Consider the following 56,358-nt stretch of genomic DNA (forward strand, 5'->3'; position numbering starts at 1 on the left):
CTCGGCAGGCTGGCCGACCGGCCGCTGCTGCTGGCGCAACTGCTGCCGGCGCTCGACGGGCATGGAGCGCTGGTCGACATGCTGTCCCGCGCTCTGGTGCCGAGCCCGCCGACCGAGACCGCCAATGGCGGCTATATCGCCGACAGCTATGACGCGGCGCTGGACGAGCTGCGGCGCATGGCCGGCGACGGGCGCCGCGCGATCGCCGCGCTGGAAACGAAATATCGCGAGCAGACGGGGATCGGCTCGCTCAAGATCCGGCATAACGGTGTGCTCGGCTATCATGTCGAGGTGCCGGCGCGCGCGGCCGACCCGCTGATGCGCCCCGAAAGCGGCTTCACCCACCGGCAGACGCTGGCCGGCGTCGTGCGCTTCAATTCGGTCGATCTGCACGAAGAGGCGGGCCGGGTGGCGCAAGCGGGTGCCCATGCATTGGCCGCCGAGGCCGCTCATCTCGAGGAGCTGATCGAGGCGGTGCTGACGCGCAAGGCCGACATCGCCCGCGCCGCAGATGCGCTCGCCCGGCTGGACGTGGCGGCAGCGCTCGCCGAGCGCGCCGCGGAGGGCGGCTGGCAAAGACCGCATTTCGTGCCGGAGGATGGCGCCGGTCCCTGCCTGGACATCGTGGGCGGGCGGCATCCGGTGGTCGAGGATTCGCTGCGGCAGCAGGGGCAACCGTTCGTCGCCAACGACTGCGGCCTGTCACCCGACGATCGGCTGTGGCTGGTGACCGGCCCGAATATGGGCGGCAAGTCGACCTTCCTGCGGCAGAACGCCCTGATCGTAATCCTGGCACAGGCGGGCGCCTTCGTCCCCGCGCAACGCGCGACGCTCACGCTGGTGGACCGGCTGTTCAGCCGCGTCGGCGCATCGGACAATCTTGCCAAGGGGCGGTCGACCTTCATGGTCGAGATGGTGGAGACCGCGGCGATCCTGAGCCAGGCGACCGAGCGCAGCTTCGTGATCCTGGACGAGGTGGGGCGCGGTACGTCGACCTATGACGGGCTGGCGCTCGCCTGGGCCGTGGTGGAGGCGGTGCATGAAGTGAACCGCTGCCGCTGCCTGTTCGCGACCCATTATCACGAGCTGACGCGGCTGGCGGAAACGCTGCCGGCGCTGTCGCTGCACCATGTCCGCGCGCGCGAATGGAAGGGCGACCTGGTGTTGCTGCACGAACTGGCCGAAGGGCCGGCGGACCGCAGCTATGGCCTGGCGGTGGCGCGGCTGGCGGGCCTGCCCGCCCATGTGCTGAAACGGGCCAAGGACGTGCTGGCGCGGCTGGAGGCGGGCAAGGCGAAAACCGGGGGGATTGCCGCGGGACTGGACGACCTGCCGCTGTTCGCCGCCGCCGCCGCGCAGCAGGAACAGGCGCCCGATCCGCTGCACGCGGCGCTGGACGCCATCGATGCCGATGCCCTGTCGCCGCGCGAGGCGCTCGATCACATCTATCGATTGAAACAACTGGCCGCAGCGCAGAAGCGCGACTAGATAGGCGCCATGGTCATGCAGTTCCCTGCATTGGGGTCGCGCCGCACCATCATCGACCGTCGCGCGATATCCGACAGCATCACCGCCCTGGCGCAGGCGCATCGGGGCGATCGCGCGATATTGCGCCCGCTGATCGTGAAGGAATTGAAGGCCGCCCTGGAAGCGGGACGGCTGGAGGTGGCCCGACGGCTGGAGGCCAAGCCCACCCGCGGGCGGGAAGCGGTGACGGCCTTCGCCTTCCTGATCGACCAGATATTGCGGCTGCTCTACGACGCGACCACCCATCACCTCTACCCGGCGGGTAACCGCAGCACCGGCGAGCGCATCGTGCTGATCGCGGTGGGCGGCTACGGCCGGGGCGAGATGGCGCCGCACAGCGATGTCGACATCGGCTTCATCACGCCCTGGAAGCCGACGGGATGGACCGAGCAGGTCATCGAATCCATGCTCTATTCGCTCTGGGATCTGGGCCTCAAGGTCGGGCACAGCAGCCGCTCCGTCGACGAGACGATGCGCATGGCGAAATCGGACCTGACGGTGCGCACCGCCCTGCTGGAGGCCCGCTACATCTGGGGCGACCGAGCGCTCTACGAGGAGACCGCGAAGCGCTTCGACGCGGAGGTGATGCAGGGCACCGCCCGCGCCTTCGTCACCGAGAAGCTGGAGGAGCGCGACGAGCGGCACAAGCGGATGGGCGACAGCCGCTACGTCGTCGAACCCAATGTCAAGGAAGGCAAGGGCGGCCTGCGCGACCTGCATACACTGTTCTGGATCGGGAAATATGTGAACCGGGTCCGGTCGGTGGCGGAGCTTGTCGATGTCGGCCTGCTGACCCAGGCGGAGCTGCGCCAGTTCCAGAAGGCGGAGGATTTCCTCTGGGCGGTGCGCTGCCACCTGCACATGATCACCGGCCGCGCCGAGGACCGGCTGACCTTCGACCTGCAGCTCGAGACGGCGACAAGGATGCACTTCATCGGGCGGCACGGCCGATCGGGGGTGGAGCGCTTCATGCGCTACTATTTCCTCAACGCGAAGACGGTGGGCGACCTGACCGCGGTGTTCCTGGCGCATCTGGACGACCAGCTCGCGGCGAAGGGGCGCCGCTATGTCCCCGCCTTCTTCCGTCGTCCCAAGAAGCTGGACGGCTTCGTGCTCGAGCGGGGCCGACTCGCGCTGCCGAGCGACGATTTCTTCCAGGAGGATCCGGTCCGGCTGCTGGAGATCTTCGCAGTCGCCGACCGCCACGGCCTCGCCATCCATCCAAGCGCCATGCGCGCTGCAAGCCGCGACGCGGGCCTCATCTCCGCCAAGGTCCGGCGCGACCCGCGCGCCAACGCCGCCTTCCTGCAGGTGCTGACATCCCCGCGCGATTCCGAGACGGTGCTGCGCTGGATGAACGAATCGAGCGTGTTCGGCCGCTTCATCCCCGATTTCCGCCGGGTCGTGGCGCAGATGCAGTTCGACATGTATCACCACTACACGGTGGACGAGCACACGATCCGCGCCGTCGGGCTGCTCGCGCAGATCGAGAAGGGCGACCTCGCCAAGGACCATCCGCTGGCGACCGACATCATGGGCAAGCTGATCTCGCGCCGGGTGCTCTATGTCGCAGTGCTGCTGCACGACATCGCCAAGGGACGCGGCGGCGACCACAGCATCCTGGGTGCGGAAGTGGCCGAGCATCTCTGCCCGCGGCTGGGGCTGACGCCCGCTGAGACGGAGACGGTCGCCTGGCTGGTGCGCTATCACCTGCTCATGTCCGCGACCGCCTTCAAGCGCGACCTTTCCGACTACAAGACCATCCTCGACTTCATCGACGTGGTGCAGAGCCCCGAACGGCTGAAACTGCTGCTGTGCCTGACCGTGGTCGACATCCGCGCCGTGGGGCCGGGCGTCTGGAACAGCTGGAAGCGCCAGTTGCTGGGCGACCTCTACGAGGCGGCGGAGGAGGTGCTGCGGCTCGGCCACAAGCAGAAGGGCCGGTCGGAGCGGGTCGTCGTGAAGCAGGAGGCACTGCGCCTGGCCCTGGGACAGACCGAGGCGGAGTTCGAGCCGCTGCGCAGGCGGCTGCCCGAATCCTACTGGATCGCCGAGCCCGACGACATCCTGTTTCACAATGCGCAGCATATCCTGGCGGCAGGCGATTCCCCGCTGTCGATCGCCGCACAATATTATCCGCAGCGCGGCGCCACGCTGGTCACGGTCTATGCGACGGACCATCCGGGCCTGTTCTACCGCATCGCCGGCGCCATCCACCTGGCGGGCGGCAACATCATCGATGCGCGCATCCACACGACGCGCGACGGCGTCGCCATCGACAATTTCCTGGTGCAGGATCCGCTAGGCGGCGCGTTCCACAGTCCGGAGCAACTGACGCGCATCCGCAACGCGATCGAGGAATCGCTCGCGAACCGGCACCGGATGATCACGAAGCTGGAGGCCCGGCCGCTTCCCCGCACCCGTGCCGAAGCGTTCCGCATCGTGCCCAATGTGCTGATCGACAACAAGGCGTCCAACCGCTTCACCGTCATCGAAGTCAACGCGCGGGACCGGCCGGCGCTGCTGTTCAGCCTGGCGAACGCGCTGTTCCAGTCCAAGGTGACGGTGCACAGCGCGCATGTCGCGACCTATGGCGAGCGGGCGGTCGATACTTTCTACGTTACCGACCTGCTGGGCGGGAAGATCGAGAGCAAGGGCCGGCTGCAGACGCTGGAGCGGCGGCTGCTGGAAGCGGCGGGCGGCGAGACCACCGAAATGCTGGAGCGGGCCTGATTCAGGCGATCTCCATCACGTCGCCGGGCGTGAGGAGCGGCAGCAGGCGCAGCATGTCGGCGCGCTCCAGCGCGATGCAGCCGGCGGTCGGGCGCCCTTCCGAAAGGTGGAGGAAGATCGCGCTGCCATTCCCCGGCACCGGCGGCGCGTCATTATGGCCGAGCACGACGATGATGTCATAGGCATCGTCCTGCCGCCGCAGCGTTTCGGCCGAAAAGGAACGGGGCAGGCGCACCGGGCGATTATAGGCCGGATCCGCCGGATCGTCCGACCAGCCATCCTGCGCGCGGGTCCAGCGCCATGGCAGGCGGATGCCGTCGGGGTCGGCCTTGCCCGGCCTCAGCAGGACGCCGCGCAGGGGCCAAGTGCCGATCGGCGTGCAGCCGTCCCCTTCCCGCTTTTCCGCCGCAGGGCAGCTTCCGCCCCTGCCGAGGGTGCAGGCCATGTCGAGTGCGCCGAACCGCAGGCGGGCGGCGGCGCTGTCGACATGGACGACGCTCACAGCTGGTGGCCCGTGCGGTCGCGCTTCGTGGCCAGATAGCGTTCATTATAGGGGTTGGCGGGCAGGACGAGCGGCAGCCGCTCGGCTACCCTGATGCCCGCGCCTTCCAGTCCCGCCACCTTCTGTGGATTGTTGGTGAGCAGGCGCACGGTGCCGATGCCGAGAAGGTCGAGCATTCGCGCCGCAACCGAAAAATCGCGCGCGTCGATCGCGAAGCCGAGGCGGACATTGGCGTCGACCGTATCGAAGCCCTGATCCTGCAGCGCATAAGCCCGCAGCTTGTTGACGAGGCCGATGCCGCGCCCTTCCTGCCGCAGATAGAGCAGCACGCCCCACTGCGCGTCGGCGATGCGATGCAACGCTTCGTGCAGCTGCGGACCGCAATCGCATTTGAGGCTGCCGAGCACGTCGCCGGTCAGGCATTCACTGTGCAGCCGGACCACCGGCGGACTGGAATTGCGTTGGCCGATGACCAGGGCGACATGTTCGCGCGGCTCGTCGGGGCTGCGAAAGGCGACGATCTCCGCATTCTCCGCTGTCGACACCGGCAGGCGCGCCCGCGTCGCGATGGCAAGATGCGCCGCATCGTCATAGGCTGCAACATCGGGGACCTCAACGACGACCTCGCTTTCCCCTTCGGTGCTGCCGACGAAGAAAGCGGGCAGAATCCCGGCGAGTCTTGCCAGACGCAGCGCTGCCTCGGCAGCCTGCGGCGCGGCGAGCGCCTTCGCCTGGAAGGGCCCCTTGAGCGGCGAGGCGAGGTCGCGCACGGGATCGGCGATCGCCATCGCGGCGGCAGCGTCGATCCAGGGCGTGCGGGCGATCAGCACCGGCAGGTCGGGATCGGCAGCGGCGAGCTGGTTGGCGAGCTTGAGCGTCTGCGCGCGCGCGGCGGAGATCAGCAGGTCTGCGCGATCTTCGGGATCGAAGCCGGCGAGCGTCACCGCATCCGCCCCCTCGATCGCCATCAGCCGCAGCGCGCCGTCGTCCGCCCGTACGGTCACCGCCCAGCCGCGCCGCAGGGCGTCGATGGCGCGGGCGGCAGCGCGGGCGGACATCAGAAGGCGAATTCCGTGACGATCGGCACATGGTCCGAAGGCCGCAGCCATCCGCGCACGGGCTCTATGACACGGTGGCTGACCGCCTTTTCGGCCACGTCGGGCGTCATCCACATATGGTCCAGCCGGCGGCCGCGATCCGATTCCGACCAGTCGCGGGCGCGATAGCTCCACCAGGTGTAGAGCCTCTCCGGCGCGGGGAAGAACTTGCGGCCGATGTCGACCCAGTTGTTCGACGCCTGCAGCCGGGCCAGGATCTCGCACTCGATCGGCGTATGGCTGACGACGTTGAGGAGCTGCTTGTGGCTCCACACGTCGCATTCCATCGGGGCGATATTGAAGTCTCCGGTGAGGATGGTGGGCTTGTCGTCCAGCGCGGTCGACCACTGGATCATCCGCTCAAGGAAGTCGAGCTTCTGGCCGAATTTGGGGTTGAGCGTCCGGTCGGGGATGTCGCCGCCCGCGGGCACATAGACATTCTCGATCCGCACGCCATTGTCCAGCCGCACGCCGACATGACGCGCCTCGCCATTGGCCTGCCAGTCGAGCCGGTCGTGCTCGCGGATCGGCACCTTCGACAGGATGGCGACGCCATGGTGCATGGGCTGGCCGTGCAGCACCTGATGGTTATAGCCGCGCTGGCGAAACAGGCCGGCAGGGAAGGTGTCGTTCACCACCTTCGTTTCCTGCAGGCACAGGATGTCGGGGGATTCCTCGATCAGGAAGCGCTCGACGATTTCGAGCCGGGCACGGACGCTGTTGATGTTCCAGGACGCGATACTGAGAGTTTGGGGCATGCCGATCCCACTAGGCACCTAAGCCCCGCGGCGCAAGGGTGGCCCTCCCCGGCGCCGGGGCGGCACAAAGTAAGACCCCCGCTCCGGGGGCGTGGAACGGGGGTCTCGATCGCGCCCTTGAAGCGCTCTGCGGCGAAGGCTGGATCCGGGTAACAGGGGGGAAATCCCGGATAGCGTCCCGCGCCGTCGATGCTCTGATTAGCGTTCCGGATATGAGCGCTGGATGAACGGAAGCAGAAAGTTTTCCATCCATCGCAGCACGCGCTCCATTAACCGCCCGTCGAGCGTCCCTTCGGCCGGGGATCGACCCAGCGGAACGCGGAATTCGCCACCGGCACGCCGTAGCGCTGATTGGTGAGGCGGACTGCGGTGCGGTTGTTCTGGGAATCCAGCGCAACCCAGCCATAAAGCTGCAGGCCGGCCGGACCGGACGGGTCGCGGTTGAAGATCATGGTGATGGTGCCGAATTCGGGCCGCTTGGGATCACGCGCCTGCACCGAAAGGATCTTGGGATCGCCGGTCTGGATCACCCGGCCGAATTTCGACAGATCCTTCGACGGGTCGATCAGCGCGCCGAGCGGCGAGTTGCCGATCGGCCAGCGCTGCACCTGCCGCACTTCATAGTCGATCATCGTCAGCGCCTTGCCGTCGCCGACGATGAGCAGCGGGACGCCCTTCTGATACTGGAAGCGGATCTTGCCGGGCTGCTTGATGGTAAGCTGCCCGGTGAGCGTCTGGCCGTTGCGGTCGGTCTGCGCGAAATCGGCGGTCATGGTGGTGACGGCGCGGATATAGGCGTTGACCTGGCCGAGGTCGGATACGTCCTGCTGGGCGACGGCAGGCGCCGACAGCAGGGCGGCGGGGCCGGACACGGCCAGCGCCAGAGCGAGGGGCGCAAGGATGCGCTTCATGGGTCTTCTCCGTTGGTTCGGGATGGCTTTTCTAGGAGGCGAGGCTTGAACCCGTTGTGAACCCCGCCGTTCCATCGGGCAAGGAGCGGGCGCGTTCCTACGAAGTTCACAGTGTCGCTGGGCGGATCAGAGCCAGCTCGCAGCAGGCCGTCTCTCCAGCCCGACCCGACGGCAACGGCGGCAAAAAGAAAAAGGGCCGGCAATGCCGGCCCTTTCCTTTCGTTCCGATCGGATCGATCAGAAGCGGAACTTCGCGGCGACCGCATAACGGCGGCCCAACGCGTCGTAGGTCGACGGATAGACGTTGCCGCTGTTGTAGCTGGTCGAACCCAGCGTGTTGCCGACCACCTTGGGCTTGTTGTTCAGCATGTTCTGAACCGTCAGCGTGATGGTGATCTCGTCCGACACGTGGAAGCGGCCGGTCAGGTCGAAATAGTGCTCCGCCTTGATCTTGCGGAACTCGGGGTCGACCATGCAGCCATCCGGATCGGCGCCGTTGGGATCGGTGCAGCCCGCGTCGATTGCCGCGGCCAGATCGTCCGCCAGCTGCTGGGGCTCGAAATTGACAGTGTCGATGTAGCGCCACAGCAGCGACAGGTCGAACTTCTCGAAGCCCAGCGTGGTACGCTGCGAGAACTGCCATTCCGGCTGGATCGACGCGCAGTTGACCGAGTAGTAGCCCACGCATTCGCGGTTCAGCGAGGCGGAGGTCGCCTGGAACTTCGAGCTGTTGGTCCAGTTGCCGATCAGGCTGAGCGACAGGTTGGCGAAGCCGATATCCTTCTGATAGTTCAGCGAGAAATCGACGCCATCGGTGCTGAGCTTGCCCAGGTTCGAGGTCACCAGCGACAGACCGGGGGTCGTCGCCGCTTCGCCGAACAGTTCGCCGGTCAGCGGGTTACGACGGATAACCGTACAGGACGGATCGGTCGCGCTGGCGGCGGTGATGTTGTCGAAGCAGGCCGAGATCGCATCGCCCGGGGTGGGCGAGGTGATGGCGTCGGTGATCTTGATGTTGTAATAGTCGACCGTCGCCGAGAAGCCCGGCAGCGCGCTCGGCTGGAAGACCGCGCCGAGGGTCCAGCTGTTGGACTTTTCCGGGTTCAGGTTCAGGTTGCCGCCGCCGGTGTAGTTCACCTGGCCGGCCGGATCGTTGGTGATCGAGCCGATCGTGGTGGCAGGCGCGCCCTGGGCGATACAGACCGCCGCCAGATTGGCGTTGGTCACCGGCGCGGCGCCCGAGCAAGGGTCGACCGACAGGTTGGTGAGCAGCGTGTTCACCGGCGCGAACAGCTCCGCGATGTTGGGCGCGCGCACCGCACGCGCATAGTTGCCGCGGATCTTGAAGCCGTCGACCGGCGTCCAGCTGCCGCCCGCCTTCCAGGTGGTCGTCTTGTAGGACGGGTTGCTCGGCGCGTCGACGCTGTACTTGGAGTAACGGATGCCGGCTTCCACGGTCAGATCCTGGAAGAAGGGCTTGTCCTGCACCAGCGGCAGCACCAGTTCGCCGAAGGCTTCGTAGACGTCATAGCCGCCCGCGATGTTCGGCGCCGCACCGCCGGCGCCGCCGAGGTCACCCGACTGCGACAGCAGGTCCGATTCCTGCGATGCGGTGTACTTGCGATATTCGCCGCCGATCGCGAACGCCACCGCGTCGCTGGCCCAGGGCACCGCCCAGCCGAAATCGCCATTGATGGTCGCGTTGGCCTGCGCCAGCGAGGTCTTGGTGACGACCTGGCTGTTGGCGTTCAGGAATGCATTCATCTCCGGCGTGATCGAGCCGTCGGGGCCGAAGGCGTTCAGCGGGACGCAGCCGTTCGTTGTGTCCAGACACTCGGTGGTGCTGGTCGCCCGCAGAGCCTGGCGCACGCGCGAGTTCAGCCAGTAGCCCTGCTGGGTCTGGGTCTGCTCGCTCTCGCCATAGGCGCCCGACACATCCCAGCTGATGGTGTCGGTGATGCCGCCGCGGAAGCCCGCCTTATAATCGAAGAAGGTGGTGGTGAATTCCGAGATACGCGGCCCCAGCTCGGTCGCACGGCGCGAGAAAGCCGTGGTGACTTCGCGATAGTTCGGGTCGCTCGGATCGACTGCCGTCGCCGCGGCGGCGCACTGTGCCGGCGTGAGCAACGGAATGTAGGTGCCCGCCGCGATCTGAGCCGCGGTCGCGACGTTGCGCTGGCAGAAGGCGTTGCGCTGCGCGGTGGTGAGATAGGGATTGCTCAGCGGCACCTGGACGGCGATGCCGAACGCACCCGACGGCGCGATGATGGTCTTGACGGTGTTCTTCGAGAAGATGCCGCGGGTATAGGCCTCGACCGCGTCGCTGATCTCGTAGCGGGCCGCACCGAACATGTTGAAGCGCTCGAACGGCGTCTGGAAGATGTTGTACGGGTTGAAGTTGAAGGCGTCGAACGCCGTCGTCGGGCGGAAGGCAGTGCCGTCGGCGGTGATCTGGCGGGTACCGTTGCCGGTCGCCGTGCCCGAGGGGTTGGTGTTCGAGAAACGCGACGGAGTGGACGTGCCCGAACCGCCGATGGCGCCGCTGTAGGAATCGACCTGGTCGTTCGAGAAGCTGCGCGATCCCTGATAGACCGGGTCCGACTGCTGGTAGCCCACGGCGAACACCGCGTTACCGCGACCGTCGTCGAAGTTCGCGCCGATCGTGATGTCGGCGCGGACATAGTTGCCGTCGCCGTCTTCGGTGATCTGGTTCGAGACGTTCGCTTCGAAGCCGGCGAAGTCGGAACGGGTGATGAAGTTCACCACGCCCGAAATGGCGTCCGCACCATAGGTGGTGGACGCGCCGCCGGTCAGCACGTCGACGCGCTCGACCAAGGCAACCGGGATGTTGTTGAGGTCGAAACGGCCGTTCAGTTCGGCGGGGACCAGGCGGTCGCCGTCCAGCAGGACGATGTTGCGGTTCGAACCCAGGCCACGCAGGTTGACGAAGGACGCGCCGCCATTGCCGTTGTTCACGGCCGAGCCGATGCTGGGAACGATGCCCGGGATTTCACGCAGAATGTCTTCCGCGGTGTTGTTCTGCTTCAGTTCGATCTGGTCGGCGGTGGTCGCCGTCACCGGGGTCGAACGGGCGAGGTTCGGGTTCTTGATGAGCGAGCCGGTCACCACGATGGTGTCGGCGCTCTCAGCCTCGGCAGCCTGCGGCGCGTCCTGCGCGAACGCAGCCGTTGCAGCCAGCGACACGCTCAGAATCGCAGGCGCGACGCCGGCACGCAGAAGTGCCCTTTTGGAAAATGTCTTCACTGTCCAGTCCCTTGCTCTGGAGTTCGGCAGATGACCTGCCTTCACATATGTACCTGCAAGGGGATGAAAGTGCCCGACAGCGACCCCCCTGCACGGATGGGCGAAACCTGCGTTGGGAGGAAGGCCGTGTAAAGCGTGTATAGGCGCCCGAAACGCCGCCGTTCGCTTTTGAACAGCGCTGTATCAAAAATGCAACAACACTGCGGTAGACGAATATCTCGACTGTAAAGCAAGATAATTTCCCATAATCGCGGGAGCATGTATAAATCATGCTGCGTAGCAGCGAGGGCTGACAGAATATGGCCTTGGACGGCCCCTCTCATCGTCCGAAGGCAATAGTTGACGGGCCAGCCCCACCGGGTGCAAGCCAAGGGCATCACGCGCTGATCGGGGAACCATCCATGAAAATGCCGCACATCCTGTTGCTCGCGATTCCGCTGTGCCTGGCCGCGCCGGGCGCCAGCGCGCCGCGCAAGCAGCAGCCAAGGCCCCAGATCCTGGACGACCTGCTCCAGTGCCGGACGGTCACGGACGATGCGCAGCGGCTGGCCTGTTTCGACCGTCAGGTGGCGGCGATCGAAACCGCTTCGCAGCGCGACGAGGTCGTCGTGCTGGACAAGACGGAGCTGGGCAAGACGCGCAAGACCCTGTTCGGCTTCTCCTTTCCCAAGCTGCCCTTCCTGGGCGGCGGCGATGACGAGGAGGAGAAGGAGAAGGAGGCCGAAGGCTATTCCCAGATTGAATCGACCATCGCCTCGGTCCGCAGCCTGGGCTACGGCAAATGGGAGATCCGGCTGGAAGATGGCGCGCAGTGGGTGACGACCGAAGCCGTCACCTTCCGCGAACCCAAGCCGGGCATGAAGATCGAGATCAAGCGCGCGTCGATGGGCAGCTTCATGGGCAGGATAGAGGGGCGCGCCGTCCGCATGAAGCGCATCGGCTGATCGCGCGAACGGCGGCGAGCGCGTCGCGGGCGCCTACCGCGCCTGCGACATCGGCCCCGCGATCAGCATCGGGTCGATCCGCGCCTCGTTCCATTTCATGCCCCAGTGGAGATGGGGCCCCGTCGCGCGCCCGGTGGCGCCGATGGCGCCTATGCGTTGCCCTTGGGCCACAGTGTCGCCGACCTTCACGTCGATCCGCGACAGATGGAGGAAGGCGCTGTTGAGGCCATGGCCATGGTCGATCATCAGCAGATTGCCTTCCAGGGTGAAGGGGTGGTCCGCCGCCAGGATCACCACCCCATCGGCCGGCGCCACCACCGGCTCGCCCGTCGCGCCGGCGACATCGACCCCGCCATGATAGGCGCCGGGCTGCCCCCGATAGATGCGCTGCGAGCCGAACAGGCCGGAAATGCGGCCCCGGCGCGGCCAGATGAAGCGCTGCCGCCATCCCTGCGCGGCCGTCGTCTTCGCCCGGGCGGCCGCGATCTGCTCCAGCTCGGGCCTGCGCAGCGCGAGGAAGGCCTCGCTGCTCCTGGTCGGCCGCAGCGGCGCATCGACCCGCTCGATCCGCCAGTCGCGCGGCGCGACGGTCAGCGGCCGGTCGATCAGCCGCCCATCGGCCAGCCGCGCGACCAATCGGGATTGCGGCGGCGCGTCACGGTCGAAGGCGATTAGGAAGCGGCCGTCCGCACCCATCGCGACGGGCTGGCCGTCGAGCCGAAGGTCGACCGTGCCCGGCGGCGCGGTGCCCAGCATGGTCGCGCCCTGGCCCGGCGCGCCGGAAAGCTGAAACGCGGACGGCTGGGCCGGCGTTGCCGCCACCGGCAGCAGCGCCAGCATCAGGGCGGCCAGCCGTCCCTTCAAAGCGTGCCGGCCTCCCGCTCCGCCTGTGCCGACGCCTCTGCGCTGGCATAGGGTTCCTGCCGGGCGATGCTCCAGTAGCGCAGCTCCTCCAGCGCGATCTTCGCGCCCGTCACCGCGCAGACGACATGGTCGCCCGCCTGCAACACGCGGAAGCTGTAGGGCATATAATGCAGCCGGGCGGGGCGATCGCGGTTGGACATCAGCATGGCGACAGGGGCTTTCCATCGGGTCTGGGCATCAGGAAAACAGGTCCTGCTGCCGGGTCTCGCCCTCGCCGCGCGGCTTGCGGGCGGGGCGCTGAGGGGAAGATAGGCCGGTTGGGCCGTCCGGCTCAAGGGGGGCGCCCTCCACGGTCGCGCCGACCGCCCCGTCCCTGAAGTGCAGAACGACCTGCCCGGCGGCGCGCGCGTCGGCCACGCCCTTCACCACATGCTCGCCCGCCATCACGCGGGCAAAGCCGCGCTGCAACGGCCTGTCCGGATCGAGCGAGACGAACAGGCGCGACAACCGGTCGAAGGCGGTGGCGCGGTCGGCATGGACGCGGGCCAGATAGTCCGGACGGAGTTGCAGCCGCTCGACCCGCTCCCGCGCGCGGCCCAGCGCCTGCCTTAGCAAGGCAGGCCGCAGCGCCCCGCCCGCCTGCCCCAGATGGGCGCGGGCTTCGGCGACCCGATGGCGCAGTCCGCCCGCCAGTGCATCCGACAGCTGGTCCAGCCGCTGCCGCTGGGGCGCGAGCAGCGTGTCGGGCGTCGGCATCAGCCGCGCCTGCATCTCCAGCCGCTCGCGCGCCTGCGCGGCGCCGCGCCGCACGGACCGGTCCATGCGCAGCCCCTGTTCCTTCAGCATGGCGACCAGTTCCGCGCGCACCGGCACGGCCATCTCGGCCGCGGCGGTGGGCGTGGGCGCGCGCATGTCGGCCGCATGGTCGCACAGCGTCGTGTCGGTCTCATGCCCCACGGCGGAAATCGTCGGGATGGTGCATTCCGCGACCGCCCGGACCACGATCTCCTCGTTGAAGCTCCACAGATCCTCGATCGACCCGCCGCCGCGCGCGACGATCACCAGGTCCGGACGGGGCAGCGGGCCGTCCGCCGGCATCGCCGAAAAGCCGCGCACCGCGCGCGCCACCTGCGCCGCCGCGCCCTCGCCCTGCACCAGCACCGGCCAAAGCAGCACATTGGTAGGGCAGCGGTCGGCCAGCCGGTGCAATATGTCCCGGATCACCGCCCCCGTCGGCGACGTCACGACGCCGATGGTGCGCGGCAGGAAGGGCAGCCGCCGCTTGCGCGCGGGATCGAACAGCCCCTCGGCGGCGAGCTTCGCCTTCAGCTTCTCCAGCAACGCCATCAGCGCGCCTTCGCCGGCCAGCTCCATCCGATCGATCACGATCTGATATTTGGACCGGCCGGGATAGGTGGTGAGCTTGCCGGTGGCGATCACCTCCACCCCGTCCTGCGCCGCGAAGGCCAGGCGGGCGGCCCCGCCCTTCCACATCACCCCGTCGATGACGGCATTGTCGTCCTTGAGGCAGAGATAGAGATGGCCGGACGCCGCACGCTTGAACCCGGATATCTCGCCGCGCAGCCGGACATGGCCGAACCGGTCCTCGACCGTGCGCTTCAGCCGGGCCGACAATTCGCTGACCGACAGCGGCGGCGCGTTGTCCCCTGCCCGTTCCTCCGCTAACAGGCGCCCCGAACCATCAAATTCCGCATCATATTCCGGGGACATGGGCGTCATGAACATCCTTCTGCTTGGCGGCGGCGGCCGCGAACATGCGCTGGCGTGGAAGCTGGCGCAATCGCCGCTGTGCAAGGCGCTCTATGCCGCGCCCGGCAATCCCGGCATAGCCCAGCATGCGGCGCTGGTCGACCTTGATGCGGCGGATCACCGCGCGGTGGTCGACTTCTGCATCCGCCATTCGATCGGACTTGTCGTGATCGGGCCGGAGGCGCCGCTGGTCGATGGACTGGCCGACAATCTGCGCGCTACGGGCACGCCGGTCTTCGGCCCCGGCAAGCGGGCGGCCCAGCTGGAAGGGTCCAAGGGCTTCACCAAGGACCTGTGCAGGCGCGCCAACATCCCCACCGCGCGCTACGAGCGCGTGACCAGCAAGGACGGCGCGATCGCGGCACTGCCCGATTTCGGGTTGCCCGTCGTCATCAAGGCGGACGGGCTGGCCGCGGGCAAGGGCGTCATCATCGCCCAGACGCGGGAAGAGGCGCTCGATGCGCTCGACACCATGTTCTCCGGTGCCTTCGGCGCGGCCGGGGAGGAAGTGGTGCTGGAGGAATTTATGACCGGCGAGGAAGCGAGCTTCTTCGCGCTGACCGACGGCACAGCGATCCTGCCCTTCGGCTCCGCGCAGGACCACAAGCGCGTCGGCGACGGCGACACCGGGCCCAATACGGGGGGCATGGGCGCCTACAGCCCCGCGCGCGTCCTGACGCCCGCGCTGGAGGCGGAAGTGATCGACCGCATCGTGCGACCGACGGTCGAAACGCTGGCGGCCGAGGGGATGCCCTATTCGGGCGTGCTCTATGCCGGCCTGATGCTGACGGACGAAGGGCCCAAGCTGATCGAATATAATGCCCGCTTCGGCGACCCCGAATGCCAGGTGCTGATGATGCGCTTCGACGGCGATCTCGCCGCGCTGCTGCTCGCCGTCGCACAGGGCCGGCTGGCGGAGCAGGGCCCGGTGACGCTCGCCGATCGCACAGCGCTCACCATTGTCATGGCAGCGAAGGGCTATCCCGGCACGCCCGAAAAGGGCGGCTCGATCGAGGGCATCGCCGCAGCCGAGGCGGAAGGCGCCCGCGTCTTCCACGCCGGCACGGCGGAGAAAGGCGGCAGGATTGTCGCGAATGGCGGCCGCGTGCTGAACGTCACCGCGACCGGCGACAGCGTGGGCGAGGCGCAGGCGGCCGCCTATCGTGCGGTGGATGCCATCGACTTCCCCACCGGCTTCTGCCGCCGCGACATCGGATGGCGGGAAGTGGCCCGAGAAGCGCAATAGAGCCGAATAGCGGCCCTTGCCCCGCCGCCCGATCCGTCCCTAAATAGGCCCACACAATAGGGAGGACGCAGAGCGATGCAGGAATTCTTCATGGACTATGGCCTGTGGCTGCTGATCGGCCTGCTGGTCGTGATCGGCGCCATCTTCCTGCTTTCGGGGCGGCAGAAGAAAGGCGAATCCATTTCCGTCGAGAGCGTGGCGGATGCGCCGCAGTTCCTGGCCGGCGAGCCCGCGGCGCTCGTCACGACGTCGCCTCCGCCGCCGCCGGTCGAACCGGTTTCTGCGGTCTCCCCTTCGCCCGTCCTGCCGGATGAAGCGCCCGCCGCGCCGACGGCCGCGCCCGAAGAGCCCGTTCCGGCTCCGGCGGCAGAACCGATCCCGGCCTCTCCGTCGATCGCCGCGCCCGCCACGGAGGGCGACGACCTGCTGCGGATGAAGGGCGTGGGGCCCAAGCTCAAGGCCCAGCTCACGGCGCTCGGCGTCACCAGCTTCGCCCAGATCGCCGCCTGGACCGATGAGGACATCGCGGCCGTCGACGCAAAGCTCGGCAATTTCCGCGGCCGCCCCGTCCGCGACCAGTGGGTCGACCAGGCGAAATATCTGGCGGCCGGCGACATTGCCGGGTTCGAGGCGAAATACGGGAAGCTTTAGGCTGTAGTCGATTTACCTATTTGATCCAAAAGCATGATGCTGGCGCGTTTGACGAAGCCGAGAAAGTTGGCGGCGAGTTTGTCGTAGCGAATAGCGATGCGACGGCACTGCTTGAACTTGGCGAAGAAGCCTTCGATGCCCCATCGCTGTTTGTGGGCGAAGCGATCATATGGATGCTGATATTTGCGATGGCGGCGGGGCGGGACGACCGGCTCGCCGCCTTGCTCGTAGATGAGGCCGTACAGACAGTCGGCGTCATAAGCACGGTCAGCGAGGACCTTGCCGGCCGGGGTGCCGCGGATCAGATCGCATGCGGGCGCCATGTCCATTCCGCTGGCCAAGGCCAAGCTGCTCAACCGTCTTCGCGGCCAGATCAACCCGCGACAGAAGAAGGCCCTGCTTCGCATGTTCGCTGAAGGCCCGCATGGCTTCAAAGGCGGCCTCAGCGCGGCAAACTACCGGATCATTACCGGCGCCGCACCAGCAACTACCACTCGCGATCTCGCCGCACTGGTCGAGTTGGGAGCCCTTCGCAGGAAGGGGGAGCTGAAGCACAGGCCGCCTTAGCAAAGAGTAGGGCTTTGGCCCAGCACGTCGGCAAATCGTGCTTGACGAGAATGGCCGAACGAGATTTCAGGCACCTCGGGTGGACCAAAAATCCGGGCGGGAATGGACATCAAGCGCCACGACAAGGGCAGATTTGGAATGGCGACCCCCTCGTGAAGCGCGACGATTCAGATCCGGACGATCAATGTTCCGGCATTGCGCCCGTTGAAAATGTCGACGAAGGCGTCGGGTATGCGATCGAACCCGTCCCGCAGATCATAACGATTGCGCAGCCGCCCTTCCGCTTCCCATTGTCGTATCGATGCGATCGCGGACGCATAGTCGTCGGCATAATCCCCGACAACAAAGCCCTGCATCCGAATTCGGCCATAGACAAGCTTCATCATGTCCCTTGGGCCAGCGGCCGGGATGTTCGAATCATAAGCGGCCAGCTGACCGCAGAGCAGGATGCGGCCATGGGGGGCCATCCGGTCGACGGCGGCCTGCAATATGTCGCCGCCCACATTGTCGAAGAAAATGTCGATGCCCTTCGGACTGGCCTCTTTCAAAGCCGCGGGAAGGTTCGCGGACCGATAGTCGATCGCCATGTCCGCGCCGCCTTCTTCCTTCAGCCAACGACATTTATCGGGACCGCCCGCCACCGCAATGACCCGGCAGCCCGCGATGCGGGCCATCTGGCACGCCATCGCCCCCACCGATCCGGCCGCTCCGGATACGAGGACGGTCATGCCGGGCTTTGGCTCCCCTACGGCGAAAAGGCCGAAATAGGCAGTCAGGCTGTTGGGCGAGTAAAGCGTCATCGCGTCGACCGGATCCATCCCGGCGGCGATCGGCGTAATGGGAACGGCTGCCTCATCCGGGCGCAGGACGGCATAATCCTGCCAGGGCGCCACCGCCGTTGCCCACTGGCCGGCTTCGAACCGGGCATGACGCGACGCCAGTATTTCGACCGCCGCCATGCCCCGGATCGGATCGCCGATGCCGATCGCGCCGCGATAGCTGCGTTCGGGCGGGTTCAGCCAGTTGCGGATCGTCGGCGCGCAGGAGATGATCCGCGTGCGGACGAGAATGTCTCCCTCCTGCAGGGCAGGCGCATCGAACGCCTCCTCGCGATAGGCGAAATCGCTGGCCTGTACCGCGCCTTCGGGCCTGCGCGCGAGCAGCCAGGCGCGGTTGAGGATCAAGCCCCGTCGCCGAACCGCCGCCCCGCTTCCGCCAGTCGCACGAGCAGGGGCGCAGGGCGGAAGCTTTCGCCATGCACCGCCTCGAGTTGGCGCATGTCCGCGACGATCCGGTCCAGCCCGACCTGATCGGCCCAGAACAGCGGCCCGCCACGGTAGACCGGCCAGTTATAGCCGAGCACGGCCGCTATATCGATGTCGGACGCACGCAGCGCGATGCCTTCCTCAAGAATCTTCGCGCCTTCGTTGACCACCGGATAGAGCAGCCGCGCGAGCAGCGCCTCGTCCCCCGACGTGGGGGCATGCGCGACGCCGTGGGCCGCGGCCACCTCCTTGATCAGCCTGTCTGTCACGTCAGAAGGACGCGAGCGCCGCTTCTCGTCATAATCATAATAGCCTGCGCCACGCTTCTGGCCCAGCCGACCGGCGGCGACCAGATCGCCCATCACGGTCCGTTCCGTCGCGTTCCGGCCGATGACGTCCAGGCCCACCAGATCCATCATCTGGAAATGCCCCATGGCAAAGCCGTAATCGACAAGCACGCGGTCGATCTCCGCGATCGGCGTGCCTTCCAGCATCATCGCTTCGGCCTGCGCGCCCCGTGGCGCCAGCAGCCGGTTGGCGATGAAGCCGTCGCATACGCCGCTCAGCACCGCCACCTTGCCGATCCGCTTGGCGAGCCGCATCGCCGTCGCGACCACGGGCTTGGACGTTGCCGCGCCTCGCACCACCTCCAGCAGGCGCATGACATTGGCGGGCGAGAAGAAGTGGAGGCCGACGACCCATTCCGGCCGGCTGGTCGCCCCGGCGATGCGATTGAGATCGAGGAAGGAGGTGTTGGACGCCAGGATCGCGCCCTGTCTGGCGATCCGGTCGAGCCTGGCGAAGATGTCCGTCTTGACGTCCATGCTTTCATAAACGGCTTCGATGATGAGATCGGCCTCGGCAAGCGCGGCGAGATCGAGGCTGGGCGTGATGAGGCCCATGCGCTGCTCCACCTGCGCCGCCGTCATCCGCCCCTTGGCCGCCGTCGCCTCATAGTTGCGGCGGATGGTGGCGAGGCCGCGATCCAGCGCTTCCTGGCTGGTCTCCACCAGCGTGACGGGGATGCCGGCGTTCAGGAAGTTCATCGTGATGCCGCCGCCCATCGTGCCCGCGCCGATGACGCCCACCGACCCGATGTCGATAGCGGATGTGTCGGGACCAATGTCGGGAACACGGGCCGCCTCGCGCTCGGCGAAGAAGACATGGCGCTGGGCGGCCGACTCCGGGCTGGTAACCAGCCGCTCGAACAAGGCAGTTTCCTTTGCCAGCCCTTCGTTGAAGGGGAGCCTCACGGCCGCCTCGACGGCCTCGATGATGGCGGCGGGCGCGACGACCCCCTTGAAGCGGCGCGCGTTCGCAGCGGCGAAGGCGGTGAACAGCTCCGGGCGATCCCGATCGGCCCGGAGCGCGTCGGCCCGGTCGCGTATTCGCGGCTTCGCACCCCCATCGACCATGATGCGGCGCGCGAAGGCCAGCGCCTCATCCTGCAAGGCCGCATCGTCGACCACGGCGTCGACCAGCCCGAGCGCAAGGGCTTCGGCAGCCTTGATCTGCCGCCCGGACGTGATGATCTCGAGCGCAACCTCCGCACCGACGATCCGGGGCACGCGCTGGGTGCCGCCCGCGCCGGGAAGCAGGCCTAGATGGACCTCTGGCAGGCCGACCTTCGCGCTCTGCGCCGCCACCCGATAGTGGCAGGCGAGCGCCAGTTCGAACCCGCCGCCAAGCGCCGTGCCATGGATGGCGGCAATGACGGGCTTGGGCGCATCGTCCAGCATGGTGCAGAGGTCGGGCAGGGACGGCGGCTGCCAGGGCTGGCCGAATTCGGTGATGTCCGCGCCGGCAATGAAGGTCCGTCCCGCGCAGAGCAGGACGATGGCGCCAACCGCCTCATCGTCAAATGCCTTTTCGAGTTCGGCCTGCAATCCCTGGCGGAGGGATGCGGAGAGCGCGTTCACCGGCGGATTGTCGAGCGTGATCAGGGCGACGCCGTCGGCGACGACGCTGGTTGCGGTCTGCTTCATGTCATGCGTCCTGTCTGGGGGGCGGCGCCGCGCGTCTGCGGGCGACCTCCTCCACGGCGATGGCCGCCATCGCCTTCTTGTCGAGCTTGCCGGTGGCGGTGACGGCCATGGCCTCCACCAGCACCAGATGTTCGGGCCATTTCTTGCGGGACAGGCCCTGTTGGGAGAGATGGTCGAGCAGGGCGGGCAGGCCGATGCTCCCGTCGTCCGTGCGCAGCCGACAGACGGCGCAGGCCTGTTCGCCCAACTTGCGTTCGGGCACCGCGACCACTGCCACTTCCGCAACGGCGGGATGGCGCAGCAGGGCGGCTTCGACCTCAGCCGGATCGATATTGAAGCCGCCACGGATGATCTGGTCCTTAATGCGGCCGACGACGCGCACGAAGCCCGCCTCGTCGCGGACGATTTCGTCGCCGGTCAGGTAGAAGCCGTCGGGCGTCATGCGCTCCTGCCCTGCCCCCATGCCCTGCGCATAGCCCAGAAATAGCGAAGGGCCGCGCACGCCGGCCTGCCCCCGGCTGCCGCGCGGCAGCGGGCGCAGTTCGGCGTCGAACGCCTCCTCCTGCGTGCCGGGAAAGGGGATGCCGTCGAACAGCTGGCGGCGTTCCAGCGAATGGGCTGGATGGGTGGAAGCATGGCCCATGCATTCGGACATGCCGAACATGCGCAGCGCCTTGAGGCCGAGCAGCCGGTCGGCATCCTCGATCAGCTCCGGCGTCATCGCGCTGCCGCCCACCGCCATGGCGCGCAGCGGCAGGCGGCCGGTCCATTCGCCGAGCCGGGCGGCCTCCACCATCGTGAACAGATGCGTCGGCACCGCGATCGCCCAGCCGCAGCCATAGCGTTCGGCTCGCCGCAGCGCTTCCGCCGGCACCCATGGGTCGACCAGCACCAGCGGATGCCCCAATGAAAGCGCGAAATGCGCCGTGAAAGTGAAACCGGGCGCGCTGTCGAGCGGGACGATGCCCAGGATCGCGTCGTCCGGTTGCAAACCCGCAATGGCAGCGCAGGCGCGGGTCGCGTAATTCAGGGCTTCGGGCCCATGCATCACCCCCTTGGGCACGCCGGTGCTGCCGGAGGTAAAGCCGATGAGCGCGGTGTCGCGATCGCGCGGATCAGTCGACCGGTCGCCGACGACAGCGGCCACCTCGGGCAGGGCGCTGCCAGCGCCGCTCACCTTGGCGGCATGGCCGAGCGAGGATTCGAGTGTGGCAAGATCGCCCGCCCCGAGTTTCGGCGATACGGGGCAGAAAGTCGCCTGCATCGAGGATACGGCAAGCGCCGTGGCGATCGTCGCGGAGCTCTTGTGCCCGGTGACGAGGACGCGGTCGCCCGATCCGACTCCCGCGCCTTGCAGCAGGGCTGCGATCTCGACCGCCTGCCCTCGCAGCTCTTCCCGGCTCCACAGGCGGTCGTCGCAATCCGCCAGGGCAAGCGCGTCCGGCGCGGCCTCGGCAAGGCGGGCGAATTGCGGCCAGAGCCGCTCGGCGTCCCATTCGAACGCCGGATGACTTTGCTCTTCAGGCAAGGGACTGCCCTCCGTCGACCAGGAAGGTCTGACCCGTGATGAAGCTGCCCGCGTCCGACGCCAGCAGGGCCAGCGTGCCTGCCACTTCGTCCGGGCGACCGAAGCGGCGCATCAATATGCCTGCGCGCGTCTTTTCCTGAATGGCGGGATCGAGCGTTTCGGTCATCCCGGTCTCGATCGAACCGGGCGCGATGGCGTTGACGCGGATGTTGTGACCGGCCCATTGGGCCGCGAGATCGCTGGTCAGGTGAACGATCGCCGCCTTGCTGGTGGTGTAGGGAACGACCTGCCCTGCGTCCGGCTGATAGGACAGGAAGGCGCCGACCGACGCGATGTTGACGATCGCACCGCCCCCCGCCGCGATCATGTGGCGCGCGGCGTGCCGGCAGGCGAGGAAGGTGCCGGTCACATTGACGTCCATCACCTTCTGCCAGCCTTTGAGCGGGATATCCTGCGGCAGCCCCCACCAGGACGCGCCCGCATTGTTGATGAGGATGTCGAGCCCGCCCAGCCGTTCGACCGTTCCCGCGACCGCCGCCTCCACCGATGCCTCGTCAGCGATGTTGCAGGAAAGGCCGACGGCCGGAACCCGGAACCGCTCGGCTATGCCGGCGGCCAGATCGGCGCAGTCGGCCTCCGTGCGGGACGCGAGGGCGACGGCGCAACCGAGGTCCGCCAGCGTCGCGGCCATCGCTTCGGCCAGCGCGCCGCGTCCGCCGGTTATGAGCGCGCGTTTGCCGTCGAGGCGGAATTGAGCGGCGGTGAAACCGGGGTTCCAGTCAGCCATGATCGTCTCCGGCAAGCAGATCGACTTCATCGGTGATGAGGATGATGCGCCGACCGCCCATGCCCTTCGTCTGGGCGGTCGCCGCCTTCCATTCGGGCGAGGCGAAGGCGGCGTCGAGCGCCGCCTGATCAGCGAAGGTCAGCACGGCGTGGCCGTCCCAGCCGGGCGCTTCCGGATTGTCATAATCCTTCGTCACCGCGCCATGCCGATAGGCCAGAAGGCCCGGCAGCACCCTGGCGGCGTCGGCATGCGGCCCACGCCACCAGGTTGTGAACTGCTCGTGCGTCCAGTCCTGCGGCCGGCTGGCCAGGACGACCATGCTGACCGCCATGGCTTACTTGCCCGTCCAGACCGGCTGGCGCTTCTCGAGGAAGGCCGCGACGCCTTCCTTCGCATCGGCGGAGTGATGCACCACGTTGCAGGTCATGGTTTCCAGCGTGATGAGAGAGTTGGTGTCGGCGTCCATGCCGCGATTGACCGCCATCTTGGTCATCCACATGCAGAAGGGGCTCTTGTCGATCAGCGGCGCGCAGAAATCCTGGATCAGCTGCTCCAGCTGGTCGCTGGGCGCCGAGGCGTTGCACAGGCCCCATTCGACGCATTCCTTGCCGGACAAGAGCTTGCCGGTCAGCATCAGCTCCTTCGACTTGCGCATGCCGATATAGCGCGGCAGGCGATAGATCGGACCGGCGCCGCCGAACAGGGCGCGGCGGATGTGGAAGTCGCCGATCTTGGCGTCGTCGGCGGCAATGCCGAAGTCGCACGAGATGAACAGCTCAAAACCGCCGGCAACCGCGTAACCCTCGACGCAGGCGATGGTCGGCTTCTTCATATTGTAGATCTTGTCGTAGGTGCGCGCGGAGTCGATCGCGAGCTGAAGCGAGGTGCTGGTTTCGTGCAGCACCGGCCCGACGAGCTGCCCCAGGTCCGCGCCGGCGCAGAAGGTATGGCCACGGCCACGGAAAACGACCGCCAGCACCGAATTATCCTCGGCCGCTTTGTCCACTGCCGCCTCGAGGTCGCGCAGCAGCTGGGGGCTGACGCAATTCTTCACATGCGGGCGATTGAGCCAGATCGTGCAGATGCCGTTGTCAGCCACTTCATATTGGATGACGTCCTTTTCCGGTTCCATGTAAGTCTCTCCTTGGCAAAGATGTGAAAAGATGTGTCGTGTCAGCGGGCGATGCCGCCTTCTTCAGGCGGGGCAAGCATGCCGCCCACCGCCATCCAGGCGGCGATCCCCGCCGACGGAACGGCGCAAAGCACCGCTTCGGCAATTTCCTCGTCGGAGGCGCCAGCATTGCGGGCGCCGCGCACATGGGTCGCGGCCATGGGGCTGTATCCCGCCGCCAGGATGGCCAGCAGGAGCAGTTCGCCATGTTTGGGCGAAAGCGGGTTGGCGTCGATACTGCCCCGCCGCATCAGATAATAGGCGTCCGCCGCTTGGGGCACGAGGCGTATCAACACGCCGAGCGGTGGCGGGATGTTCCCTGCCCAATAGGCCCGAAAATTGGCCTCCGCCTCCCCCTCCGCCGCCGTGGGCAGGGATTGCGGGTCCGGCGCCTCGACGTCGCCGAAACTCTCCTCGATGATCTGCGCGAAATCGAGCGCCGCAGCCTCGCCGCGGAGGCTGGACAGCACGATGAGGCCTGCGGTCGCCTCCTTGGAGGTCAGGCCAAGCATTACGCCGCGTTCCAGCTCCCGGCGCGCAAGGGGCAAATGGCGGCGATCGACGGCAGCCACCGCTGCGAACAGCGCTTTGAGACGAGCCGGCACCGCGCCGTCCGATTCGATCACTGATCGGAAAATGTCGTATCCTGCAAGCGTGTACGGCGCATAGCCCCGCAACAGGGCGACATCCATCAATGGGCTATTCGTCATCGCTTGCTCTCCTGCGACCCAGATGATCGACCGACTGGTCGGGCGTCAACCGAAAATTTCTTCCCTGACCAGTTTGACAGCCGACCAGTCGGTCGAGTAGTTATTGCTCGACCGATCGGTCGGGTGAGCGCTAGAACATGCGCAGGCCGGCTCGAATCCGGCGGCGTAAATGGAGCGGATGCGTGGATTTCGAACAGTCGGCTAAATCCAGGGAGTGGATGGAACGCGTCCGCGCTTTTATGGAGGAGCACATCGTTCCTGCCGTTCCCGTCTATCATCAGCAGTCGGCCGCGATCGATCGCTGGACCGAGATTCCGCCCGTGTTCGACGAACTCAAGGACAAGGCGCGGGCGGCGGGGCTGTGGAACATCTTCATGCCGCCATCTGAGCATGACGACGAATTTTTCACCAGCGTCGGCCTTACCAACGTCGAATATGCGCCGATCGCCGAGCTGATGGGTCGGATTTCCTTCGCCAGCGAGGTGTTCAACTGCATGGCGCCCGACACCGGCAATTTCGAGGTGCTGCATCGCTATGGCACGCCCGCGCAGAAGCAGCGCTTCATGGTGCCGCTGCGCGACGGGAAGACCCGGTCCGCATTCCTGATGACCGAACCGGCCGTCGCCTCCTCCGACGCGCGCAATATCCAGACCGAGATTCGCCGCGAGGGCGGCGACTATGTCATCAACGGCCGGAAATGGTGGTCGTCGGGCGCCGGCCATCCGCGCTGCGACTTCTTCATCGTCATGGGCAAGACCGACCCGGACGCCGCACCCTACCGGCAGCAATCGATGATCCTGGTGCCGCGCGACACGCCCGGCGTCACGATCGTCCGCCACCTCCCCGTCTTCGGCTACGATCATGCGCCCCACGGACATTTTGAAGTCGCCCTGGAAAATGTCCGCGTGCCTGCGGAGAACATGCTGCTGGGCGAAGGCTGCGGCTTCGAGATCGCGCAAGGGCGCCTTGGCCCCGGACGGATCCATCACACGATGCGCAACATCGCGACGATGGAAGTCGCGCTGGAAAAGATGTGCCGCCGCCTCCTCTCGCGCCGGGCCTTCGGCAAGGCGATCGCCGAACATTCGGTCTGGGAAGAGCGGATCGCCCGCGCCCGCTGCGAGATCGAAATGGCGCGCCTGCTGTGCCTGAAGGCCGCGCATAGGATGGATACGGTTGGCAGCAAGGCCGCGCGCGCCGAAATCGCGATGATCAAGATCGCTGCCCCCAAAATGGCGCAACAGATCGTCGACGACGCCATCCAGGCGCACGGCGGTGGCGGGGTGAGCGACGACTTCGGCCTGGCCGAGCTTTGGGCGAACACCCGCATCGTGCGGCTGACCGATGGGCCGGACGAGGTGCATGAACGCCAGCTCGCCCGTATGGAACTCGCCAAATATGCAGAAAGGGCCGCATCGTGAGCGCTGCGCAGCCTGCCGCCACGATCGGCTCGACGGTCGATGTCGCCATCAACAGTGCGTTCGACGAGACGCGTCTTGCCGCTTATCTGACGGGCCGGATCGCCGATCTTTCCGGACCCATGCGCGTCCAGCAGTTCGAGGGCGGCCAATCCAACCCGACCTTCCTTCTGTCGACGCCGGACCATCGCTACGTCCTGCGGCGCAAGCCTGCGGGCGTTTTGCTGAAATCCGCCCATGCGGTGGATCGCGAATATCGCATCACCAAGGCCCTGCACCAAGCCGGGCTGCCGATCGCCGAGCCGCTGCTGCTGTGCGAGGATGAGGATGTCATCGGCAGCATCTTCTATGTGATGCGCTATGTTCCCGGACGCAGCTTCTGGGACCCGCGCATGCCGGGCCTCGACCGTGCGGAACGCGCCGCGATCTACGATTCCGCGAACGAAACGCTCGCCCGGCTGCATATGGTCGATTTCGCGGCGCTTGGGCTCTCCGACTATGGCAAGCCGGGCAATTATTTCGCGCGGCAGATTTCGCGCTGGTCGCGGCAATATGATGCCTCGCGCACCCGCGACATCCCGGAGATGGACCGGCTGATAGACTGGCTGCCCGGCGCGATTCCAGCCACAGAAGAACGCACCACGATCATCCATGGCGACTATTCCTTCCACAACCTGCTGGTCCATCCGACCGAGCCGCGCGTTTCCGCTGTCATAGACTGGGAACTGTCGACTTTGGGCGATCCGCTCGGCGACCTCACCTATCATATGATGGAGTGGTTCAGGCCGGAGGGCGTGGATGTGCGCGGAACCCTGCGCGGCGCCGATCTCGCCACACTCGGTATTCCAAGTGCGGAGGACTATGCCCGGCGCTACTGCGAGCGGACCGGCCTTCGCGGCGATCCAACGCACCCCTTCTACCGCGCCTTCAACCTGTTCCGGGTGGCCGCGATTTTGCAAGGCATCGCCGGGCGGGCGCGCGACGGCGTGCAGACCGCAAGCAATGCCGGAGACATCGTCACACGGATCGAACCACTCGCCAAGGCCGCCTGGCTGGCAGCGCAGGAGGCCGGCGCAGTCTGATCTTCTGACAGGATGAAACGAGATTTCAGGGCGAAAGACAAAATGGCCCTAATCAGAGGGAGAGAGATGATGACAAGGTTCAAGATTGGCCGATTGGCGCTCCTTTCGGGATGCGCGTTTGCCGGGATCATCGTGCCGGCCCATGCGCAAACGGCGACGACCGAACCGCAGTCGGCGGAGGATGCCGGCGCGCCTTCCACACGCGACATCGTCGTCACCGGAACGCGCGTCGTGCGCGACGGCTACAACCAGCCGACACCGGTCACCGTTGCGCCCACAACGGAGTTGGTGAAGGCGACCCCAACCAATCTCGCCGATGCGATCAACAAGCTGCCGCAGTTCGCCAACTCCGTGAGCCCACAGTCCAACAGCCAGTTGCAGGGCAATAGCGGCGAACATGGCAATCTGCTCAACCTGCGCGGCGTCGGCCCGACGCGGGCGCTGATCCTCCTCGACGGCATCCGCGTTCCGCCTACGACTTTCCGCGGCGCGGTGGACGTCAATACGATTCCCCAGCTGCTGATCCAGCGGGTGGATGTCGTGACCGGCGGCGCATCGGCTGTCTATGGCTCCGACGCCGTCAGCGGCGCGGTCAACTTCGTCCTCGACAAGAAGTTCACCGGCGTGAAGGGCGTCGCGCAGCGCGGCGTATCGACACGGGGCGACCTCGGCAACTATCGCATCGGCATTGCAGGGGGCCTCAGCTTTGCAGGCGATCGCGGTCATGTCCTTGCCTCGATCGAGCGTTTTCACAGCGATGGCATCAAGCGCAGCGCTCGCATCTATGGTGACGACGCCTATGCGGCCGTGGGCTCGGTCCCCGGATCGACCGCCGCACCCGGTCGCGCGGCAAACCCATTCATCTTCCTGCCGAACCTGCGTTTCACGACCAACGACTATAATAACGGCATCATCCTGACGAGCACCGTGCCCTCGCTCGCCAACAACATCTTCCTGCCCGGCGGCGCGGTCCGCCCGATACAGCGCGGCACCCCCACCGGGACGCCCGGCACCAATGTGGGCGGCGATGGCCTCTATATTCCCGGTTTCAACCAGTTGATCGCACCGCTGACGACGACCCAGGGCTTCGGCCGACTGGCCTACGACCTGACCGACGGGCTGACGGCGCATGTCCAGGGCAGCTATTCGCGCAGCGTCACCAGCTACGATACGCAGGCCCAGTCCGTGCTCGGCTTCCGCTTCTTCAGCGGCAACGCCTTCCTGAACCCGGCGGTCCAGGCGCAAATGGGCCCCAATGACAGCTTCACCGTCTTCCGCTTCATCGGCGAGCAGGGGCCGATCCCGACGCGGGAGGCGACCAATGCCTATCTCATCAACGGCGGCCTTGAGTGGAACCTTGGCGGATGGAATATCACCGCCGACTATACCCATGGCAATTCCGTCACCAAATTCGCTCAGACGCAGGTCGAGATTCCCAAGCTGGCAGCAGCGCTGGACGCGGTTCGCGGACCCGATGGCTCGATCGTATGCCGCGTTACGCTGACCAACCCCGGCCTCTATCCGGGGTGTAAGCCGCTCAATGTCTTCGGCGCGGGAACACCCTCCGCCGCCGATTTGCAAACCGTCCTTGGCGTATCCCGCTATCGTGCGATGAACACGACCGACGACTTCGTCGTGTCGGCGCGAGGGGATCTGTTCGAGCTTCCGGCTGGTCCGGTGACGGTCGCCATTGGCGGGCAATATCGTGAGCAGAAGCTGGACCTGACGTCCAATTCGGATCCCACGGTGCCCATCGATTTTACCGGGCTGCGCGGCATTCCCGCCAATCGTCAGACCCGCTTCAACAACACCAATGTGGGTGCGGCCTTTGGCAAGCTGAACGTGAAGGAAGCCTTTGCAGAAGCGCAGGTTCCGATATTTAAGGGCAAGCCTTTTGCGGAAGAACTGAGCCTCAACGGTGCGTTCCGCCTCACCGACTATAGCACCAGCGGAAGCGTCAAGACCTGGAAGGTCGGCGCGGTCTACAAGCCCATCCAAGACATCATGTTCCGTGCCACGCGATCGCGGGACATCCGCGCGCCTTCGCTGTTCGAGCTGTTCGCCGGCGTTCAGACCGCGCCCGTGAACTTCAACGATCCACACACGGGCACGTCGGGTTCGATCCGTCAGCTCAGCGGCGGCAATCCCAATCTCGATCCCGAAACCGGCGACACCTTCGCTGCGGGCATCGTTCTTAGCCCCAGCTTCCTGCCGGGCTTCGACCTATCCGTCGATTATTACGATCTCAAGATCAAGGGCGCCATTGCTACCCAAGGGTTGAACGACGTGATCAACGAATGCGAAACGTCGAACGGCACATCACCAACCTGTGCGCTTATCGAAAGGCCGCTGCCCTTCAGCGACCGGTCAGCCGGCAACTATCCGATTTCGGTGAGTCTCATCACGCAGAATATTAGCTTCCTGCGGACCAGCGGTCTGGATATTGCTGCGTCGTACCGGACCAAGCTCGGCAATGGCGAGCTCGCGCTGCGCGCCTCCGCCAACTACCTGGACCGCTACAAGTCACAAACCAATTCCATCGCGCCGGTGATCGATTATGCCGGCCATGGGGTCAACAGCCAGACGGGCTATGCCTATCCCAAGTTCAGGGGTACGCTCAGCGCCAACTACACCAATGGGGGCCTCACCCTGTTCGTGCAGGAGTCTATGATCGGCAAGGTGACCATCGGCAACCTGAAGAACGACCCGACGTCCTTCTATGCCGTCCCTGCGATCAAGCCGGTCTTCTATACCGACGCCACGGCATCCTATAAGTTCGACGTGCGCGGGGAGCCGGAGCTGTTCGTGACAGCCACGAACCTGTTCGACCGCAAGCCGCCGCTGGTTGCCGCGGCCGCCGCGCCGGGACTTCTCTACCCGACCCTGTTCACGCTCTACAACGTTGCCGGGCGCACGCTCACGGCCGGGGTTCGTTTCAAGTTCTGATGGGTTGCCAGACGGACTGCCGACGAGGGAAGTTCGATAATTCGGGGAGGCCCGCCCAAGGCGGGCCTCCCATCAATCAAAGAGCTTTTCAAGAGGTAAGCGCATGAACAGCCCTCCCATTGGCCTAACTGCCCCGCCGACCACCTCCGCGGCCGGGTTGCGCCGTACGATGCTGGTCATGCTGGGCCTGGTTTCGATGTTCAACTATATCGATCGCACGGTCCTGTCAGTGCTTCAGGAACCGATCAAGCGGGAGCTGGGGTTGAGCGACGGCCAGCTCGGACTGCTCACCGGCCTTGCCTTCGCGCTGTTCTACGCGACGCTTTCCCTTCCGATCGCGCGCCTGGCGGATCGCTTCAATCGCCGCAACATCATCGCCGCCTCGCTCGCCACCTGGAGCGGCATGACCGCGCTTTCGGGCCTGGCGACCGGCTTCGGCTCGCTGGTCGCATTCCGCATCGGCGTCGCACTGGGAGAAGCGGGCTCCGTGCCGGCTTCCCATTCCATCATCGCTGATTATTACCCGCCCGAAAAGCGGGTCACGGCGCTCGCACTATGGGGACTGGCGCTCCCGGCCGGGATCATGCTTGGCTATGCATCGGGCGGCTGGATCGCCGCCGCGCTGGGGTGGCGTCTCGCCTTCGGGGTGATCGGCGTCGCAGGGCTGGCCCTGGCGCCGCTCGTCCTGCTGCTCGTGCGGGAGCCTGCGCGGACGGGATCGGGCCTTTCGGCCAGAACGGAAAAAGCGCCACCCCTCGGCGAAGCCATGCGCTTCCTGTGGCGGCTGCGGACCTATCGCTACATGCTGATCGGCACGACCCTTCATGCCTTCGCCCAATATGCGATGATGAGCTGGTCCGCGCCCTTCTACATGCGCGTCCACCATATGCCGCTTGCCGACGTCGCCTCCTGGCTGGCGCTGATGAACGGGCTGGGAGGCGGCATCGGCATCTATCTGGGCGGCCGCCTGTCGGACGCGGCGGGATCGCGCGATCCGGCGGGTCGCGTCTGGGTGAGCGCCGCCGCGATGCTCCTGATGGTGCCGGCCGCGCTGGTCCAGTTCCTGATCCCTTCGCTGACGGCGTCGCTGGCGTTCGGCTTCCTGGCGACCATGCTGATGTTCTTCTATTATGGCCCGATCATAGGTGTCCCGCAGTCTGTTGTTCCGCCGCGCATCCGGGCACTTACGTCGGCCGTGACCCTGTTGGTCTTCAACCTGTTCGGGCTCGGTCTGGGGCCGGCGCTGACGGGGTTCCTCAGCGATTATCTGGCGGCGGCGGACGGGATGCACGACACATCGCTGCGTTACGCGCTTTCGGCCGTGGTCCTGTTCTCGCTCGCGGGCGCTGGCAGCATCGCCTGGGCATCCCGCTTCTACGCAGGAGATCTTAAGGAGCATTGAATCTCTCATGCTGCCAGTCCTTTCTCACAAGCTGTTGTTCGCCCTTCTGTTGAGCGTCGTTGCCCCACAGCCGCTTCAGTCAGAGCCGCTCCAAAACGCGACGAACACGCGGCAGATATTTGCCGGTGCAAGCACCGACCCTTACACCCTGGCCGTTCGGGCAACTGTCTGGGGCTACCCCTTGGTTCGGGCTGCGCAGCTGCGGCAGAAGGCAACTCAGCCGGAGCATCCTTTCGCTCCTCGTCCGGCAACGCTTGCCACGGCTCCGATCAACCGGATCGGGCAGGCGCGCGATCTTGCCGGACCCGACACGCGGATCGGTGTCGCGCCGAACAACGACACACTCTACAGCCTCGCCTTTCTCGACACGCAGGCGGGGCCGTTTCAGCTCGACACGCCAGACTTCGGGACACGCTACCATGTCTTTCAGTTCGGCGACGCAGACAGCGAGACGCGGCAATCCTATGGTCAGAGCAGCCATGGCGGGCGGCTTCCGCCGATTTTCATCGTCGGGCCGGACTATCGCGGAGAAATCCCGAAGGGCGTGAAGGTCGTCCGCAGCGCGCAGCGTTACCTCATGGTGGCGGGACGCATCCTCGTCGACGGACCACAGGATCTGTCGAACGTACATCGCCTTCAGGACGCGATAAGGCTGCGCCAATGGTCTGGCGGGGGACGCCTGACCGAAGCGCCGATAACATCGCAGCGCCCCTTGGCAGGCGACAGGAAGGACGTGCCCGAAGGCCTGAAGCTTCTCGTCGATCTGGGCACGGTGCTTGAAGACTGGCGCGTGTCGAAGGAGGATACCGATTTGGTCGCATCCCTGCGCCGCATCGGCCTCACCGTCCAAAGCGGCTTCCGCTACGCGCATCTGCCGGCAGCCGAGCGCGCCGCCATCGAGCGTGGCGTCGCCGATGGCCTTGCCATCATTCGGGAGAAGACGCGCCATCTCGGCACGCTTTCGGGTGGCTGGTCCACCAGCTATGCCGGCTCCCGCTTCGATCGGGATTTCCTGTTGCGCGCAGCCGTGGCGATGGACCAGATTTATGTGCTTGAGAAGGGCGAAGCGCTTTACCCGGTCGCTCATCTCGATGCGCAAGGGCGACAGCTCGACGGCCGGAACAACTACACCCTCTGCTTTCGTAAACAGGATTTGCCTCCGGTGGACGGCTTCTGGTCCATCACGCTCTATTATGAGAAAGGCTTTCTGGCCGCCAATCCGATCGATCGCTACTCGATCGGCGACCGGACGCCCGACCTCACCTATGGACCGGATGGATCGCTTCGCCTTCTCATCCAGAATCACGATCCCGGCGTGGACGGACGGGCGAACTGGCTGCCCGCTCCGCGCGAACCGTTCATGCTGATGATGCGCCTTTACCGCCCCAAGGCAAGGGCAGCGGAGGCAGGATGGCATCCGCCAGCCGTCCAACCGATTAACACAAAAGTCCCGCCTGCTTCAGCGGGTTGTGAGAGCCCCTAGCATCAGGCCACCGTCCGCCCGTTGTCGATCACGATCTCCGCGCCGTTCAGCCGGGCGGACTCGTCCGACACCAGAAACAGGACCAGATCAGCGACATGCTCCGGCTGCCCCTCATGCCGTTGGGCGGCTTCGCGCAACTCGAGCGCGGCGAAGCGATAGGCCTTGCGCACCATCTGCGTATCGTGCGAGCCGGGGAGAACCACATTGGCGCGAACGGGATAGTCCTGCTGCTGGCAATGCACGATCAGGCTGCGCGTCATGGAGAGCACGGCTCCCTTCGCCGCGCTATAGGCGAACACCGCCGGATTGCCCCGGATCGCGGCTACCGACGCGATGTTGACGATCGATCCCGCGCCGCTGGCCGCCAGAGCCGGCAGGCAGGTCTTGCATCCCAGGAACGTCCCTTCCGCCGAAACGGCCATCACGCGGCGGAATGCTTCCAGCGACGACTGCTCGACCGTTTCGAAGACGGCAATGCCGGCATTGTTGACCAGCGCATCGAGCCGGCCATGCGCCTCCATGATGGCTTCCAGCGCTGCCTGCCATTGCGCTTCGCAGGTCACGTCCAGACGCAATGCCATCGCGGCCGGAAGCGTATCGGCGACCCGCTGCGCTTCCCCCTCGTCGATATCGGCGACGATCACCCGCGCACCTTCGCGTGACAGTGCTTCGGCGTCAGCCTTACCCAGCCCGTGCGCCGCGCCTGTGACGAGAACGACCTTCCCTTCAACTCTGCCTTTCGTGACCATGGCCGATCCCGTCAGGCTGCCAGGGCGGCTCGGGCGGCGATCCCACCGCCATGGAGGCGTGACAGCAGCAGCACGCGGCGCAGCACGCGCCCGACCGCGAGTTCATCCGTCACCCCCATGCCGCCATGCAGCTGGACAGCCTCCTCCGCGAGTTTCAAGGCAACGTCGCCAATATAGGCCCTTGCTGCCGTCACGGCCTGGACCCGTTTTTCTTCCTCGACCAGGGCCGCTTTCAGAAGCAACGATCGCGACTGCTCCAGCCAGGTGTACATCCGCGCGCAGCGATGCTGCACGACCTGGAAGCTCGCGATCGGCTTGCCGAACTGGTGGCGCTGTCTGACATAATCGACGGTCAGGTCGAGCAGGGTCGCCATCGCGCCGACCAGTTCGGCGACGATCGACAGGCCTGTGAGAGCGTGAGCTTCGGCCCATAGGCTCGCCGGGACCGTGAGCGGCTGGGCCTGCGCCGCATCGAATCGCACATTGGCCGCCATGCTGCCGTCGACCAGACGAACCGGCGTCCTGCGAACGCCGCTGTCCTGACCGTCAACAAGCAGAAGCGTGCCCGCTTCCGTTTCCACGACGAAGGCTTCAGCGTCCATGCCATCCCGGACGATGCCCGCCGATCCGCAAAGCCTTTCGTCCACAAACGCGCCACCCGATGCGAATGCGAGCAGCGCGTCACCTTGCATCAGCCTGTCGCTCCAGCGCTCGGCCGCAGGATTACCAGCGATCACCCGGCCGCATAGCAGGATAGCCTCGGCCATGGGCGTGATCGCAAGGGCGCGTCCCAGCTCTTCCGAAACGATCATCACCTCTACCGCGCCGCCGCCCAGACCGCCTGCCTGCTCCGGCGTCAGCAGGGCGAAAAGGCCGAGTTCCCCCAAGGCGCGCCAGTCGTCCGGAGACATCGGCCCCTTTGCCATGGTCGTCGCGTCATAGCGGTCCGCCAGAAAGCGGCGGACCATGTCGCGGACCATTGCCTGCTCATCGCTGAGCGCGAGGTTCATGGCTCAGAGCACCTCGATGATCGAGGCGTTGGCGATGCCGCCACCTTCGCACATGGTCTGGAGGCCATAGCGCTGGCCGCGCGCCTTCAGCGCATGGACGAGCGTCGCCATCAGCTTCGTCCCGGTCGCGCCGAGCGGATGGCCAAGCGCAATCGCGCCCCCATTGACGTTCAACCTCGCCGGGTCCGCGTCGAGCGCCTTCATCCAGGCCATGGGGATCGACGCGAAGGCTTCGTTCACTTCGAACAGATCGATGTCCTTCATCGACATGCCAGCCCGATCGAGAACCCGCCGCGTCGCCGGGATCGGTTCTTCCAGCATGATGACCGGGTCACCCGCCGTGACCGCCAGATTGACGATACGGGCGATGGGCGTCAGGCCATGCGCCCTGACGGCGGCTTCGGACGCGACGAGCACGCCGCTCGCGCCGTCGCAGATCTGGCTCGCGGTCGCCGCGGACAGCGTGCCACCCTCGCTCAGCAGCTTGACCGAACCGATCGACTCCATCGACGCATCGGCGCGGACCCCTTCGTCTCGGTCATGGATGGCTTGCTCCCCTTCCGCCGTGACGATGGGCACCGGCACGATCTCCTTGTCGAACGCGCCTGCATCCATGGCCGCTGCCGCCTTCTGGTGGCTGGCGAGCGCGAACCGGTCATGATCGTCGCGGGTGAAGCCATATTTGTCCGCGATCATCTGTGCGCCGTGGAACTGGCTGAACATCTCCACGCCATAGCGCTTCTGGATCGCCTCGGAGAAAGGATTGGCGCCGATGCCGCCGGCTTTGGCCAGCGTGATGGGGGAACCCATCGGCACGCGCGTCATGCTCTCGACGCCGCCGGCGATCACGATGTCCTGAAGGCCCGACATGACCGCCTGCGCCGCGAAATGCACGGCCTGCTGGGATGAGCCGCACTGCCGGTCGATCGTCACCGCCGGCACGCTGTCGGGCAGGCTGGAGGCAAGCACGATGTTGCGGCCGAAGGCGAAGGTCTGCTCGCCCATCTGGCTGACGCAACCGATGATGACATCGTCAATCGCGGCGGGATCGACACCGGCGTCGGCGACCAGTGCGTCCAGAACGAGGGCGCCAAGATCGGCGGGGTGCCAGCCGGCAAGGCGGCCGTTGCGGCGGCCGCCGGCGGTGCGACGGGCGGAAACGATATAGGCTTCAGGCATGATGCATCCTTCTTTGTCTAAAGGCCGAGCGCGGCCTTCGCGATGAGGGTGAGCTGGATTTCGCTGGTGCCGCCGAAGATCGACCAGGCGCGGGCATTGAGGTAGCGGGCCGCCGCGACCTGTGCTTGCGCCGAACCGACGGGAGAGGGCATGTCGTCGCCGTAGAAGGGACGCTCAACCGGCAATTGAAGACCGGCCAGACCGAAGGCGTCTACCGCCAGCGCCTCCACGCCCTGTCGGATTTCGGACGCCAGCAGCTTGGTGGTCAGGCTGCGCGGGTCGGGCGCGGCGCCATGCTCGATCTCGATCAGCGTCCGAAGCTCTGTCATCTCCAGCGCTTCCGCCTCCAGCTGGAGCCGGAGAGCGCGATCCGCCAGTTCGCCGGTCAGCGGCCCTGTCGATGTGCGCAATCGGGCAAGATCAGCCAGGATCGCCGGCGCGAAGCTGGACCCGCCCCGCTCATTCTCCAGCAGGAACTTGGCGATCGACCAGCCTTGCCCCTCATCGCCCACACGGTCGGAGACCGGTACCCGCACTTCATCGAGGAAGACCTCGTTCAACTCGTGATCGCCCGATGCGCTGAGGATCGGTTTGACCGTCACGCCGGGGAGCGCCATGTCGATCAGCAGAAAGCTGATGCCTTGCTGCGGCTTCACGTCCGCGTCGGTCCGGACGAGGGCGAAGAGCCGGTTCGCATATTGCGCCTGCGTGGTCCAGATCTTGTGCCCCGACACGACATAATGGTCGCCATCGCGCACGGCGCGAGTCCGCAGGCTGGCGAGGTCGGAGCCGGAGCCGGGTTCCGAAAATCCTTGCGCCCAAACATGTTCGGCCGTGCGCAGGCGCGGGAGGTAATGATCCTTCTGCGCCGGGGTGCCATAGGTGTACAGCACCGGGCCCACCAGCTTCAGGCCCATGCCGGGAAGGACCGGAGCGCCTGCCTCCGCGCATTCCTTCTCGAAGATCCAGCGCTGGATCGGCGTCCATCCCGGCCCGCCCGCATGGCCCGGCCAGTGATAGACGAGCCATCCGCGCGCTTCCAATATCGCCTGCCATTCGCGTGCGATATCGGGTTCGGCGAAGACACCGGATGTCAGCGCAGCCCCGCGCCGAAGCTCGGGCGAAAGCGACGCGGCGAGGAAAGCGCGCACCTCTTCGCGGAACGCATGCTGTTCGGGGCTAAGCGCGAGATCCATGGCGTCAGCGCTCCACGATAGCGACGGCGGACACGCCCGGCGCGCCGTAGACATGGCTGTAGCCGAGGCGCAGCTTGCCCGGTGCCTGTCGCGCGCCCGCCTGCCCGATCAGCTGCACATAATTTTCGTAGACCTGGCGAAGCCCCGATGCGCCGATCGGCTCCCCGCAGGCGAGGCACCCGCCATCGGTGTTGACCGGCAGGCTGCCGTCGATCCGGGTGCGGCCCTCGGCGATCCACGCGGTCTGCTCGCCATCCGCGCAAAAGCCGTTTTCGGCCATGTGCATGATCTCGGCCCCCGCCTCCGTGTCCTGAAGTTGCGCGATGTCGATGTCTTCGGGGCCGACACCCGCCATCTCGTAGGCCGCCTTGGATGCGACGCTGGTCGGTGAGCCGCCCCGCTCCAGGTCCAACGCCGGCGAAAAAACCTCGAACGACCCTTGGGGACGCGTGCGAACCGCTGCCGCCCGCAGCCGAACCGCCGGCAGGCCGAGCTCGCGCGCTTTCCTGCCACTCGCCAGCAACAGCGCCACCGCGCCTTCCCCGGGCGAGCAGAACATGAATTTGGTGAGCGGATCGCTGACCATCTGCGAATGGAGGATGGTGTCGATGTCCACCGCTTCACGCCGCCAGGCATGATCGGCCAGAACACCATTGGAAAACGCCTTTTCGGCGACAGCGCCCAGCGTGTGCGGGGTGATGCCATGGAGGCTCATATAGCGCTGGATCTTCATGGCGAAGAACTGGGTGGTCAGCATCAGCCCCGTCTCGCCATACCAGTCAGGCAACCCCCAGTCCCCCGGCAGGGGCGAGAAGGAGCCGCGCGGGTGCTTGTCGAAGCCTACGGCCAGACCGATGTCGAACTCGCCGGACTTGATCGTGCTGTAGGCGCCGAACATGGCCGAACCGCCAGTCGCGCACCCGTTGGCGACGTTGATGAAGGGGATGCCGGTCAGCCCCAGTTCCGACACCATCGTGTCCGCATTCCCGGCGGCATCCGATCCGCCGAAGGCGAACTGGATATCGCGCCATGCCAGCCCCGCCCGTTCGAGCGCCTGGCGGACGGCGAAGACGCCCTGCTGCAGGCCCGAAAGGCCGGGCGTGCGGCCGAAGGGATGGATGCCCGCACCGACGATGAAGACATCTTCGCTCATGCCTCCCCCCCCTTGTCCGGCGCGAAGCCGAAGCTGGTCCGCAGGGCCCCGTCCATCATCTCGAAGGGCAGCGGCACGATCCGCATTGCCATGCCGATTGCCAGATCATCGAACGCCACGTCGACCAGGCGCCCCTCGACGATCAGTGCCCCGTCCAGCTCGACATAGCCCACGGCATAGGGTTCGAACGCTTCCGGGCCGGCATAGGGCGGCGACTTGGGGCGGAAGCGCTGGATAGTCCACGACCACAGCCGGCCCGTTCGTGGCAGCACGATGCGGTCGTATCCGGTGTCGTCTTCCGGTCGCGCCGGAAAGCACAGCCGACCGCTCGCCCGCTCCCTGGAGGCAAGCAGCGCAATGCCGCCTGCATCGGGACAGATGAGGCCGTCGGCTATCGGAACAGGCAGTATGTCGGGCATCGCTATCTCCTTCCGAAGACATAGCGCCCGACCGTTCGGTCGGCTTCTGACCAATACGACAGGAGTTTACGGCCTAGTTTATCATGCCCAGAAAGCCGAGCTGCGCCGCCTTGAACATCGTCTGGTCGCGGTTGACCGCGTCCAGCTTCACCGACGCCGACCGGATGTGGAATCGCACCGTTGTGCGTTGCAGGCCCAGGATGATTCCAATTTCCTCGTTCGTCTTCCCGGCAGCCGCCCAGCGCAGGCATTCCACTTCGCGCTTGGTCAACGATATGCTTCCAAGGCCCGGGCGTGCCCGCGCCGTCACCTTGACATAGCTTTGCACAAAGGCCCGCGCGAGCACGGCCAGAGCGTCCGCAGCACAGGCATAGGCATCGGACAGATCATTGGCCTCGGGCTCGGGCGAGAGGAAACTGGCTGCGCCGATCTGCCCGAACGGCAGGTGGATCGGAACCACGATTGCGGCAGCCGTCATGGCCCGGATGCGGAAATCATGCAGGTCGATCACGTCGAGGAGCGGATTGGGCAGGCGGGTGAAAAAGCCATGCGCGTTGCACCAGAACGGTTCGGCTTCCACCCGGCAGGCGTGAACGATGGGCGAGGAAAGGGCAAGCTGAGGCACCTCCCACCAACGCGACTCTTCGCCTCGGAACCCGAAGATCTCGCTTGCCAGCACAGCGCCATTCCCGTCGCGCATCGGTTCGCGGGAGGCCACATTGTGCGTGACAGCCGTACGCAGCCCGCAAAGGTCCATCACCGCATCACGAAGCCGCTCTGCCGCCGGCCCTATGCCCCCCGGCTCCGAAAAGCGGACGGCGTCGATCAAGGCAGCGGACGGCATCGTGCAGGAATGACCGATCGCGGTCATCGTCAGCGGTCCTTCAGGCTCAACCCCTCGAAAAAGGGTTTGCAGATCGCGTCGGCGACGTCCTCCGGCGATCTGCGCTTCGCCAGGGGAGGATACCATTTATAGGCCCAGTTGCACATGCCAAGGAAGCCGAGCGTGGTGATTCCGGGGTCACAAGGCCGAAAATGACCGTTCGCGATTCCCTGTTCGATGATGCCGCGAACCCGCTGCAGATAGGCATTGCGCTGCGCCCGGATATGGTCGCGCATCTCGCCTTCCAGATCTTCATAATGGTCCATGAACGCCCGGACGTAGCCCGGATGCTCCGCAATCTGCCGGAGTATGTCGATGCATGTCGCACGCAGGCGGCCCAGCGGATCGTCCGATCCACCTTCCTCCTCCAGGCCGGCCAGCAGCACGCTCATATGTGCGTCGTGCATCGCGAAGAGGATGGCATTCTTGCTTGGAAAATAATGGTAGAGCGTCGGCTTGCCGAGGCCCACCTCGTCCGCCAGCATCTGCATCGACGCCTTGTGATACCCCACGCGGTCGAACAGCGCCGCGCAATGCCTCAATATCTCGTTGCGCTTCTCGTCATGCGCTTCGGTCGTCTGCCTTTTCTTTGCTGCTTCTCGCGCCATTGCAGCCTCGGTTCCCTGTTCTGCGTCCTACCTCTCACAAAGGTAAGTCGACCGTCTGGTCGGTTCCCCCTAGGGATGACGGTTGGATGACAAGAATGCAAGTGCGAGGGAGCGGACAATGCAACTTGAAGGCAAGACGGCACTGGTCACGGGGGCGAGCTCGGGTTTGGGTCGGCATTTCGCTCGTCTGCTGGCACGGGAAGGGGCCAGCGTTGTGGTGGCGGCGCGCCGAGTCGACGCGCTCGCGGCGCTTGCCGATGAGATTGGGCAGCAGGGCGGCACTTGCATTCCCGTCGCCATGGATGTGACGGATCCGGACGCTGTCGCGACGGCCTTCCAGCAAATCGAGCGAGACGTGGCCGCGCCGCTCTCGATCCTCGTCAACAATGCAGGCGTAGCCCAGACGCGCGCGGCGCTCGATCTCAGCGCGTCCGAGTGGGCGCAGGTGCTCCAGCCCAACCTGACCGGCGCCTTCCTCGTGGCCCAGCTGGCGGCGCGGATGATGCGGAATGGAGGCGGCACGATCGTCAACGTCGCCTCAATCCTGGGGGAACGGGTGTCCAAGGGGCTGGCCGCCTATGCCGTGAGCAAGGCCGGCCTCATCCAGTTGACCAAGGCGCTCGCGCTGGAGTGGGCAGCGTTCGACATCCGGGTCAACGCGCTCGCGCCAGGCTATATCGAAACGGACCTCAACCGGGACTTCTTCGCGTCCGACGCAGGTCAGCGACTCATCTCGCGCATCCCGCAGAAGCGACTGGGCCAGATGGACGACCTGGACGGACCGCTCCTGCTGCTATGCTCCGACCAGTCGCGCTACATGACGGGATCGGTCATCGCGGTGGATGGCGGGCACCTCGTCAGCGGTCTTTGAGGGCAGGCCGTTCCTCACGCATCCATTGCGGTCGCGCCGATCACCCAGGCGGACAGGCCTGCGGTCGGAACGGCGCAGATCACCGCTTCGGCCACCGCCTCTTCGCTGGCGCCCGCCTTTCGCGCGCCCTTCATATGAACCGACGCCCATGAACTATAGTCGGCCACAAGGACAGTGACGAGCAGCAGTTCCGCATAAACAGGACCCAGCGCCGTCCCCGACAAAGTCCCTTCGCGCATGAGATAATAGGCGTCGGCACCCAAGGGTTTGACCTCGAACAGCTTGCCGAGCGAAGGCGGCATGGTGCCGAAATAGTGAAGGAAATTGGCCTGCGCGGCGCCATCTTCCACGACCATGTCGTCGTCAGACCATTCGGGGTCGGTAGCTTCGGGGTAAATCTCACGGAAAAGATCATGGAAGCGCAGCGACGCCCCCTCGCCGCGCACGCTTGCCAGGATCGCGATCGCCGCCCCGGCCTCCGCTTCGGTGAGACCGGCCGCCCGGGCTTCGGCCAGTTCCCGCGTCGCAAGTTCCCGATAGCCCTTCATCGTCGCGGCGCAGGCGACGAACAATCGCTTCATCCTCGCCGGGACAGCGCCATCAGTGTCAATGATAGTGCGCCAGCGACGGAATCCTGCGACGGTCTTGGGCGCGTCGCGACGCAGGCGGCCGAGGCTGGCGAGCGGGGGCAGAAGATCGGGCATCGTCTCTCCAATGCGTATAGACCGTCCGGTCGGTTGAGTATGGCTATGCCGCTTCACGACCGCGGTCAATGTCTGATAGGGAGTTGACGTCCGACCGGACGGTCGATTACATCGCATGCTCATATGAGGCCATGCCAATTCGGCCGACGCGAGAGGAGCGCGCCCCTATGAGGGACTTCAAGGGCAGGACCGCAGTCATCACGGGAGCCGGCAGCGGCATCGGCGCGGCGCTTGCGCATCTGGCCGCGCGGGAGGGCATGAAGCTGGTCCTCGCCGACATCAATCTCGCCGATCTTGAAGCGGTGGCCGGTACCATCGACAGCGCAGAAATCGTGCTCCAGAAGACCGACGTGGCCGATCCTGAAGCGGTGCAAGCTCTGGCCGATCTCGCATGGTCCCGCTTCGGCGAGGTATCCCTGCTGTGCAACAATGCCGGCGTCGTCCCCGGCGGCCGTCATCGGCTCGTCTGGGAATATGCGCTGGAGGACTGGCGCTGGGCCTTCGGCGTCAACATGGATGGCGTGGTCAACGGCATCCGCAGCTTCGTGCCCAGGATGCTGGCGGAGGGGCGGCCGGGGCATATCCTCAACACCGCGTCCGTGGCCGGCTTCGTGAGCGGCGAAGGCTCCGCTGTCTATGGCGCGTCCAAGCATGCCGTCGTCCGCATCACCGAAGCCCTCTATGCCGGCCTGCGCGAACGGAACGCCCCGATCGGCGTCACCATGCTCTGTCCCGGCCTGGTCGCGACCCGCATTTACGAGGCCGAACGATCCCGCCCTGCCCATCTGCGATCCAGTGACGGTCGACCGGCCGAAGCTGCGGAGTTTCTGTCGATTTCGGACAATCTGTTCCAGAATGCCCCGTCGCCCGAGGATGTCGCCGCCCAGGCATTCGACGGTATCCGGAGGGATCAGTTCTATGTCTTCACCTCGGCGCGATACGACGAGGTGATCGCGCAACGGACGCAAGCCATCCTTGCCCGGGGAAATCCGGTGTTCGAAAGCCTGATTTCCCTCAGCAAGGACAAGGCCGACGCGGAAGAAGAAAGGGCGTGAGCAGGCTTCAGGCGCGGATCGCGCTTATCACCGGCGCCGCATCGGGCATCGGACTCGCCACTGCCCGGCGCTTCGCGATAGAGGGCGCAACAGTCATCCTGGCGGACCGAAACGGAGATGCGCTGTCGGATGCGCGCGCGTCCCTGCCGGGCGACGGTCATGAGGCCGCCATCATGGATGTCACCGATGAGCAGGCATGGGCCGCGCTGGCGAATCGCATGGAAACGCGGTTCGGCACGCTCGACATCCTCGTGAACAATGCCGGGTTCGGCAAGTTCGCGTCGATCGCGGACACGAGCCTAGCGCAATGGCGTTCGATCATCGCAGTCAATCTGGACAGCGTTTTTCTGGGGACCAAATATATGATGCCGCTGCTCGCCGCCTCGGGACGGGGCGCTATCGTCAACATGTCCTCCATTCGGGGCATCGTGGCTGGCGTGGGCACAGGCTCCTACAGCGCGGCGAAGGGGGGCGTCCGGATGTTCACCAAGGCGACCGCGCTGGAATGCGCCACCGCCGGTAATGGCGTGCGCGCCAATTCCATTCATCCCGGCCACATCGCGACGCCGCTCACCGCCCCCGCCTATGCCGATGCGGAAATAGCCAGGAGCCTGCTGGCGGATGTCCCGCTCGGCCGGATCGGGCAAGCGGAGGAGATCGCCGACGGCATCCTTTTCCTGGCCAGCGACGAGTCCCGCTACATGACGGGCGCCGAACTTGTGATCGATGGGGGGAGCACCGCACAATGACCGAGCGAGCAAATGCGATCGCCGCGAAGGTGGAAGCCTTCGTCCGGACCGTGGTCATGCCTTATGAAAAGGACGGTCGTCTGGGCTTTCATGGCCCGGAGGATGCGCTCGTCATGGAACTCCGCGCAAAGGCGCGCGAGGCTGGCGTGCTGACCCCGCATATCCTGCAGGACGGATCGCATCTGACGCAGCGGGAAACGGCCATAGTCCTCATCAGGTCGGGCCTGTCGCCGCTCGGTCCGCTCGCCTGCAACACGGCCGCTCCCGACGAGGGTAACATGTATCTGCTCGGGAAGGTGGGTAACGCCGAACAGAAGGCGCGGTTTCTCGACCCGCTGATAAGGGGCGAGGCGCGATCCGCCTTCTTCATGACCGAGCCTGCCGAAACGGGGGGGGCAGGGTCCGACCCCTCGATGATGCAGACGACCTGTCGCCTCGACGGCAACCATTGGATCATCAATGGCCGCAAGAAGTTCATCACCGGGGCGGAAGGCGCGCGCGTCGGCATCGTCATGGCCCGGTCGGACGATGGCGCCTGCATGTTCCTTGTCGACCTGCCCGACCCGGCGATCCGCACGGTGCGCGTGATCGACACGATCGACAGCTCGATGCCCGGCGGGCACGCGGAAGTCGACATCGCCGACCTGCGCGTTCCGGCGGACCAGATGCTGGGCGCGAGTGGGGAAGGCTTCGCCTATGCGCAGATCCGTCTCAGCCCCGCCCGCCTGTCCCACTGCATGCGCTGGCTCGGCCTTGCGACGCGCGCCCAGGAAATCGCCACCGACTATGCCTGCCGCCGCCACGCCTTCGGCAAGCCGCTGGTCGATCATGAGGGCGTCGGCTTCATGCTGGCGGACAATCTGATCGACTTGAAGCAGGCCGAACGCATGATCGACTGGTGCGCGGGCGTTCTCGACACGGGATCGCTCGGCACGGCGGAAAGCTCCATGGCGAAGGTTGCGGTGTCCGATGCACTGTTCCGCGTCGCCGACCGCTGCGTTCAGGTGATGGGCGGGACGGGCGTGTCCGGCGACACCATCGTCGAACAGGCGTTCCGGGAAATCCGCGCCTTCCGCATCTACGATGGTCCGACCGAGGTCCATAAGTGGAGCCTGGCCAAGAAGATCAAGCGCGACTGGAAGGCGGCGCAGGGATGAGCGCTGGACGATCGATGTCAGCCATGCGGCCGATGCTGATCCTCCTGCCGTTCCTTGTGTCGACCGCGGGACATGCTCAGCCGGCGAACTTCGCCGCGCCTGAAGCGCCCACTTCGCAAGCTGGATATGGCGAAGACCTGCTGCCCCGGGACGAAAAGGATCGCGCCACCCTGCTCCGGACTGTCGCGTTCGACGCGACCGTCTATGGCATGGCTGCCTATCTGCACTATGAGCAGCTCTATCGGCAGGTGTTCGATCGAAGTTCCAGCAACTACACCGGGTTCAACCGCTTCGCGCATGAGAGGAACCTCGCGGGGCCGGATTATGCCACGTTCAAGGTGCCCAATACGGACACGCTCTACTCCACGGCCTGGATCGACCTGAGCAAGGGTCCGGTCGAAATCGACATCCCGGCCACGCAGCTCAAATATTTCACGCTCAATATCTTCGATATCTTCGGCAATCCCAGCAACCTCAGCAATCGCACCATCGGCGTCAAGGGCGGCCGCTTCCTGCTGGTGCCGCGCGGCTGGCGTGGAGCTCCCCCCGACGGGGTCACGGTCTATCCAGCCGCCACGACCCAGCTCTGGATCCTGATGCGCGCCTTCGCCCAGTCCGACGCCGAAGTCCGGACCGCGCGCGCTTTTCAGGATGCGGTCAGGATCATCGCTCCGCAAGGCGACGCGACGGCGGGCTCCGATGGCGACACATCGCCACCACCACCCGCCCCCGGCGCCATCGGGTATCTCCGGGCGCTCGACTATGTGCTTCGGGCCAATGGCTTGCAGCCGGGCGAGGAGGCCCTCGTGTCGCGCTTCCGGCCGCTCGGCATGATGGGCGACCGCCCGTTCGATCCCGATACGCTGCCCCCGGCCACGCGAGTGGCGATCGAAAGCGGCTATGCGGACGCGCTGGGCATGCTGACCCGGGCCAAGTCGCAATTGGGCGAACCCACCGGCACGGGCTGGATGAAGGTCAACAAGGGCGTCTATGGGTTCAATTATCTGCGCCGATCCGTCATCAATATGGCAGGCCTCGGCGCGAATGTGCGCGAAGAAAACGCGTCCTACACGACATTCGTGGACGGCAAGGGCGCGGCACTGGACGGCGCATCGTCGCGCTACATGCTCCGGCTGCAAACGCCTCCGCCCGTCAACAGCTTCTGGTCCGTCACGCTCTATGACGCGAAGACCTTCGCCCTCCATCCCAATCCGCTTCGCCGCTATCTGGTGAGCGACCGGACCAAGGGCCTGAAGGTGCAGAAGGACGGCTCCATCGAAATCCGCATCCAGCACGCCGCATCCTCCGATGGAAACTGGCTTCCCGCTCCGGCAGGCCCATTTTTTGTCGTGATCCGCGCCTACGGGCCAAAGTCCGACATGCTGAACGGCCAATGGCTGCCCCCGCCCATTTCAAGGGAAGGCGACGCACGATGAATGCCCTGGTCGAAGACAATAGCGGCACCGCCGCCGTCCGCCCCGGCTATGAGCTGGATCTGGGAGCGCTGGACGCCTGGATGCGCGCCAATGTCGCCGATTATGCCGGGCCGCTCACGGTCGAGCAGTTCAAGGGCGGACAGTCCAATCCGACCTACAAGCTGATCACGCCGGGCAAGACCTACGTCCTGCGCAAGCAACCGCCCGGCCTCCTGCTCAAGGGCGCCCATGCGCTCGACCGGGAAGCAAAAGTGCTTACCAGCCTTTCCCAGGCGGGATTCCCGGTCGCCGCCGTTCATGGCCTGTGCACCGATCCCGCCATTATCGGCACGATCTTCTACGTCATGGACATGGTGGAGGGCCGCATCTTCTGGGATGCTGCGATTCCTGAAGTATCCCATGCGGAAAGAGCCGCGCTGTTCGATGCGATGAACGCAACGATCGCCGACCTCCACAGCATCGATCATGTGGCCGCCGGCCTCGCTGACTATGGCCGGCCCGGAAACTATTTCGAACGGCAGATCGCGCGCTGGTCCCGCCAATATCTCGAGGACGCGGAGGCGGGGCGCGATCCCTATATGGACCGGCTGGTGGAATGGCTCCCTGCCCATATCCCGCCCGGCGAAGACACGAGCATCGTCCATGGCGACTTCCGCATCGACAATCTGATCTTCCACCCGACGCAGCCGCGCGTGCTGGCCGTGCTCGACTGGGAGCTTTCGACGCTGGGCCATCCGGGTGCCGACTTCGCCTATCATGCGATGATGTACCGCATGCCGCCGCACATCGTCGCCGGTCTGGGCGGGAGCGACCCCGCCGCGCTCGGGATCGCCGATGAAGAGGCCTATCTCGCCGCCTATTGCCGGCGAAGGGGGCTGGCGGACATGCCGGGCTACGACTTCTATATCGCCTTCAACTTCTTTCGTCTCGCGGCCATCTTCCACGGCATCAAGGGCCGGGTCATCCGCGGCAACGCCTCCTCCGCGCAGGCGCGCGAGCGCGTCGCGGTACTTCCGGAGTTGATGCGCCTCGCGTGGCGGCAGGCGGAAAGCGCCGGCGCCCGATGAACAACTCCGCAATCACGCTGGACATCGTGGAAGACGTCGCCTGGCTGACGTTGGCACGCCCCGAGAAGCGCAACGCCGTCGATCCTGAATTCGCATTCCGCCTGCATGAACTGGCGGAGCACTGCGCGGCGGACCAGGCCATACGTTGCGTCGTCCTCACCGGAAGCGGCAAGTTCTTCTGCGTCGGCGGCGACATCGATGCCTTCTCCGCCGCCGGGGAAGATGCCGAAGCAGCGGTCGGTGCCCTCGCACGCAGTTTCCACGCCGGAATCCATCGGCTCGCCACGATGGAAAAGCCTTTGGTCACGGCGATCAATGGTCCTGCCGCCGGCGCCGGGCTCAGCCTTGCGATATTGGGGGACATTGCCCTTGCGGCCGCCTCTGCGCATTTCACCTCGGCCTACAGCGCCGTCGGGCTCACGCCGGATGGTGGCGCATCATGGTGGCTCCCGCGCCTGATCGGGATGCGCCGGGCGCAGGAGATGATCTTGACCAATCGACGGATCGGGGCGGAGGAAGCGGCCGCCATCGGCCTGGTGACGCGCGTGGTTCCCGACGACGCGCTCCGTACCGAGGCATCGACTGTTGCATCGGCGCTTGCGAAGGGGCCGATCCGCGCACTCGCCAGATGTCGCGCTTTGCTGGTGGAATCGGCAACCGCCGACCTTTCCACCCAGCTTGATCGCGAAGCCGCCTCTATTGCCGAGTCCGCCGGAGCGGCCGAAGGGCGGGAAGGAGTCACCGCTTTCCTGGCGAAGCGACCGCCGCATTTCGTATGACCGCAGGTTGATGGACAAGGCGCGCTACAAGCCGCATGAACGTCGCAACCATGTCGGCAGGTCCGCGCCCTTGTCATGAGACCCAAGCAGCTCAACTTTCCGGTCAATCCGGATTACGGTACCGGCTCCACCATTCGTCGCGTATCCCTGCGCACGCAATCCGATCGGGTCGACGGCCATCTCCTCGACAATTTTCACGAGATGCGCTGCTCCATCGTGCACGATGGCACGATCGTGACCGCCGTCGCGGGGCAAAGCATCCGCATCCCCACCACGGCATGCCCCGGCGCAGTTGGCCAGCTTCAGTCGCTGGTCGGGCTGCCGATCAGTACGCCAAGGCGCGAATTCTATGCCGGGGGGATCGCGCGCCATCATTGCACCCACCTTCTGGACCTGGCGGTCATGGCGATTGGCCATGCTCGCAGACCATCCATGGAAATTCTCTATGAAGCAGAGGTTCCCGACGAGGTCGACTCGCCTGTCCCCCTCGCGATTTGGCGAAATGGCAGGCTGGCCTGTCGCTGGCTCGTCCGGCAGGGCGCAATCCTCGAGCCTTTGGAGCTTCGGGGAAGGCCGCTAGGAGCAGGCTTTGCCGCATGGGCCAGTCTCGCTTTCGACCAGGATCACCTTGAAGCCGCCACCATCCTGGCGCGCACCTGGCTCATAGCCATCGGCCGGCGCTACCTGCCATCACAAGCTGAGGGTCGCCCTGCTCGCGACAATCCGGAAATGCTGGGGCGTTGCTACGCCTACAGCGCCGGACCAGTGAAGTCTGCGGTCATGACGGGAGAGAAGGAGGTTCATTTGGACCATCTCCAGTATCAGACGTAAGTATGTTTGATATTCAGGATCAATAGTTCGAACGTCTGCGGACATCCTCGGACGGCTTTGGCATTCCAGCAGGAGAGAGTGGTCCGGTCCGAAAGATCGAACGCGGGATTTTCGGCGATTATCTTGTTGTCGGCAGCCGGGAGGCACGCGTCCTTATGGGCCGCATAGGCTTCGGTGCCGATGAACGCCTGAACGTCGGCTTCGCCGACGAGGCAGCAGACATCGTAATAAAGGCAGTCATGTAGGTTCGCCTTGAGGTGCGATGGCGATGCTCGACAGATCAGATGCCGGATCGACAGGGACACCAGCCTGCTTTCGCTCGGAGAAACGATCGACAAGCTGTGCTGCGTGAGGTCGCATAAGCACGGTGAAGCGTACCAGCTCCTCCATCACGTCCACTATCCGATCGTAATAGCTCGACGGCTTCATACGGCCCGTATCGTCAAACTCCTTGTAGGCCATAGCAACGGACGACTGGTTGGGGATGGTGAACATTCGCATCCAACGGCCGAGCAGACGCAGCGTGTTAACGGCATTAAACGACTGCGATCCGCCCGAAACCTGCATTACGGCCAGCGTTCTTCCTTGCGTTGGCCGCATGCCCCTCATTTCAAGCGGCAGATGGTCGATCTGTGCTTTCATGATGCCCGTAATCTGGCCGTGCCGCTCGGGACTGCACCATACCTGGCCCTCCGACCATAGGGCCAGTTCGCGCAATTCGTGGACGGCAGGGTGATCGTCTCCCACCACCTGGTCAGGGAGCGGCAATGTCGAAGGATCGAAGATGCGCGTTTCGGCGCCGAACAGGCGCAGGAGCCGTGCGGCCTCTTCAACGGCGAGGCGGGAAAATGATCGCTCACGCAGGCTCCCATAGAGCAGCAGAATGCGCGGGGCGGGATCATTTGCGCCCAGGCCGAGGGCAGGCCGCTGTCGGACATAGGTCCGATCGAGCGCCGGGAGATTGTCAGCGTCGTGAAGGTCGCGAAGGGGCATCTAGGCAATTCCAATGCGCAGCGCGAGCGCTGCAAGGGTGATGAGCAGGATCGGGGTAGTGAGGGTGACCCCCACCCGGAAATAGTAGCCCCAACCAATCCTGATGCCCTTCTGGCTTAGGACATGAAGCCACAACAGCGTCGCGAGCGACCCTATGGGCGTGAGCTTGGGGCCTAGGTCGCAGCCGATCACATTGGCATAGATCATCGCTTCCTTAACCGCGCCCGTAGCGTGCGTCGCGTCGATAGACAGCGCGCCTACCAGCACGGTCGGCATGTTGTTCATCACTGACGACAAGATGGCGGCAATTACCCCGGTTCCCAAGGCTGCACCCCATATCCCGCCATGCGCCATGCGGTCGAGCAGCGCGGCGAGATGATCCGTCAAACCGGCATTCCGCAGGCCATAGACAACCAGATACATGCCGAGGGAAAAGATCACGACTTGCCAAGGCGCGCCACGCAACACCTTTCGGGTTTCAATGACATGGCCGCGTGCTGCGACCGCAAGCAGCAGGATGGCGCCGACGGCGGCTACGGCGCTGACGGGCACGCCCAAGGGATCGAGCAGGAAGAAGCCGACCAGCAGCAGGGCAAGGACGATCCAACCGGCGCGGAACGTGCCGGCATCGCGGATTGCCTCACGCGGTGCGCGCACGGCGGTCACGTCATAGGCTTGCGGTATGTCTCGCCGGAAGAACAGCATCAGCGCGCCCAGCGTGGCCGCAATCGCCGCTAGATCGACGGGGACCATCACGCTGGCATAGTCGCGGAAGCCGAGATTGAAAAAGTCGGCCGACACGATGTTGACCAGGTTCGACAAGACGAGCGGCAGACTTGCTGTGTCGGCTATGAAACCGGCAGCCATGACAAAGGCAAGGGTCGCCTTGTCGCCATATCCCAGCGCCCGCAGCATGGCGATGACAATGGGCGTCAGGATCAGGGCTGCGCCGTCGTTGGCGAACAAGGACGATACCGCCGCCCCCAGCAGGACTACCAGCGCGAACAGCAGGCGACCATTACCTTTACCCCAGCGAGCGACATGAAGCGCAGCCCATTCGAAGAATCCGGCTTCATCGAGCAACAGGCTGATGACGATGATCGCGACAAATGCCGCAGTGGCATTCCAGACAATGCCCCAGACTACGGGCACGTCCGATAAGGAGACCGTGCCGGCCAGCAAGGCCACCGCCGCGCCCCCCAAGGCGCTCCACCCGATGCCGAGGCCCCTGGGTTGCCAGATGACGAGCGTTATCGTGGCGATGAATATCAGAACGGCAGCAAGCATCAGGCGATACGCTGGCCCGAGCTATCTACGACCTGTTCGCCATCCTCCTTTGCGAAAGCGCCAAGTTGCGCCGTCGGCAGAAGGTCCAGCACCGCTTCAGAGGGGCGGCAGAGCTTCACACCAAGGGGGGAAACGACCAAAGGACGATTGATCAGGATGGGATGGGCCATCATCGCGTCAACCAAGCGGTCGTCCGATAGAGACAGGTCATCCAGCCCCAGCTCCGCATAGGGTGTGCCCTTCTCTCGCAGCAGATCGCGCGCGGTGATCCCCGCGCGCTCGATCAGTTGAACCAGCAGTTCCCGAGCGGGCGGGGTTTTCAGATACTCGATAACATGCGGCTCGATGCCAGCGTTGCGGATCATAGCCAGCGCATTGCGTGACGTTCCGCATTCTGGATTGTGATAGATAATGATGTCGACGGCCACAGGGCGTCCTTTCAGCAGCAGGGTGAGAGTTCAGCGATCAGCGGCGCGCACAGCTCCGCATTGCCGGCGCAGCAATCCTTGAGGAGAAAGAGCGTCAGGGCCTGCAGACCGTTCAGATCGGCACGGTAGATGATGGAGCGGCTATGGCGTTCGGAGCGGACCAATCTGGCACGGGCAAGAATAGCGAGATGCGCCGACATGGTGTTTTGCGGCACGTCGAGCTGGCGGGCGATTTCGCCCGCAGCCATGCCTGCCGGCTCATGACGCACAAGCAGACGGAACGTATCAAGGCGCGTTCCCTGAGCGAGAGCGCCGAGCGCTGAAATAGCCGATTCGTTATCCATATATCCAGCATAGTGGATATATGGTGGCGCGCAATGGTAGCGTTTATCTACTGAAGGTCCTGCACCGCCGCCGATACTCCAGCCGACCATTCTCGTCAGACATTCGCCCGAACCGGCCGGTTGCTTCACCTAACTATTGGTCGACAGCTTCGAAACTTTCGGTTCAACGTCCGACCGCGGAACGGCGGGAAAGTTCCAGGTGCGCCTGCCTGTATGAGCCGACCTCCGCCTTTCCCCGCTACCTTACGCCTTGGCCTTCACCGGCAACCGGAACGGCGCGCCGAGCCGATTGAAGGCGTTCATGGCGGCGATGGTGATGGTCAGGTCGACGAGATCCTTGGGACCGAACACTGCCGATGCGGCGGCATAGGCTTCGTCCGAAGCATGCGTTTCGCTGACCAGCGTCACCTCCTCGGCCCATGCGAGGGCGGCGCGATACTGTTCGGGGAAAAGGTGCGGAACCTCGGCCCAGACCGGCACCAGCGCCACTTTGTCGACCGCCATGGTCTTGAGCAGGTCGCGGGTGTGGAGATCGATGCAATGGGCGCATCCGTTGATCTGCGACACCCGCAGGAAGACCAGGTGGATCAGTTCTTCCGGCAGGTGCGTGGCTGTCATGATGTAGTGGTGAATGCCATAAAGGGCCCTGGCGCCCTGGGGCGCGACCTCGTTCCAAATCAGACGCTTGTTCTCGCTCATGAGGCTATCCTTTCGCGTGCGGCACCATTTCATGGCGCTCGTCTGCGTGACGAGGCGGCAGCGGCGGGTGTGACATGGCGAATGAACTTTTTGCCAGAGCCCGGCACTCCACGTCACGCCCGCCGGCTGCATCGTCCTACCGGCATGGCGGGCACAGGAAACTCGCATTACGAGAGGCAGGATGGAGAATGGACGCCCGGCCCTTTCCGGGACGATCTCCGGGGAATTGAAGCGGCGCGGATTCACGTCCTTCGGGCCGACTGTCACCTGCGGGTGGATGCAGGGGGGTCGCTCATGATGGGCAAGGCCAGCTAATCGTCGGCATCGTCCTGCTTCGGCGAGACCCCCGCCCGCCGATGGCCGACCGTCATGCTTCGCAGCACGCCGTCGCGGCGGATGAGGCCGTGCATCAGGGCTGCGGAAAGGTGCGCGAGGATCAGCGCGAAGAACAGCAGCGCCACCACCGTATGCGCCTGCCGCAGGAAGGCGTACAGTGCCAGGTCTCGCGGCAGGATCGCAGGGAGCGCCATGCTCTTGGTCAGGAGCACGGGATAACCGCCGGCGGACAGCATGGCCCACCCGATGAACGGCATGCCCGCCATCGCAAGGTAGAGCAGGATGTGAGAAGCCACGGCGGCCCGCTTTTGGATGCGGGGCAGATCGTCAGGCAACGCCGGCGCGCCGGTCATGATCCGAAGCGGCAGGCGCAGAAGCACCAGCAGCAGGATCGCGATGCCAAGCGGCCTGTGCAGCGCCAGCAGGGTGACATAGGCGGTACCCGTCGTCGAAACCATGCCGACGCCGATGAACAGCATGGCGAGTACGGCGGCGGCCATCAACCAGTGGAGCGCGCGCAGGGCTGGGTGAAAGTCCGGCGAATGGCGGCTCATCGCGCGCGCTCCTTTGTGAGGTCCTGACCAACGGCGCTGGGATGGGCGCCTTCCGATGCGCGACGGGTGAAGGAAGAGGAATAGGCCTTGGACCGGGCCGCCAGTAGCGGATCGTCGGAGAGGGCAATTCCGGGAGGAAGGATGGTCGGATCGAAGTTCACATCCCGGCACGCACCGGCCTCTTCGGATTGAACGGCATCGATCGCCAGCGTCCCTGCATCGATCGTGCGGTGCGGGCCGGTCCAGGCGACGGTCGCCTTGTCGGTCACGTCCGCAGGGTTGGCAACGACCAGCTTGAGGTGCCAGCGCGACGGCACCTTGGCGGTGCGCGCGATCATTTCGTTGAACAGATAGTCGCGGGGCAATAGCTCCAGATGTTTCTTGTCGAGCCCCGGCCCGCTCGCTTCGGGTTCGAACTGCCAGCGCACGAAGCGGGTGACGTCACGATCGCCGGTGAAGCGAAAGGCATTGATGCTGTAGTAGGTCGCGGTGGCGAAGCTGCCCGGCAGTACGGCCTTGGCCATATAGTCCTGGAACGCCTTGACCTCCGGGTGGGCGGCAAGGAACGGCTTCATCGCGGCGGGATCGGGTTTTCCGGTCGCCGGGTCGGGCTTGCTTGCCCGCTGAAGGGCGATGAAGGAAGCAATGTCGGCAACGGGAAAGATCGGGGTGTGATCCATCGCCAGCCGCCATTCCTGACCGTCGGGCGACTTCAGGACAAGCGCCATGGAGTGAAACACGTTGCGGCCGTCACTTGCGAGGGGGTTGCCGCCCGCCACGGAAAAGCGGCCGATCACCGGGTAGCGCCCCGATTTGAATATGCTAGCGTCGGAAAGCGCGCTTCCGGCGCCGTTCGCGGTGAAGCTGCCGGTAAAGCACAGGCCCTTGGCATGGGCGCGGCGGTAGCCTGGCTTGCTGCCGCCGCCATTATATTCAAGGGCCCGCGTCACGTCGCCGCCGCTGATCCTGCGCGGGCCGATCCATCCCGCCGCCCAGGCAAACGCGCCGACGAGCAGCACCACGATAGCTCCGATCAGCGCAAAAGCACCGGAACTCGCGCGTTTTTTGAGAGGCATTGGTCACTTTCCCGATTGGCTTGTTTGGGTAGGACGCTGAGGGCGGCGCGTTATTCCGCCGATGCGAAAATTTCCTGCCCCGCTATCTTCCACAGGAATAATGCCGCTTCGCCCTCGTCTTATGCGATATGAGATCCGCCATGTCGCTCAGTGAAGAGATGATCGCGCAAATGCAGCCGCTGATCCCGGCACTGCGCCGCTATGCGCGCGCCATGCTGCGTCATCGCGACGACGCCGACGACCTCGTACAGGACGTGCTGGAGCGAGCCATCGGGGGCTGGCACGGCCGCCGCAAAGGGGCGAGCCTGCGTTCCTGGCTCTTCACCATCCTGCATAACCTGGCCCTGGATCGGCTGCGAAGACTGGCTCGGCGTGGTATGGCCGCCCCGCTGGAGAGTGTTTCAGAAGCGCGCCTCGCCACGCCAGCCTCCCAGGAGCACGGCACGCAGACCCGCGATGTGCTCGCTCTCATCGCCCTCTTGCCGGCGGACCAGCGCAGCGTGCTGTTGCTCGTGGCGGTCGAGGAGTTGAGCTATGCCGAAGCCGCCGCCGTGCTCGATGTGCCGCAAGGCACGGTCATGTCGCGCCTTGCGCGGGCAAGAGAGCGGTTGCGGCGAATGATGGATGAAAACGTGCAAACCCCGTTCGAAAAACCTGCGCTCAGGATCGTCCCATGAATGAAGGGCCCATCACCGAGGCGGACCTGCAAGCGCATGTCGATGGACGTCTGCCACTCGAGCGCGCGGAAGGAGTGGACGCCTGGCTGCGTGCGCACCCGGAAGATGCCGCCCGGCTTGCCGCCTATCGGGCGCAGAACGATGTTCTGCGCTCCGCACTCGGCGCCATCGCGGATGAGCCCCTTCCCCCGGCCCTGGATTTGCGCTTGCGGAATCGTGATCGGCAACGCTGGCGGCTTCGTTCCGGACTGAAGGCAGCAGGCATCGGGGCTTTGGTACTGCTGAGCGGCGCTACCGGCTGGGGATTGCGGGGCTGGACCATGCCGTCCACCGTAGGGACTGCGGCCCTCGCCCGCGAGGCGGCATCGAGTTACGCTGTCTATGCCAGCGACGCCGCACGGCCAGTGGAACTCCCCGCGTCGGATCGTTTCGCTCTCGACGGCTGGTTCTCGAAACGTCTGTCACGACCGATCCGCGCGCCGGACCTGCAGCGCGCCGGGCTGGCGCTCATCGGTGGGCGGCTCGTCGCGACGGCGCATGGTCCCGCCGGGCTGTACCTATACCGGGATGCTGCCGGTCGCAGGATCGCCCTTTACGTTCGCCCGATGGAGGTGGATGGCACGGACCACATGAAGCCCCGCCTGGAGGACGGCGTTGCCGGCTGGACCTGGGCCGACAAGGGGCTGGGTTTCGGCGTGTTCGGAGCAGCGCCCCGCACCGACCTGCAAAGCGCCGCCGATCTGGTGCGGTCGCAGTTTCTGCAGACCTGACCCCGCTCCGGCGCGGCGGCAAACGGCCGAGATCGTCATTCCATCGATCACACGTCTTTCCGGTGGTGATGCGGATGTCGTCTCGCTTCTTTGCCAACGCGCTGACGGTGGACGAACTTGCTCAAGTGGCGGCGCTGTCGCCCCGTCAGGTCAGTCGCGCCTTTCGCGCCGAAACCGGCCAGACTCCTGCCAAGGCGGTGGAACAGATCAGGCCGGAAGCCGCGCGCCCGATGCTGGAGGAAACCCCTCACCCTATGGAGCAGGTCGCGCGCGAAAGCGGCTTTTCAGACCTGGGCCGCATGCGCGAAGCCTTCATGCGGCAGCGTTCGGCGGCCCTGCGCAACTGCTCGACCGCCTCGCGGCGCGGGCGGTCGATATAGGGCATCACCCACTCCCCGGATGTGACCATGCCGCGCATCGCAACGAAGGCCGTTGCACCTTCCGATCGTAGGCGCCCTTTCGCTTCCCCCCTTCAGGCTGCCTGCTTGACCGCCTGGGGCCGGGTCAACGACGCGGCTTCCTGCTTGACGCTCTTCATCACATCACCCGCGGCGTGGGAGCTGCGTTCGGCCAGCTTGGCGGCTTCGGCGGAATAATCCTTCGCTGCCGCCTCGTAGAAAACCAGCATCGCGTCGAAAACTTCCTTGAAAGCATTGGCATGCGCTATCCGGTCGGCCAGATGCAGATCCGCGTCGCAGCGATGCTTCACGAAGGCGACCATTTCCCGCTGCTCTTCG

54 protein-coding genes and 1 pseudogene (1 of these 55 only partly in view) are annotated in these 56,358 nt (G+C 65.5%); 21 read left to right on the forward strand and 34 right to left on the reverse strand.

Features of this window, described 5'->3' with window-relative positions:
* Positions 1-1,488: DNA mismatch repair protein MutS (mutS, locus tag M529_RS41735; protein ID WP_021319170.1), on the forward strand; the 1,488-nt coding region annotated here is incomplete at its 5' end.
* 9 nt (positions 1,489-1,497) lie between these two features.
* A complete protein-coding gene (locus tag M529_RS41740) occupies positions 1,498-4,260 on the forward strand; it encodes a [protein-PII] uridylyltransferase (RefSeq protein WP_021319171.1) in 2,763 nt (920 codons plus the stop codon).
* A 1-nt stretch (position 4,261) separates the two neighbouring features.
* On the opposite strand, the gene M529_RS41745 is transcribed toward M529_RS41740, so the two are convergent.
* The 5 genes from M529_RS41745 to M529_RS41765 all read right to left on the reverse strand — a co-directional run bounded on the left by M529_RS41745 (position 4,262) and on the right by M529_RS41765 (position 10,792).
* Positions 4,262-4,762, reverse strand: a complete 501-nt coding sequence (locus M529_RS41745; protein WP_021319172.1) for a L,D-transpeptidase family protein — start codon at positions 4,760-4,762, stop codon at positions 4,262-4,264.
* Complete coding sequence (gene ribA / locus M529_RS41750; RefSeq protein WP_021319173.1) at positions 4,759-5,820, reverse strand: GTP cyclohydrolase II; 1,062 nt, start codon at positions 5,818-5,820, stop codon at positions 4,759-4,761. The genes M529_RS41745 and ribA overlap by 4 nt, the downstream gene beginning before the upstream one ends.
* Positions 5,820-6,617, reverse strand: coding sequence for an exodeoxyribonuclease III (gene xth, locus M529_RS41755; protein ID WP_021319174.1), 798 nt, complete (start codon positions 6,615-6,617; stop codon positions 5,820-5,822). The genes ribA and xth overlap by 1 nt, the downstream gene beginning before the upstream one ends.
* A 269-nt stretch (positions 6,618-6,886) precedes the next feature.
* On the reverse strand, positions 6,887-7,528 hold the full coding sequence (locus M529_RS41760) for a LolA family protein (RefSeq protein WP_021319175.1): 642 nt from the start codon (positions 7,526-7,528) through the stop codon (positions 6,887-6,889).
* A gap of 237 nt (positions 7,529-7,765) precedes the next feature.
* Entirely contained in the window at positions 7,766-10,792 is a 3,027-nt protein-coding gene (locus M529_RS41765) for a TonB-dependent receptor domain-containing protein (RefSeq protein WP_021319176.1), read from the reverse strand.
* 401 nt (positions 10,793-11,193) lie between these two features.
* On the opposite strand from M529_RS41765, the gene M529_RS41770 reads away from it, so the two are divergent.
* On the forward strand, positions 11,194-11,736 hold the full coding sequence (locus tag M529_RS41770; RefSeq protein ID WP_021319177.1) for a hypothetical protein: 543 nt from the start codon (positions 11,194-11,196) through the stop codon (positions 11,734-11,736).
* Between the two features lie 33 nt (positions 11,737-11,769).
* Here the strand turns inward: M529_RS41770 and M529_RS41775 are convergent, their stop codons facing one another.
* From M529_RS41775 to xseA, 3 genes are read right to left on the reverse strand one after another with little or no spacing between them, the layout of a single operon-like run.
* A complete protein-coding gene (locus M529_RS41775) occupies positions 11,770-12,600 on the reverse strand; it encodes a M23 family metallopeptidase (protein WP_021319178.1) in 831 nt (276 codons plus the stop codon).
* Positions 12,597-12,806 carry a DUF2093 domain-containing protein gene (locus tag M529_RS41780; RefSeq protein WP_021319179.1) on the reverse strand — a complete coding sequence of 70 codons (210 nt, stop codon included), beginning with the start codon at positions 12,804-12,806 and terminating at the stop codon, positions 12,597-12,599. Before M529_RS41780 ends, M529_RS41775 begins: the two co-directional genes overlap by 4 nt.
* Before the next feature lie 31 nt (positions 12,807-12,837).
* Positions 12,838-14,331 (reverse strand): exodeoxyribonuclease VII large subunit, encoded by a 1,494-nt coding sequence (gene xseA, locus M529_RS41785; protein ID WP_031295276.1) that lies wholly within the window; start codon positions 14,329-14,331, stop codon positions 12,838-12,840.
* A 7-nt stretch (positions 14,332-14,338) separates the two neighbouring features.
* Between xseA and purD the strand changes: the two genes are divergently transcribed.
* Together purD and M529_RS41795 are read left to right on the forward strand one after the other, a co-directional pair.
* Complete coding sequence (gene purD / locus M529_RS41790) at positions 14,339-15,616, forward strand: phosphoribosylamine--glycine ligase (RefSeq protein WP_021319181.1); 1,278 nt, start codon at positions 14,339-14,341, stop codon at positions 15,614-15,616.
* 75 nt (positions 15,617-15,691) lie between these two features.
* Positions 15,692-16,267 carry a hypothetical protein gene (locus tag M529_RS41795; RefSeq protein WP_021319182.1) on the forward strand — a complete coding sequence of 192 codons (576 nt, stop codon included), beginning with the start codon at positions 15,692-15,694 and terminating at the stop codon, positions 16,265-16,267.
* On the opposite strand, the pseudogene M529_RS41800 reads toward M529_RS41795, so the two are convergent.
* The 8 genes and pseudogenes from M529_RS41800 to M529_RS41840 all read right to left on the reverse strand — a co-directional run.
* Positions 16,264-16,615 (reverse strand): annotated as a pseudogene (locus M529_RS41800) (transposase); the annotation flags it as partial. The gene M529_RS41795 and the pseudogene M529_RS41800 overlap by 4 nt on opposite strands.
* Positions 16,616-17,001: 386 nt before the next feature.
* Positions 17,002-18,018: an NADP-dependent oxidoreductase gene (locus M529_RS41810; RefSeq protein ID WP_021319185.1), complete on the reverse strand. Its 1,017-nt coding sequence runs from the start codon at positions 18,016-18,018 to the stop codon at positions 17,002-17,004.
* The gene (locus M529_RS41815; protein ID WP_021319186.1) at positions 18,015-20,084 is read right to left on the reverse strand and encodes a 3-hydroxyacyl-CoA dehydrogenase NAD-binding domain-containing protein; all 2,070 of its coding nucleotides are present in this window, start codon (positions 20,082-20,084) and stop codon (positions 18,015-18,017) included. Before M529_RS41815 ends, M529_RS41810 begins: the two co-directional genes overlap by 4 nt.
* Position 20,085: 1 nt before the next feature.
* The gene (locus M529_RS41820) at positions 20,086-21,612 is read right to left on the reverse strand and encodes a class I adenylate-forming enzyme family protein (RefSeq protein WP_021319187.1); all 1,527 of its coding nucleotides are present in this window, start codon (positions 21,610-21,612) and stop codon (positions 20,086-20,088) included.
* Positions 21,605-22,399 (reverse strand): SDR family NAD(P)-dependent oxidoreductase, encoded by a 795-nt coding sequence (locus tag M529_RS41825; protein WP_021319188.1) that lies wholly within the window; start codon positions 22,397-22,399, stop codon positions 21,605-21,607. Before M529_RS41825 ends, M529_RS41820 begins: the two co-directional genes overlap by 8 nt.
* On the reverse strand, positions 22,392-22,730 hold the full coding sequence (locus M529_RS41830) for an EthD family reductase (protein WP_021319189.1): 339 nt from the start codon (positions 22,728-22,730) through the stop codon (positions 22,392-22,394). The genes M529_RS41825 and M529_RS41830 overlap by 8 nt, the downstream gene beginning before the upstream one ends.
* A gap of 3 nt (positions 22,731-22,733) precedes the next feature.
* Entirely contained in the window at positions 22,734-23,531 is a 798-nt protein-coding gene (locus M529_RS41835) for an enoyl-CoA hydratase/isomerase family protein (protein ID WP_021319190.1), read from the reverse strand.
* 41 nt (positions 23,532-23,572) lie between these two features.
* Positions 23,573-24,280, reverse strand: coding sequence for a carboxymuconolactone decarboxylase family protein (locus M529_RS41840; RefSeq protein WP_031295279.1), 708 nt, complete (start codon positions 24,278-24,280; stop codon positions 23,573-23,575).
* A 218-nt stretch (positions 24,281-24,498) separates the two neighbouring features.
* On the opposite strand from M529_RS41840, the gene M529_RS41845 reads away from it, so the two are divergent.
* From M529_RS41845 to M529_RS41865, 5 genes are all read left to right on the forward strand, one after another.
* Entirely contained in the window at positions 24,499-25,701 is a 1,203-nt protein-coding gene (locus tag M529_RS41845) for an acyl-CoA dehydrogenase family protein (protein ID WP_084491247.1), read from the forward strand.
* Positions 25,698-26,780: a phosphotransferase family protein gene (locus M529_RS41850; RefSeq protein ID WP_021319193.1), complete on the forward strand. Its 1,083-nt coding sequence runs from the start codon at positions 25,698-25,700 to the stop codon at positions 26,778-26,780. Before M529_RS41845 ends, M529_RS41850 begins: the two co-directional genes overlap by 4 nt.
* Positions 26,781-26,846: 66 nt before the next feature.
* Positions 26,847-29,726 carry a TonB-dependent receptor plug domain-containing protein gene (locus tag M529_RS41855; protein ID WP_021319194.1) on the forward strand — a complete coding sequence of 960 codons (2,880 nt, stop codon included), beginning with the start codon at positions 26,847-26,849 and terminating at the stop codon, positions 29,724-29,726.
* A gap of 103 nt (positions 29,727-29,829) precedes the next feature.
* On the forward strand, positions 29,830-31,128 hold the full coding sequence (locus M529_RS41860) for a spinster family MFS transporter (protein WP_031295283.1): 1,299 nt from the start codon (positions 29,830-29,832) through the stop codon (positions 31,126-31,128).
* Positions 31,129-31,309: 181 nt separating this feature from the next.
* Positions 31,310-32,611, forward strand: a complete 1,302-nt coding sequence (locus M529_RS41865) for a DUF1254 domain-containing protein (RefSeq protein ID WP_236617714.1) — start codon at positions 31,310-31,312, stop codon at positions 32,609-32,611.
* A gap of 2 nt (positions 32,612-32,613) precedes the next feature.
* On the opposite strand, the gene M529_RS41870 is transcribed toward M529_RS41865, so the two are convergent.
* The 8 genes from M529_RS41870 to M529_RS41900 all read right to left on the reverse strand — a co-directional run bounded on the left by M529_RS41870 (position 32,614) and on the right by M529_RS41900 (position 39,808).
* Positions 32,614-33,360, reverse strand: coding sequence for an SDR family oxidoreductase (locus M529_RS41870; RefSeq protein ID WP_021319197.1), 747 nt, complete (start codon positions 33,358-33,360; stop codon positions 32,614-32,616).
* 11 nt (positions 33,361-33,371) lie between these two features.
* Positions 33,372-34,370, reverse strand: coding sequence for an acyl-CoA dehydrogenase family protein (locus M529_RS41875; protein ID WP_021319198.1), 999 nt, complete (start codon positions 34,368-34,370; stop codon positions 33,372-33,374).
* 3 nt (positions 34,371-34,373) lie between these two features.
* Positions 34,374-35,549 carry an acetyl-CoA C-acetyltransferase gene (locus M529_RS0124975; RefSeq protein WP_031295284.1) on the reverse strand — a complete coding sequence of 392 codons (1,176 nt, stop codon included), beginning with the start codon at positions 35,547-35,549 and terminating at the stop codon, positions 34,374-34,376.
* Between the two features lie 17 nt (positions 35,550-35,566).
* A complete protein-coding gene (locus M529_RS41880; RefSeq protein ID WP_021319200.1) occupies positions 35,567-36,745 on the reverse strand; it encodes an acyl-CoA dehydrogenase family protein in 1,179 nt (392 codons plus the stop codon).
* Positions 36,746-36,749: 4 nt separating this feature from the next.
* On the reverse strand, positions 36,750-37,898 hold the full coding sequence (locus M529_RS41885) for a thiolase family protein (RefSeq protein WP_021319201.1): 1,149 nt from the start codon (positions 37,896-37,898) through the stop codon (positions 36,750-36,752).
* Entirely contained in the window at positions 37,895-38,317 is a 423-nt protein-coding gene (locus tag M529_RS41890) for a Zn-ribbon domain-containing OB-fold protein (RefSeq protein WP_021319202.1), read from the reverse strand. Before M529_RS41890 ends, M529_RS41885 begins: the two co-directional genes overlap by 4 nt.
* A 73-nt stretch (positions 38,318-38,390) precedes the next feature.
* Complete coding sequence (locus M529_RS41895; protein WP_021319203.1) at positions 38,391-39,188, reverse strand: helix-turn-helix transcriptional regulator; 798 nt, start codon at positions 39,186-39,188, stop codon at positions 38,391-38,393.
* 2 nt (positions 39,189-39,190) lie between these two features.
* Positions 39,191-39,808 (reverse strand): TetR/AcrR family transcriptional regulator, encoded by a 618-nt coding sequence (locus tag M529_RS41900; protein ID WP_021319204.1) that lies wholly within the window; start codon positions 39,806-39,808, stop codon positions 39,191-39,193.
* Between the two features lie 118 nt (positions 39,809-39,926).
* Here M529_RS41900 and M529_RS41905 point away from each other — a divergent pair, with 118 nt between their 5' ends.
* Positions 39,927-40,679 (forward strand): SDR family NAD(P)-dependent oxidoreductase, encoded by a 753-nt coding sequence (locus M529_RS41905; RefSeq protein WP_021319205.1) that lies wholly within the window; start codon positions 39,927-39,929, stop codon positions 40,677-40,679.
* Between the two features lie 14 nt (positions 40,680-40,693).
* Here the strand turns inward: M529_RS41905 and M529_RS41910 are convergent, their stop codons facing one another.
* Complete coding sequence (locus M529_RS41910; RefSeq protein WP_021319206.1) at positions 40,694-41,383, reverse strand: carboxymuconolactone decarboxylase family protein; 690 nt, start codon at positions 41,381-41,383, stop codon at positions 40,694-40,696.
* A 167-nt stretch (positions 41,384-41,550) separates the two neighbouring features.
* On the opposite strand from M529_RS41910, the gene M529_RS41915 reads away from it, so the two are divergent.
* From M529_RS41915 to M529_RS41945, 7 genes are all read left to right on the forward strand, one after another.
* Positions 41,551-42,438, forward strand: a complete 888-nt coding sequence (locus M529_RS41915; RefSeq protein WP_021319207.1) for an SDR family NAD(P)-dependent oxidoreductase — start codon at positions 41,551-41,553, stop codon at positions 42,436-42,438.
* Entirely contained in the window at positions 42,435-43,187 is a 753-nt protein-coding gene (locus M529_RS41920; RefSeq protein WP_021319208.1) for an SDR family NAD(P)-dependent oxidoreductase, read from the forward strand. The genes M529_RS41915 and M529_RS41920 overlap by 4 nt, the downstream gene beginning before the upstream one ends.
* A complete protein-coding gene (locus M529_RS41925) occupies positions 43,184-44,344 on the forward strand; it encodes an acyl-CoA dehydrogenase family protein (RefSeq protein WP_021319209.1) in 1,161 nt (386 codons plus the stop codon). Before M529_RS41920 ends, M529_RS41925 begins: the two co-directional genes overlap by 4 nt.
* On the forward strand, positions 44,341-45,780 hold the full coding sequence (locus M529_RS41930; protein WP_021319210.1) for a DUF1254 domain-containing protein: 1,440 nt from the start codon (positions 44,341-44,343) through the stop codon (positions 45,778-45,780). The genes M529_RS41925 and M529_RS41930 overlap by 4 nt, the downstream gene beginning before the upstream one ends.
* On the forward strand, positions 45,777-46,847 hold the full coding sequence (locus M529_RS41935; RefSeq protein ID WP_021319211.1) for a phosphotransferase family protein: 1,071 nt from the start codon (positions 45,777-45,779) through the stop codon (positions 46,845-46,847). Before M529_RS41930 ends, M529_RS41935 begins: the two co-directional genes overlap by 4 nt.
* Positions 46,844-47,626 carry an enoyl-CoA hydratase/isomerase family protein gene (locus M529_RS41940; RefSeq protein WP_021319212.1) on the forward strand — a complete coding sequence of 261 codons (783 nt, stop codon included), beginning with the start codon at positions 46,844-46,846 and terminating at the stop codon, positions 47,624-47,626. The genes M529_RS41935 and M529_RS41940 overlap by 4 nt, the downstream gene beginning before the upstream one ends.
* Positions 47,627-47,701: 75 nt before the next feature.
* Positions 47,702-48,457 (forward strand): DUF2889 domain-containing protein, encoded by a 756-nt coding sequence (locus M529_RS41945; RefSeq protein WP_021319213.1) that lies wholly within the window; start codon positions 47,702-47,704, stop codon positions 48,455-48,457.
* Here the strand turns inward: M529_RS41945 and M529_RS49925 are convergent.
* The 8 genes from M529_RS49925 to M529_RS41975 form a co-directional block, all read right to left on the reverse strand.
* Entirely contained in the window at positions 48,448-48,762 is a 315-nt protein-coding gene (locus M529_RS49925) for a hypothetical protein (RefSeq protein ID WP_152522639.1), read from the reverse strand. The genes M529_RS41945 and M529_RS49925 overlap by 10 nt on opposite strands.
* Positions 48,695-49,450: an arsenical resistance protein ArsH gene (arsH, locus tag M529_RS41950; RefSeq protein WP_021319215.1), complete on the reverse strand. Its 756-nt coding sequence runs from the start codon at positions 49,448-49,450 to the stop codon at positions 48,695-48,697. The genes M529_RS49925 and arsH overlap by 68 nt, the downstream gene beginning before the upstream one ends.
* Positions 49,451-50,737 carry an arsenic transporter gene (locus tag M529_RS41955; protein ID WP_021319216.1) on the reverse strand — a complete coding sequence of 429 codons (1,287 nt, stop codon included), beginning with the start codon at positions 50,735-50,737 and terminating at the stop codon, positions 49,451-49,453. It abuts the gene before it with no gap.
* Positions 50,737-51,165 (reverse strand): arsenate reductase (glutaredoxin), encoded by a 429-nt coding sequence (gene arsC / locus M529_RS41960; protein ID WP_021319217.1) that lies wholly within the window; start codon positions 51,163-51,165, stop codon positions 50,737-50,739. The genes M529_RS41955 and arsC overlap by 1 nt, the downstream gene beginning before the upstream one ends.
* Before the next feature lie 11 nt (positions 51,166-51,176).
* Positions 51,177-51,509: an ArsR/SmtB family transcription factor gene (locus M529_RS0124980; protein ID WP_031295286.1), complete on the reverse strand. Its 333-nt coding sequence runs from the start codon at positions 51,507-51,509 to the stop codon at positions 51,177-51,179.
* Between the two features lie 243 nt (positions 51,510-51,752).
* The gene (locus tag M529_RS41965) at positions 51,753-52,208 is read right to left on the reverse strand and encodes a carboxymuconolactone decarboxylase family protein (RefSeq protein ID WP_021319219.1); all 456 of its coding nucleotides are present in this window, start codon (positions 52,206-52,208) and stop codon (positions 51,753-51,755) included.
* A gap of 311 nt (positions 52,209-52,519) precedes the next feature.
* Positions 52,520-53,098 carry a cytochrome b gene (locus tag M529_RS41970; RefSeq protein ID WP_021319220.1) on the reverse strand — a complete coding sequence of 193 codons (579 nt, stop codon included), beginning with the start codon at positions 53,096-53,098 and terminating at the stop codon, positions 52,520-52,522.
* Complete coding sequence (locus tag M529_RS41975) at positions 53,095-54,174, reverse strand: catalase family peroxidase (RefSeq protein ID WP_021319221.1); 1,080 nt, start codon at positions 54,172-54,174, stop codon at positions 53,095-53,097. The genes M529_RS41970 and M529_RS41975 overlap by 4 nt, the downstream gene beginning before the upstream one ends.
* Positions 54,175-54,314: 140 nt before the next feature.
* Between M529_RS41975 and M529_RS41980 the strand changes: the two genes are divergently transcribed.
* The 3 genes from M529_RS41980 to M529_RS41990 all read left to right on the forward strand — a co-directional run bounded on the left by M529_RS41980 (position 54,315) and on the right by M529_RS41990 (position 56,001).
* Complete coding sequence (locus tag M529_RS41980) at positions 54,315-54,851, forward strand: sigma-70 family RNA polymerase sigma factor (RefSeq protein WP_201766355.1); 537 nt, start codon at positions 54,315-54,317, stop codon at positions 54,849-54,851.
* A complete protein-coding gene (locus M529_RS41985) occupies positions 54,848-55,621 on the forward strand; it encodes an anti-sigma factor family protein (protein ID WP_021319223.1) in 774 nt (257 codons plus the stop codon). The genes M529_RS41980 and M529_RS41985 overlap by 4 nt, the downstream gene beginning before the upstream one ends.
* Before the next feature lie 74 nt (positions 55,622-55,695).
* On the forward strand, positions 55,696-56,001 hold the full coding sequence (locus M529_RS41990; protein ID WP_021319224.1) for a helix-turn-helix domain-containing protein: 306 nt from the start codon (positions 55,696-55,698) through the stop codon (positions 55,999-56,001).
* A gap of 92 nt (positions 56,002-56,093) precedes the next feature.
* Here M529_RS41990 and M529_RS49395 read toward each other — a convergent pair whose 3' ends face one another.
* Positions 56,094-56,358, reverse strand: the 3' portion of a protein-coding gene (locus M529_RS49395) for a hypothetical protein (RefSeq protein ID WP_152522640.1). Its footprint extends 251 nt past the window's final position; only the last 265 of its 516 coding nucleotides appear in the window; its start codon lies off the right edge, out of view — the gene reads right to left on this strand; its stop codon occupies positions 56,094-56,096.

Source organism: Sphingobium ummariense RL-3, from assembly GCF_000447205.1.
Lineage (GTDB): Bacteria > Pseudomonadota > Alphaproteobacteria > Sphingomonadales > Sphingomonadaceae > Sphingobium > Sphingobium ummariense.

Excerpts from the sequence above, each read along its gene's own strand:
- M529_RS41770 (WP_021319177.1), top strand. The coding sequence starts at position 11,194 with ATGAAAATGCCGCACATCCTGTTGCTCGCGATTCCGCTGTGCCTGGCC.
- M529_RS41885 (WP_021319201.1), bottom strand. The coding sequence starts at position 37,898 with ATGAGCGAAGATGTCTTCATCGTCGGTGCGGGCATCCATCCCTTCGGC.
- M529_RS41940 (WP_021319212.1), top strand. The coding sequence starts at position 46,844 with ATGAACAACTCCGCAATCACGCTGGACATCGTGGAAGACGTCGCCTGG.
- M529_RS41925 (WP_021319209.1), top strand. The coding sequence starts at position 43,184 with ATGACCGAGCGAGCAAATGCGATCGCCGCGAAGGTGGAAGCCTTCGTC.
- M529_RS41815 (WP_021319186.1), bottom strand. The coding sequence starts at position 20,084 with ATGAAGCAGACCGCAACCAGCGTCGTCGCCGACGGCGTCGCCCTGATC.
- ribA (WP_021319173.1), bottom strand. The coding sequence starts at position 5,820 with ATGTCCGCCCGCGCTGCCGCCCGCGCCATCGACGCCCTGCGGCGCGGC.
- M529_RS41895 (WP_021319203.1), bottom strand. The coding sequence starts at position 39,188 with ATGACCGCGATCGGTCATTCCTGCACGATGCCGTCCGCTGCCTTGATC.
- M529_RS41795 (WP_021319182.1), top strand. The coding sequence starts at position 15,692 with ATGCAGGAATTCTTCATGGACTATGGCCTGTGGCTGCTGATCGGCCTG.
- M529_RS41860 (WP_031295283.1), top strand. The coding sequence starts at position 29,830 with ATGAACAGCCCTCCCATTGGCCTAACTGCCCCGCCGACCACCTCCGCG.
- M529_RS41880 (WP_021319200.1), bottom strand. The coding sequence starts at position 36,745 with ATGGATCTCGCGCTTAGCCCCGAACAGCATGCGTTCCGCGAAGAGGTG.
- M529_RS41930 (WP_021319210.1), top strand. The coding sequence starts at position 44,341 with ATGAGCGCTGGACGATCGATGTCAGCCATGCGGCCGATGCTGATCCTC.
- M529_RS41990 (WP_021319224.1), top strand. The coding sequence starts at position 55,696 with ATGTCGTCTCGCTTCTTTGCCAACGCGCTGACGGTGGACGAACTTGCT.
- M529_RS41855 (WP_021319194.1), top strand. The coding sequence starts at position 26,847 with ATGATGACAAGGTTCAAGATTGGCCGATTGGCGCTCCTTTCGGGATGC.
- M529_RS41845 (WP_084491247.1), top strand. The coding sequence starts at position 24,499 with ATGGAACGCGTCCGCGCTTTTATGGAGGAGCACATCGTTCCTGCCGTT.
- M529_RS41965 (WP_021319219.1), bottom strand. The coding sequence starts at position 52,208 with ATGAGCGAGAACAAGCGTCTGATTTGGAACGAGGTCGCGCCCCAGGGC.
- M529_RS41835 (WP_021319190.1), bottom strand. The coding sequence starts at position 23,531 with ATGGAACCGGAAAAGGACGTCATCCAATATGAAGTGGCTGACAACGGC.
- M529_RS41970 (WP_021319220.1), bottom strand. The coding sequence starts at position 53,098 with ATGAGCCGCCATTCGCCGGACTTTCACCCAGCCCTGCGCGCGCTCCAC.
- M529_RS41945 (WP_021319213.1), top strand. The coding sequence starts at position 47,702 with ATGAGACCCAAGCAGCTCAACTTTCCGGTCAATCCGGATTACGGTACC.
- M529_RS41910 (WP_021319206.1), bottom strand. The coding sequence starts at position 41,383 with ATGCCCGATCTTCTGCCCCCGCTCGCCAGCCTCGGCCGCCTGCGTCGC.
- M529_RS41975 (WP_021319221.1), bottom strand. The coding sequence starts at position 54,174 with ATGCCTCTCAAAAAACGCGCGAGTTCCGGTGCTTTTGCGCTGATCGGA.
- M529_RS0124975 (WP_031295284.1), bottom strand. The coding sequence starts at position 35,549 with ATGCCTGAAGCCTATATCGTTTCCGCCCGTCGCACCGCCGGCGGCCGC.
- M529_RS41935 (WP_021319211.1), top strand. The coding sequence starts at position 45,777 with ATGAATGCCCTGGTCGAAGACAATAGCGGCACCGCCGCCGTCCGCCCC.
- M529_RS41905 (WP_021319205.1), top strand. The coding sequence starts at position 39,927 with ATGCAACTTGAAGGCAAGACGGCACTGGTCACGGGGGCGAGCTCGGGT.
- M529_RS41900 (WP_021319204.1), bottom strand. The coding sequence starts at position 39,808 with ATGGCGCGAGAAGCAGCAAAGAAAAGGCAGACGACCGAAGCGCATGAC.
- M529_RS41760 (WP_021319175.1), bottom strand. The coding sequence starts at position 7,528 with ATGAAGCGCATCCTTGCGCCCCTCGCTCTGGCGCTGGCCGTGTCCGGC.
- M529_RS41740 (WP_021319171.1), top strand. The coding sequence starts at position 1,498 with ATGGTCATGCAGTTCCCTGCATTGGGGTCGCGCCGCACCATCATCGAC.
- M529_RS41830 (WP_021319189.1), bottom strand. The coding sequence starts at position 22,730 with ATGGCGGTCAGCATGGTCGTCCTGGCCAGCCGGCCGCAGGACTGGACG.
- M529_RS41915 (WP_021319207.1), top strand. The coding sequence starts at position 41,551 with ATGAGGGACTTCAAGGGCAGGACCGCAGTCATCACGGGAGCCGGCAGC.
- xseA (WP_031295276.1), bottom strand. The coding sequence starts at position 14,331 with ATGTCCCCGGAATATGATGCGGAATTTGATGGTTCGGGGCGCCTGTTA.
- M529_RS41985 (WP_021319223.1), top strand. The coding sequence starts at position 54,848 with ATGAATGAAGGGCCCATCACCGAGGCGGACCTGCAAGCGCATGTCGAT.
- M529_RS41780 (WP_021319179.1), bottom strand. The coding sequence starts at position 12,806 with ATGCTGATGTCCAACCGCGATCGCCCCGCCCGGCTGCATTATATGCCC.
- xth (WP_021319174.1), bottom strand. The coding sequence starts at position 6,617 with ATGCCCCAAACTCTCAGTATCGCGTCCTGGAACATCAACAGCGTCCGT.
- M529_RS41825 (WP_021319188.1), bottom strand. The coding sequence starts at position 22,399 with ATGGCTGACTGGAACCCCGGTTTCACCGCCGCTCAATTCCGCCTCGAC.
- purD (WP_021319181.1), top strand. The coding sequence starts at position 14,339 with ATGAACATCCTTCTGCTTGGCGGCGGCGGCCGCGAACATGCGCTGGCG.
- M529_RS41980 (WP_201766355.1), top strand. The coding sequence starts at position 54,315 with ATGTCGCTCAGTGAAGAGATGATCGCGCAAATGCAGCCGCTGATCCCG.
- M529_RS41955 (WP_021319216.1), bottom strand. The coding sequence starts at position 50,737 with ATGCTTGCTGCCGTTCTGATATTCATCGCCACGATAACGCTCGTCATC.
- M529_RS0124980 (WP_031295286.1), bottom strand. The coding sequence starts at position 51,509 with ATGGATAACGAATCGGCTATTTCAGCGCTCGGCGCTCTCGCTCAGGGA.
- M529_RS41890 (WP_021319202.1), bottom strand. The coding sequence starts at position 38,317 with ATGCCCGACATACTGCCTGTTCCGATAGCCGACGGCCTCATCTGTCCC.
- M529_RS41840 (WP_031295279.1), bottom strand. The coding sequence starts at position 24,280 with ATGACGAATAGCCCATTGATGGATGTCGCCCTGTTGCGGGGCTATGCG.
- arsH (WP_021319215.1), bottom strand. The coding sequence starts at position 49,450 with ATGCCCCTTCGCGACCTTCACGACGCTGACAATCTCCCGGCGCTCGAT.
- M529_RS41870 (WP_021319197.1), bottom strand. The coding sequence starts at position 33,360 with ATGGTCACGAAAGGCAGAGTTGAAGGGAAGGTCGTTCTCGTCACAGGC.
- M529_RS41875 (WP_021319198.1), bottom strand. The coding sequence starts at position 34,370 with ATGAACCTCGCGCTCAGCGATGAGCAGGCAATGGTCCGCGACATGGTC.